We start from the raw sequence: 57,671 nt of genomic DNA on the forward strand, positions 1-57,671 counted from the left end.
CCCTGCTTGGCCGTGCCACCCGGCGCAGGTATTTCCCGGGCGCCTTGGTCGCCGCCAATCAAAACCCAAGCCTAAGATCCCTCGCAGATCCCCTCCGAAAGGCCGGAAAACCCCACAAAGTCATCATCACAGCCGTCGCCAGAAAGCTGGTCACCATCGCGAACGCTTTATGCAAAAGCCGTCAGAAATGGGCGGCATCCACAACCTGACAGATACAGTTGCTACGCAATGTGACGACAATTGCACAAAGGAGTGCGATCATCTTGTGTACTGGCTACGCGATGGATCTGCGTAAATGCGACCTTCAGCAGAGCCTGACCATGTTCCGGTCATGGCATATGGCGTCCCGTCGCGAATGCCCAATCGTTGCGGACCGCTAGTTGGCAATCCGATGCGGCCTCTCAAATAATCGTTCAACGGCTTGTGAATATTGTCATACAGAATACTGCCTGGACGGTAGTCATCTACTTCCACCCCAACGTTCAAAGGGTCCGCGAATTCGTCATCAAGGTATAGGTCCAAGCTCCCCGAAAGCTCGATGATGCCGTTTTGCTCGACGCTTTTCCCAGAAAATGATCCGCTGATTGTGGTGTCGCCGATGCTGAAGACAATTCCTTTCATATCATACGTGTTTTCAAAGCTATAGGAGACAGATCCACCACGAGCACTCCTTGCTGCGCTTGCTATTTGACCTTTCAGCGCCTTGCTGCGTCGATCAATAAAGGCTGATATTATCTTTTGGCTATGCCCGATTTGCGTAAACGTAACGCCACGCCCACCACCGTTAAAGTAGTGATTTACGAAGTCAGTGCTGGACCAATCGGACTTGGTGCCCAATCCATCGATGGAGAGGCGCAAATACTCGGATGTTTCACCGGCCCGGCCGATAGGGGCGATATGGGTATGCGTGCAGATATGCAATGTGTGTCTTCTATGCGCAGCCCGAGTTTGGCCAATTGCCCGGTCGGCAAGTTATCGGGCGCGCAGCACAGGATCACATCAATCGCACTGAGTCGGCAATCCTGCGTCGCACGCCGCGCGTCATGAGCGTATTTCGCCGGAAATCCGGTATCGACAGGAACGCTCTCGTCCTGATCCTTGCGGATCACAATTCAGCAGATACCGACCACGCACCCGGTCCCACAGACCTTGGACAACTTTCAATCCAACTCCCCCAGCGCCACGGGCCGCCCTTTGACATAACCGCCTGTCTGCATGCAGTCGCTCCTCCGCTAAAGGATCGGCGTAGGGCGGGGCTTGTCCCGCCTGTGCCTCACGCGCCCACAAGTCACCCGCAATCGCAAACATGTTAAGCATGGACCAACGCCTCAGCCTCGCCTACCCTGCCCACCAGACAGGCGGGGAGGGCGCATGCTCACCAACACCAATCACGCAGGGTACTTCCTCTATCATTCCATCGGGATGTATCCTGGCAAGGAGCAAGACCTGGCCGATGCCACTGCCCGGTTCGCCGAGGTGTGGGCGGCTCCGAATGACAAACAATGGGGGTATGTCCTGCTCAAACGGCAGGAATTCATCGACTGCTGGCGGCGCATCATCAACGTGCCCAAAGGCTCCACCACCACCTGCGAAAGCGTTACCGACGGCCTGCACAAGCTGATGCGCGCTCTGCCCGAGGGGATGCTGCGCGGCAAACGCGTGCTGATCGCCGCCGATTGTTTTCCCTCCCTGCATTTCCTGCTGGCAGGGCTCGCGGACAAGATGGGTTTTGCCCTCGACACAGTGCCCCTGCGCGCGGGGCATACTTGGGTCGAACAGGACGATTTTCTCGAAGCCTGGGGCTCCGATGTCGGTCTCGCGCTGATCACCTGGGTGACCTCGACCGCCTCGGCGCGTGTCGATCTGGCGCCGCTGGTGGCGCATGGTCGCGCGATGGGCAGCCTGATCGGCGTCGATATCACGCAAGCCGCCGGCCTGATCCCTTTCGATGCAATGAACCCGCAGGTCGATTTCGTCCTGTCGACCAGCCTCAAATGGATGTGCGGCACGCCCGGCGCAGGCATGCTCTATGTCGAGAAATCCCTGGTGCTGGATCTGGAACCCGAAGGGCGGGGCTGGTTTTCCCAGAACAACCCGTTTTCCTGGGATCTCGATACATTCGAGTATGCGCCAGATATCCGGCGGTTCGATAGCGGCACACCGGGGTCGATGGCCGCGCTCGCCTCGCTACCCGCCTTGCGTTGGCATGCGGGCCAGGACCAAGCCGCGCTGGCCGCCTGGAACCGCCGTCTGGTCGACCGCATCGTCGCGCGTGCCGATGCGCTGGACCTGCCGCTGCAATCCCCGCGCGACGCCGACCGGCGCGGCGGCTCGGTCATGCTGCGCTTTCCTGACAAGGCCGAGGCTGCGGCAGTGGTCGGAGCACTGGGAGTTGAAGGCCTCTCGGTCGATTTCCGGGGCCCGCTGGTGCGCCTCTCGCCCGGAAACGTGACCCGCGAAGAGAGGGTCGATGCCGTTTTCGACATCACCGAAGAGACGCTCACCCGCCGCAAGCGTCGCTTTGCCGGGCAGGGTCCGCAAGCCCCGGCGGCTCGGAAAGGAACCGATATGTCCTCTGCCGATCTCTTGGGGTCCTTGGGGGCGATGCTGCTCTCGGGTCAGGTCAGGATCGTCGATTGCACGGCCGTTCTGGGTCCTGATACGCCCATCCTCCGCTTGCCGGAGGATTTTGCCAAGAACACCCCCAAGGTCGAAATTCACCGGATCAGCGAATATGATGCCGATGGTCCGTTCTTTGCCTGGAACTGGCTGAAACTGGGGGAGCATTCGGGCACCCATTTCGACGCGCCCCATCACTGGATCACCGGTAAGGATTTCGAGGATGGCTATACCGACACGTTGGATGTGCAACGCCTGATGGCCCCGGTGAATGTCATCGACTGTTCGAAAGAAGCCGCCGCAGATCCCGATTTCCTGCTGACCGCCGAACACGTCAAGGACTGGGAGCGGGAGCATGGTGAGATCAATCCCGGCGAGTGGGTGGTAATGCGCACCGATTGGGACGCCCGCGCCGCGGATGAAGAGGCGTTTCTGAACGACGATCCCGACCCAAATGAGGATGGGTCGCACAGCCCCGGCCCCACGACCGACTGCATGGATTACCTTCTGTCGAAAGGCATCGTCGGCTGGGGGAGCCAGTGTATCGGCACAGATGCAGGCATGGCGGGCAAGATGAGCCCGCCATATCCTGCCCATAATTATCTGCACCGTGATAACTGCTTTGGGCTGGCCAGCCTGACCAATCTCGATCAGCTGCCCCCCAAGGGCGCGATCCTGATGGCTGCACCGCTCAAGATCGAGAACGGCACAGGCTCGCCCATCCGGGCGCTGGCGCTGGTGCCACAGGGATAAGACGCCACATCACATGGTAAGGGGAGAGACCAGATGATCAGCCAGGAGCTTAACGACCTCATCACCCGGGTGGGCACCGAGGAAGGCGCGGGCAAGGTGCTGCGCCAATACTGGCTGCCTGCCGCCCTCTCGGTCGAGCTGGACGGCAAGCGCCCCGTCGTGCCGGTCAAACTCTTGGGAGAGGAGCTGGTCCTGTTCCGTGACAATTCCGGCGATCTGGGGCTGATCGGGCGGCATTGCCCGCATCGCGGTGCGGATCTGTGTTACGGCAGGCGTGAGGATAACGGGCTGCGCTGTCCGTTCCATGGCTGGCATTTCGACAAGACCGGCCAATGTGTCGAACAACCGGGCGAGCCCGAAGGCGCGCGCATGCACGAGCAGATCCAGACCGCAGCTTACCCGGTGGTCGAGAAGAATGGCATCGTCTGGGCCTATATGGGGCCGGGCGATCCGCCGCCCTTTCCGGGCCTCGATTGCTTTGCCGCGCCAGACAGCCATGTGTTTGCGTTCAAGGGCCTCTGGCGCTGCAACTGGCTTCAGGCGATGGAGGTGGGGATCGACCCCGCGCATGCCTCCTTCCTGCACCGGTTCTTGCAGGACGAAGACCCCGCCGACAGCTATGGCAAGCAGTTCCGCGACACCGCAGCCAATACCGACATTCCGATGACGCAGCTTTTGCGGGAGCACCCGCGCCCCGATATCCTGGTCGAAGAGACCGAATATGGCCTGCGGCTGATCGCGCTCAGGCATCTCGATGACGGGCGCACTCATGTGCGGGTCACCAACCAGATCTTTCCCGCCGCTATCTGCATCCCGATGTCCAACCAGATGACCATCACACAGTGGCACGTGCCCATCGATGACGAGAGCTGCTATTGGTATTCGATGTTCACCAGCTTCGCGGACCCGGTGGACAAGGATCTGATGCGCGCCCAGCGGATGAAGGAGCATCACCTGCCCGATTACGCCCCGCGCCACGGCGCGCATGACAATTACGGCTATGACCCCGATGAGCAGGCCTCCGAGACCTACACGGGCATGGGCCTCGACATCAACGTGCATGACCAATGGGCGGTCGAAAGCATGGGAGCCATTCAGGACCGCACACAGGAGCATCTGGGCAAGACCGATGTGGGCATCATCCAGTATCGCCGCATGCTGCGCGCCGCGATTGCGGCGGTGGAGGCCGGAGGCGACGGCCTCTTGATGCAGAACGGCGCGACCGAAGCGATCCGGGGTCCGGTTTCGGTCGATGCGATCGGTCTCGACAAGGACTGGACGCGGATCTACGAGGCGCGCGACGGCGAACGGCGCGCGGATTGTCCCTGGACCGCGGGATGAGCGATCCCAAAGGCGGCACGCTGGCCCGCCTCGGCCTCATCGATGCCGAGGCGGAGAGGGCAGGGCGCGACCTGATCCAGCGCATCGCGGCGGACGGGGTGGAAACCGTCCGCTTCGTCTTTGTCGACCCGCATGGGCTGCTCCATGGCAAGGCGCTGGTGGCCGACGCGGTGCCGTCCGCACTGGCCAACGGGGTGACGGCGCCCTCGTCACTGATGCTCAAGGACACGTCGGGCCGCACCGTCTTTCCGGTCTGGACCGGGGATGCCGGGTTCGGCGCGGGTGTGATGACAGGCGCGGGCGATCTTTTGATGGTGCCCGACGCGGACAGCTACCGCGTTCTGCCCTGGGCACCGCATGCGGCCTGGGTGCTTTGCGATGTGGTGCAGGCGGATGGGGCGGCGATCCCCTTTGCCCCGCGCACGGTGCTGCGCACCGCACTCGATCGTCTGGCCGTGCAGGATCTGGGTCTGATCGTGGGGTTGGAGGTTGAGTTCCACGTCTTTCGCATGACTGATGATGCGCTCCGCCACGAGGCGGGCGGGATGCCGCCCGCACCGCCCCAGACAGCGCCGCTGAACCACGGCTATCACCTGTTGAGCGAGGCCAGCCATGGGGCCGCCGAGGACCTGCTCGACACCCTGCGCCGCACGGCGCAGGAGATGGGCATGCCCGTCCGCTCGGTCGAGGTGGAGTTCGGCCCCAGCCAGTTCGAGGTCACCTTCGATCCGGCCCCTGCCGCCCAGCATGCCGATACGATGGTGATGTTCCGCACCATGGTGAAACAGGTCTGCGCGCGCCGTGGCCTGCATGCCACGTTCATGTGCCGCCCCGCCGTGCCGCATGGCGCGGCCAGCGGGTGGCATGTGCATCAATCGCTGGTCGACCGGCGTACCGGAGCGAACCGGTTCACGCCCGACGGCCAGGATTTGTCACCCACGGCCAGCGAATGGGTCGCCGGATTGCTTGCCCATTCGGGTGAGAGCTGTCTGCTGACCAACCCGACCGTTAACTCCTACCGCCGGTTTCAGCCGCACCAACTGGCCCCCGACCGTATCCAGTGGGGCCGCAACAATCGCGGCGCAATGCTGCGTGCGCTGACGCGCGAGGGTGATCCGGCCAGCCGTCTCGAGAATCGTGCCCCGGATCCCAGCGCCAATCCCTATTACGTTTTCGCCGCGCAGATCCTCAGTGGGCTCAGCGGCATCGAAGGGGGGCTGACCCCGCCCGCGCCCATCGAGATGCCCTATGCCGCCGATACCGAGGCGCTGCCGACATCCTTGGGCGCGGCGATCATGGCATTTACCGAAGGCAGCCTCTACAGTGGAGCATTGGGCGAAGGGTTCCACCGCTTTATGGTTCAGCTGAAACAGGCAGAGTGGGATAGATACCTTTGCGATCTCTCCACATGGGAACAGCGGGAGTATTTTGGTGTGTTCTGAGCAGGTGTTCGACGAATGCCTCGGCCTCAATGCATGCGTTTTGCCCAGGAAGAGACTGCTGTCGCGGTGGGTTCAGGATCACGGCGGACAGGCGCCTCGGGTCATGCCACATTGAAACAGGAGCTGGGGTCAGGTACGGCCACTGCAGATTCAGCCCGTTTCGGGCATTGAACGGCGGTGCGATCCCGGACATGGCCCTGTCTTGCTCGCCAAACAGGCCGCTCAATCCACATCTGATCTGGTTTTTGGCGGCCATTTCAGCCGTTGGCGCGGCAGAGGCCGAAACCGGCTTGCACTCGCATTGCAACACAGGGCAGGGTCGAGTTGACTGTGCCAGTGTACCGGGTCAGGGGGATCGCGTGTAATGGGCCGCTTGGGTCTGCATTCTTGGGTGCTGTGGTGCGCGCTGTGTCTGTCACTGACGATAGGGCCCGCGCGGGCTGAACCTGTCTCTTCGTTCGTGGTGCCGGGCGCGTCCGATGAACTGGCCGACGAACTGCGCGGGGCATCGCTGACCCTTGCAGCGCTGGAGCAATCGACAACCGATCCCGCCGATTTGGTGTCTGCCGCGCTGGCCGATTACCGGCGGCTGGTCGAGACGCTCTATGCCAGCGGCCATTACAGCGGCTCGGTGCGTATTCGGCTGAACGGACGAGAGGCGGCCGACATCCCATTGTTGTCGCTGCCTGCGCGTATCGACCGGATCGCGATCGAGGTCGCGCCAGGCCCTCTGTTTCGGTTCGGTGCGGTCTCGGTCACGCCAGTGGCGCCTGGAACAGCCTTGGTCGACGGGTTCCGCCCGGGCGAGCCTGCGCGCGCAACGCTGATACGCGCGGCCACGCAGGCGGTGATTTCGGGCTGGCGCGACGCGGGCCATGCCAAGGCCGAGCCGGGCACGCAGCGGATCGTCGCGGATCATCGCGCACAGACGCTCTCGGCTGATATTCGCGTCATACCCGGCCCGCAGGTCCGGTTCGGAGAGCTCAATGTCACCGGCCCCAGTGCCGTCCGAGCGTCCCGTTTGCGCCGCATTTCCGGTCTGCCCGAGGGGGAGATCTTTTCGCCCAGCACCGTGTCGCAGGTGGGCACACGTCTCAGACGTACGGGCACGTTCTCGTCAGTGACTTTGGAGGAAGGCGCGGTCAACCCCGATGGCACCATGGATATCGACCTTACGGTCGTCGACCGCATGCCGCGCCGCTATGGGTTCGGGGCTGAGCTGTCGTCACGCGAAGGGCTGGATCTGTCCGCCTTCTGGATGCATCGCAACCTTTTTGGCGGGGCCGAGCGGCTGCGCATCGAAGGTGAAATCGCCCAGATCGGCGGGCAAGATGGCGATCCCGACTTTCTGCTGGGCGCGCGGCTGGATTTCCCGGCTGCGGTCGGGGCCGACACCAACTTCTTTTTGATGACCGAGTTGGAGCGGCTGGATGAGCGTCGCTTTCGCTCGGACCGGTTCGAGATCGGCGCCGGAGTGACCTGGTATGCCCGTGACGGGTTGGAGGCCGAAGCAGCGGTTACCTATCTGCGCTCTGAGACCGAAGATGCGCTGGGCACCCGGGATTTCTCGCTTCTGACCTTCCCCACATCGGTCTCATGGGATCGCCGCGACGATGCATTGAACCCGACCGTCGGCACGTATCTGAGGGTTGAGGCAACGCCCTATCTGGGGCTTTCGGGATCGGCCACAGGTGCACGGGCCTTTGTCGATGCACGCGGCTATCGAGGGTTAAACAACGGTCGGTTCGTGCTGGCGGGGCGGCTCCAGTTGGGCTCGATCATGGGATCGAGCCTGCGCGAGACCTATCCCGATTTTCTGTTCTTCTCGGGCGGCGGCGGAACCGTGCGCGGACAACCGTTTCAATCGCTCGAGGTCGATCTGGGCGGGGGGCAGGCAACCGGTGGGCGCAGCTTTATGGGCGCAATGGTGGAACTGCGCGCGGGCCTGACCGACACGCTGGGCGCGGTGCTTTTTACCGATGCGGGATATGTCGGGCCGGAAAGCTTTGTGAACGGGGCCGGAGAGTGGCATGCCGGGGCGGGCATCGGCCTGCGGTACGATACCGGCATCGGGCCGATCCGCGTGGATGTGGCCGCGCCTGTGCACGGCGATACCGGCGACGGGGTGCAGGTGTATATCGGGATTGGACAGGCGTTTTGATGATGATGCGATCTCTGGCATTGTGCTTGGTCTTGGCACCCGCAGCCGCCACCGCGCAGGAGGATGATCGCGGCTATCTTCAGGGTTTGATCGAGGATGCGCTCTCAGAGACCGGGCGCGAGGTGCGCATTACCGGGTTCACAGGCGCGCTCAGCGCATCGGCACGACTGGAAGAGTTGACGATTGCCGATGCGGATGGCGTTTGGCTGACACTGACGGATGCCGAGCTGGACTGGCAACGTGCCGCTCTGTTGCGCGGGCGTTTGGAGATTGACACGCTAAGCGCCCAATCCCTCACGCTTTCCCGTTTGCCCACGACCGAGGCACCAGAGAGTGACGCGGGCTTTACCTTGCCCGAACTGCCCGCACCCGAGGCATCGCGCTTTGCCCTGCCAGACCTGCCTGTCGCCATCCGGATCGGTGAGGTGAGCATCGCGGACGTGTCCATCGGGGAGCCTGTTTTTGGCGCCGAGGCGCAGGTCAGCCTGGAAGGCTCCGCGACGCTGGAAGGTGGCGAGGGCGAGGTGGCCCTTTCGGTTGACAGGACAGACGGGCGCCAGGGGGTTTTCGAGATCGCAGGCAGCTATGCCAACAGCAGCGAGATCCTGTCGCTGTCGCTTGTTCTGTCCGAGGCGCCAGACGGCATCGTGGTGAACCTGGTCGATCTGCCGGATCGTCCGTCCCTGGACCTTGAGGTTCAGGGCGAGGGGCCGATCAGCGATTTCTCGGCCGAGATCGGCCTGCGTACTGCCGGTGTTGACCGGCTTGGTGGCGGCGTGACGGTCGCGACGACTCAAACCGATACAAGCGGGGTCGAGCAAACCTTTGCGGCCCGGCTGAATGGCGATCTCAGCCCGCTCCTCCTGCCGGAATATCGGACGTTCTTCGGCACCGATCTGGAATTGGAGGTGCTGGGAGCGCGTTCGGATCTGGGCGGTCTGGATATCGAGACGCTGGCGCTGCGTTCCTCTGCTCTGAACATCGAAGGGCAGATCGCGCTTGGCCCGGACAGCTGGCCTCTCAAGGTCGATCTGACCGGGCGCATCGACCCACCGGATGGCGGCACCGTTCTGTTGTCGATTCCAGGGGCGGAAACCCGCCTGGACGGCGCGACCTTTGGTTTCAGCTATGACGTGGCGCGGGGGGAGGTGTGGGATCTGGCGCTTGCCGCCGAGACTGTCACGCGCGACGGCTTTGCGCTGGGCGCCCTAAGGGTGACGGGGCAGGGGCGGTTGACCCCGGGCGATGGTGCGCCAGTCGGGCGCGCCGATGGTCGGATAACGCTCGACCTGAGCGGGCTCGATCTGGGTGACCCGGCCCTGACACAGGCGGTTGGCGCCGAACTGCGTGGCGGCTTTGCCTTCGTTTTGGAGGAAGAGGCGCCGTTCCAGCTGAGCGATATTGCGCTGCGTGGCGCGGATTACAGCCTGACCGGAGCGGTTCAGATCGACCTGCCCGAGGGTCGTGACAGCCCGGTTCTGACCGGGGACCTTGCGGTGGACACCGCCGACCTCTCGCGGTTTTCGCAGGTTGCGGGACAAACCCTCGGTGGGGCAGCACGGCTGAACGTGACGGGTGATGTGACCCCGCTCGACGGCGCATTCGATGTCGCGATTGACGGCACCTCCCGGGATCTCTCGATCGGGATTACTCAGGTGGATGCCCTGATCGGGGGTGCCGCAACGCTGAGCCTTCGCGCCGCGCGGGATGGTACGGGCACCCGGATCGACGGTCTGTCGGTCAGGACACAGCAGGCGCGGATCACCGGACAGGCCATTGTGCGCTCTGACGCGAGTGAAGGGCGGTTTGCCGCGCAGCTTCTCGATGCGTCGGTCCTGCATCCGGATATGTCGGGCGATGCGCGGCTTGATCTGACGTTTGATCAGGCAGGGCAGGTGTGGACTGCCGATGTCACAGCATCCGGCCCCGGCGGGGCCCGGGCCGAGATTGCGATCCGCACCCCAGAGGGCGCGCGCACCACCACCGCCACGGCCCGGATCGAGGCCGAGGATCTTTCTTCCTATGGTTGGCTGGCCGCGCGCGACTTGGCGGGCGCTCTGAGCATGAATGCCAGCGGTCAGTTCGATCCTGAAACGGGTGCCGGATCGATCGCGGTCGACGGAAGCAGCCGCGATCTGAGCCTTGCGATTGCCGAGCTCGACCAGTTGCTGCGTGGCACGGCCGATGTCACCCTGGCGCTGCGCCGAGAGGCAGACGGGGCGCTGGTTGTTGACGCGTTGACGCTGACGGCGCCGCGGTTGATCACCGATCTCAGCGGGTCTATCACGGCGGAGCGAACGCGGTTTCGCTACAATGTCGATCTGCCGAACATGGCCGTTCTGGTACCTGACCTCTCTGGCCCGGTGGCGGCCGAAGGGGTCGTGATGACCACCGGTGGCGACTGGCAGACAGACACACGTCTGACCGGACCGGGCGGCATGCGTGCAGAGGTGTCGGGAACGCTCAATGCCGACGCGACCCGCGCGGATCTTTCGGTCGGCGGTGTCGCGCCCCTGGCGCTGGCGAACCAGCGGCTGTCGCCCAATATCGTGTCGGGGCCTTTGTCATTCGATCTGGCGCTGCGTGGGCCGCTCACGGTCTCGTCGCTCTCGGGCACGATGCGCACACCGGGCGCGCGCCTGTCGCTCCCGGCCCAGAAGATCGCCTTCGACCAGATTGCCAGCACCATCCGGATCGGCGCGGGGCGCGCGCAGATCGAGGCCAGCCTTGCGCCCTCGACCGGTGGGACACTCCGCATCAGCGGGCCTGTCGCGCTCGAGGCGCCGTTCAACGGCGATCTGACGATTGCGCTCGAGGCCCTCGGCCTGTCGGAACCGGGCTTGCTGGAATCCTCCGCCGACGGACAGCTGCGGATCGCGGGGCCGCTGACCGGCGGCGCGGCCATCGCAGGGACGATCACTTTGGGTGAGGTGGTGGTGCAGGTGCCCAGCACATCGGGCAGTACCAGCGCCGCCCTTCCCGGGCTGGTGCACCAGTTCGAACCGGGCGCTGTCCGCGCAACCCGCTTGCGCGCTGGTTTGGTCGAGACCGCATCGGGCGCGGCAGGGGATGCCGACGCGCCGCCCTATCGCTTGGACATTACGCTTTCCGCGCCATCGCGCATCTTTGTCCGGGGGCGCGGTCTGGATGCGGAAATGGGCGGTAGCCTGCGTGTGCGCGGCACCACCCGCGCCATCGCTCCGTCCGGTCGGTTCGACCTGATCCGTGGGCGGCTGAGCATTCTGGGACAACGGCTCGACCTGACAGAAGGGTACATCCAGCCCCAGGGGGATTTCGATCCGTTCATGCGTATCGTCGCCGAGACGACCACAGGCACCGCGGATGTGCGCTTTGTGATCGAAGGGCCGGTGTCCGCCCCGGAACTGACCATGTCGTCATCGCCCGAGTTGCCCGAAGATGAGATCCTGTCACGGTTTCTCTTTGGTCGAGATCTGACCCAGATCTCTGCCCTGCAAGCGCTCCAGATCGCCAGCGCCCTGGCCACCCTGTCCGGCCGTGGCGGGGGTGGCGCCATCGACCGGCTGCGTGAGGGGTTTGGCCTGGACGATCTTGACGTGTCCACTTCTGAGACGGGTCAGACGACGGTGCGGGCGGGCAAGTACATCTCGGAAAACGTCTATTCCGATGTGGCGCAGACAGCCGGAGGAGAGACCGAAATCAATCTCAACCTCACCCTGACACCGTCGCTGACCGCGCGTGGCACTGCCCGGTCCGACAGCAGCACCGGCGTTGGGATCTACTTCGAACGGGATTACTGAGTGTCGGCCGCATCCGAAGCGGTCGGTTCGCTCACCTCGGCCAGCAGGCTGGCATTTCCGCCCGCCGCGGTCGTGTCGACGCAGACGTGCCGCTCGATCCGGCATCTTGCGGCCAGATCCGCCTCGGCCAGCACCGGGATCAGTTTGCCGGATCGGTTGGCCAGCGCGACGCGCAAGGCTCGCAAATTCGCATTGCTCGCCATGCAAGCCACCGCATCGACACCCCGGAGGTATGTGAGCGCGTCAACGTCCAATTGCCCGTCAACGCAGTCCCGACCCGTCAGCCCGGGTGCCACGCCGATGGCGGCACAGCCATTGGCTTGCGCGATCCGCATCTGTGCCCGCGCCTGTTCGGCATCGGGCCCCAGGCAGAGGATCGTCCCGCGTCCAAATGTGCTCAGACGGTTCGATTCTCCGGTCGGGCCGGGAAGGGTGACGGTTTCAAGTGGCCCCTGCGGCGGCTCGGCAGTGTCCAGCAGCTCCTGTACCCTTGCCGGATCGACCGGCGCCCCCTCGACCCCGGTGGCGATGCGCCGATCCGGGCGGGTGAAGCGGGGCACATAGGCCGGGCCGCCCGCCTTTGGCCCGGTGCCCGACAGCCCTTCGCCGCCGAATGGTTGCGAGCCGACGATGGCGCCAATCTGGTTTCGGTTGATATACATGTTCCCCACGCGCAGTCGCTGGGTGACCTGATCCACCCGGTCGTCGATGCGCGAATGCATCCCAAAGGTCAGCCCGAACCCGGTCGCGTTGATCTCATCCACCACGTGGTCCAGATCGCGGGCCGCATAGGTCGCCACATGTAGAACAGGGCCAAACACCTCTCGGGTCAGATCCGCGATCCCGGCTACGCGGATCACCGTGGGTGCGATAAATGTGCCGATTTCGGGTACGGTGCCCTGTTTCAGGACGCGCCCTTCCGCCTCGGCCGCGATGATATGTCCGGCGATGTCGGCGCGGGCGGCCTCATCAATCACCGGCCCAATGTCGGTGCACAGCATCCAAGGATCGCCCATGCGCAACTCGTCCATCGCACCATAGAGCATGCGCAGAAACGGTTCGGCGACATCCTCCTGAAGGTACAGCATCCTGAGCGCCGAGCACCGCTGTCCCGCCGATTGAAAGGCTGACATGACGATGTCGCGCACCGCCTGTTCGGGCAGGGCGCTGCTGTCGACGATCATCGCGTTCAGCCCGCCGGTTTCCGCGATCAGCGGCGCAACGGGGTCCAGCGATCCGGCCATCGCGCGGTTGATGCGTTGCGCTGTCGCGGTGGAGCCTGTGAAACACACGCCCGAGACGCGCGGGTCGCTGGTGATCCGCGCGCCCAGGACCGATCCCGGACCGGGCAAGAGTTGCATTGCGTGAGCAGGCACGCCCGCTTCATGCAGGATGCCGACGCCCCAAGCCGCTGTCAGCACCGTGGGCTCTGCCGGTTTGGCGAGCACCCCGTTGCCCGCTGCCAGTGCCGCCGCGATCTGACCGGTGAAAATGGCCAGCGGAAAGTTCCAGGGCGAGATACAGGCGAAAACCCCGCGCGCGGGCCGGTCCAGTTCTGCCCCACGGGCTGCGTAGTAGCGCAGGAAATCCACCGCCTCGCGCAACTCGGCAATCGCATCCTTGGGAGTCTTACCTGCCTCACGGGTCAGCAGCGCGAAAATCTCGCCAGACCGGGCCTCATAAAGATCTGCCGCATGGGTCAGGATTGACGCGCGCTCTGACGGGGTTACGTTCCATGGGGCGGCGTTGGCCAGGGCTACTTCGACATCGTCGGGGCTGGCGAGGGTGACTGTGCCGACCTCGTCCGCCGGGTTGGCAGGGTTGGTGACGGCCATGACCTGTGCTCCCTCTATATCGGCAGCGAGCATCGGTGCGGCGGTCCAGCGATGGTTCTGCCAGGGCGTGCGCGCCGCTTCGATCTGCGCGAGATCGACCGGATCATGCAGATCCCAGCCCTGAGAATTGATCCGTTCGGGCGCGTAGAGATCGGCGGGCGCCGCAACAGGGCTTTGACCTGGCATCCAGGTCTCGAGCGGATCCGAGGCCACGACTTCGGGCGGGACCGTCTCATCCACGATCTGGTTTACAAAAGAACTGTTGGCGCCGTTTTCCAGCAACCGGCGCACCAGATAGGCCAACAGATCGCGATGCGCGCCCACTGGCGCATAGATGCGGCAGCGCGTGGCGTTTGCCGCCAACACCCGGTCATGCAGCGCCTCGCCCATGCCGTGCAGGCGCTGAAATTCAAAGGCGCTCGGGTCGTCGGCCATCTCGATGATGCTGGCCACGGAATGCGCGTTGTGAGTGGCAAATTGGGGATAGATGCGCTCGGTCATGCCCAGAAGCTTGTGCGCGCAGGCAAGATACGAGATATCCGTCGCCGCCTTTTGCGCAAAGACCGGAAATCCTCGCAAACCCTCGACCTGGGCGCGCTTGATCTCGGTATCCCAATAGGCACCCTTGACCAGCCGCACCATGATCCGGCGATCCAGATCTGTTGACAGCGCAAATAGCCAGTCAAGCACCGGACCGGCCCGTTTTCCGTAGGCCTGCACCACCACGCCGAACCCGTCCCACCCGGCCAGCGAGGGATCGCGCAGCACCGCCTCGATCACATCGAGCGAGAGATCGAGCCGGTCGGCCTCCTCTGCATCGATGTTCAACCCCATGCCCGCGGTCTTGGCCGCACGCGCCAGCGTGAGTGTTCGATCAGCCAGTTCGCGCATCACCCGCGCGCGCTGTGCCATCTCATAGCGGGGATGCAGCGCGGAAAGCTTGATCGAGATACCCGGATTGTTGCGGATATCGGTGTCGCGACATTCCGTGGCCAGCCGGTTGATCGCGTCGAGATAGGCGTCAAAGAACGCTTGCGCATCATGCGCGGTCAATGCCGCCTCCCCCAGCATGTCGTAGGAAAAGGTGTAACCCTGCGCTTCTTTCGTTTTGCCGCGTTTGACGGCTTGGGCAATGGTCTCCCCCAAAACGAACTGCGCTCCCAACTCCTTCATCGCGCGGGCCACGGCGGCGCGGATCACCGGCTCTCCCAGTCGTTTGACTGCCCCCTTCAGGATGGCGGCCATGCCTTGCCCGTCCTGCAACACCTTGCCCGTGAGCAGCAACGCCCAGGTTGAGGCATTGACCAGCGACGAGCTGGACTTGCCCAGATGCGCCCCCCAGGCCGACGGGGCGATCTTGTCCTCGATCAAGGCGTCGATCGTGTCGGTATCGGGTACGCGTAACAGCGCTTCGGCCAGACACATCAGGGCAACACCTTCATCGGTGGAGAGGCCGTATTCCGCCAGGAACACCTCCATCAAGCCCGGATCGTCGCCAACGCGGATCGCCCGCACCAGATCGGTCGCGCGCGCTTTCGCTTGCGCGCGGATCGCGTCCGTCATCGGATGGGCCGCGGTTAGATCGGCGATCACATCCGCGTCTGGGCGCTGAGTATTGGCACGGATCGTTGAGCGGATGTTGTCGAGCGGTGTCATGCGGGCCTCGCAGTATCGGATGTAAACCTGAACTGCGTCAAAGAATAGCAAAATCGTCTTGGTCTATGGGCCTGATTTTTGTATTCTGGCGGGTAGAAAATCTGAAATTTTTGGGATATTAAGACGATATGACCCTGAGATCTGAAATAGGCAGTCAACTTGACCGGTACGATATCGCGATACTGGAGGCGTTGGCTCTGAACGGGCGGCTGGCGGTCACCGATCTCGCGCGGCGGATTGGCCTGTCGAAAACGCCCACTCAAGCCCGGCTCAAACGGTTACAGGCCGACGCGTATATCACGGGGTTCCGCGCGGTGTTAAACCCCGCCAAGCTGGGCCGGGATCACGTGGCCTTTGTCGAGGTCAAGCTGACCGACACCACCGAACGGGCGTTGACGGCGTTCAACCACGCGGTCCGAAATCTGCCCGAGGTCGAGCAATGCCACATGATCGCGGGCGCGTTCGATTATCTGCTGAAAGTGCGCACGACGGATATCAAGGCTTATCGGCAGGTGCTGGGTGAAAAGATTTCTGCCCTCCCGTTCGTTGGCAGCAGTTCGACCCACGTGTCGATGGAGGCAGTCAAGGATGACGCGTTCTGAGCGCGGGGCGGGACAAGTCCCGCCCTACGAAGTTGCGCCGTTGTCGTATCAGATATCGAAGAACACCGTCTCGTCCTGACCCTGCAAGCGGATGTCGAAGCGATAGACGGGTACGCCGTCACGGTCGCTGCGTGCCGCGATGAGCGTAGCGCGGCGGCGTTCCCATTCGATGAGGGTGAGAACCGGATCGGCTGCGTTTGCGGCCTCTTCATCGGCAAAGTAGATCCGAGTGTTGAGCCCCAGATTGATCCCACGCGCAACGACCCACAGGTTGATATGCGGCGCCATCATCTGGCCATCACGGCCCATCACCGGGCCCGGTTTAATCGTATCGAACGCCCATTCACCGGTCTCGAAATCGGTGATCACCCGGCCCCAGCCGCGAAAGCCATCCTCGACCTCTCCGGCGGTTTCGGGGTGGGGGTAGACCCCGTCGGCATTGGCCTGCCATGCCTCCAGCAGGACATCCTTGACCGGAGAGCCGGTGCCGTCGATCACGATTCCCTCGACGCGGATGCGCTCACCCTTGGCGTTTGGTCCTGCGATGTCCCAACCCAGTTCGCGGGCGTAGATGTCAAAGCCCGCCGCGCCCGGTGCCAGCCCGATATGGACGTAAGGCCCTGCCGTCTGCGAGGGCGTCTCTTTCAGGTAATCCAGCTTTTGCGGCATCAGTTCCCCTCCAGCCGGTTTTCAAAGAGCGTGGAGCGACGTCCACGCAGCACGATGTCGAACTTGTAGGCGATGCTGTCGAGTGGGATCGTCGCGTTCCGGTCGAGCGGTGCGACAAGCTGTTCGATGGCGGTCGGGTCCGGGATCGTGTTCACGATGGGGCAGGTGGCGATCAGCGGATCGCCCTCGAAATACATCTGCGTGATCAGCCGTTGTGCAAACGCGCTGCCAAAGACCGAGACATGGATATGTGCGGGCCGCCAGTCATTCACCCAGTTGCGCCAGGGATAGGCGCCGGGTTTCACGGTGCGGAAAAAGTAGTATCCATCCGCATCGGTCAGCGTCCGACCGCACCCCCCGAAATTGGGATCGAGGGAGCCGAGATAGGTGTCTTTCTTGTGTCGGTAGCGACCGGAGGCATTGGCCTGCCAGATCTCGACCAGGGTGTCCGGCACGGGCCGCGCATTTTCGTCCAGAACCCGGCCATGCACGATGATACGCTCGCCAATCGGGCTGTGCCCCTCACCGGCGAAATTGCGCAACAGATCGTGGTCGAGCGGGTCGATATCATTGTGGCCAAAGGTCGGGCCGGTGATCTCGCTGGCGGTATTTTCCAGTGAAATCAACGCATATTGCGGAGAGCGCGTGACAGATGTCTTGTAGTCCTGCGCCAGCGCGGGGGGATGCCAGCGACGGTCGCGCTGATAGAACTCACCCGGTTTTGACATCTTGCAATCCCTCCCTCTCCATCTCGGCATAGGTGTCCTTGGCCAATTTCAGCGCCTGGTTCGCGCGCGGCACCCCGGCATAGATTGCCACATGCTGAAACGCCTCCAGCACGTCCGTCTTACTGGCCCCGGTGCGGGCGGTGGCGCGGATATGCATCGGGATTTCCTCGAAATTCCCCAGCGCGGCCAGCAGCGCCAGCGTGATCATCGACCGTTCGCGCGGGCTGATCGCGTCACCGGCCCAGAGCGTACCCCACGCGGCCTCGGTGATCAGGTTCTGAAAGGGGGCGTCCAGGTCGGATTTACTGGCCTCGGCGCGGTCCACATGTGCGTCGCCCAAAACACGCCGTCGCACCTCCATCCCTTTTTGATAGCGATCCGTCATTCTAGGGCCCCTTTCAATACGGCAAGCCGACATAGTTCTGTGCCATGACCGCCTGAGCGTCGCGGTTGTCGCGCAGAAAGGCAATCTCGGCCTGTTGCATTTTCAGATCGAACTCGGACTGATCTGGGTAGCGGTGCATCAGATTGGTAAACCACCAGCTGAACCGCTCGGCCTTCCAGATCCGCGCGAGCGCGCGTTCGGAGTACCGTTCCAGCCCGTCGTCATCGCCATCGGCATAGCGATGCAGCAGCCCGTGATAAAGGTAATGCACATCCGAGGCGGCGGTATTGAGACCCTTGGCGCCCGTCGGCGGCACGATATGGGCCGCATCGCCACATAGAAACAGCCGCCCCCAGCGCATCGGCTCGGTCACGAAACTGCGCAGCGGCGCGATGGATTTCTCGATGGAAGGCCCGGTGATCAGCGCCTCGGCTTCGGATGCGGGGATACGGCGACGCAGCTCGTCCCAAAAAGCGGCATCGGTCCAGTCGTCAGGGCTGTCGGACAGCGAACACTGAATGTAGTACCGGCTGAGATTGGCGTTGCGCATCGAACAGAGCGCAAATCCCCGGTCGGAACTGGCATAGATCAGCTCATCATTCACGGGCGGCGTTTCGCTCAGAATGCCCAGCCAGCCAAAGGGGTAAACCTTCTCGTATTCGCGCCGCACGCTCAGCGGGATCGTCTGGCGGCTGACCCCATGAAAGCCGTCGCAGCCCGCGATGAAATCGCAATCGATGCGGTGGTCCTGCCCCGCGACCCGGTAGGTGACATGGGGCGCGTCCCCATCGGCGTCGTGGATCGCCACATCCTCGGTGTTGTAGAGGATCGGCGCGCCGGAGGCTTCGCGCGCGTCGTAAAGATCGCGGGTCACTTCGGTCTGGCCGTAAACCACGACCGACGTGTCGGTGTGATCCTTGAAATTGATGCCGAAAAGGTCGTCGCCATAGGAGATCAGCGTGCCGTCATGGACAAAGCATTCGCGGTCCATCCGGTCGCCGACACCGGCCTCGCGCATCAGGTCAACCATGCCGACCTCCAGAATGCCAGCGCGGATCCGCCCCAGAACATAGTCCTTGGTCTTCCGCTCCAGCACGACGGTGTCGATGCCCTTGCGGTGCAGTAGCTGACCCAGCAACAGCCCCGACGGCCCCCCGCCTATAATGGCGACCTGTGTGCGCATCTCACCCTCCCATGAACGTCTCACGCTTTACTATTGCTGAATGAAAAGAGTATGGAAATTGAAATATCATCGATTTTAGATATCGCAAAATGCAAGTAAAGAGGTCAGCATGGATCGCCGTATCAAACTTCGACACCTCGAAGCATTCGTGGAGATCAGCCGCCAGCGCAGTCTGAAACGGGCCGCCGAGGTGTTGAACCTGACCCAGCCTGCGATCTCCAAAACGCTCAAGGAACTGGAGGAGGTGTTGCAAACGCCACTGATGCATCGCAACCGTGGCGGTGTGCGTATGACGCCCGGAGGGGAGGTCTTCCTGCAATCGGCAATCAGCAGCCTGAGTGCGCTGGAGCAAGGCTTGACCGGATTAAGGCGTATGCGTGACGGCGGTCCGGCGCGGATTGCGGTCGGTGCGTTACCCTCTGTCGCCGCGCGGGTTCTGCCGTTGGCCAGCCAGCGCTTCGGTGCCCTTCTGCCCGAGGCGACGCTCTATTTCGAGGATGGGCCGCATGGATACCTGATGGATCGGCTGCGCCAGGCCGCGCTGGATCTGGTGGTTGGGCGGATGGGGCCGCCTGCGTCGATGAAGGGGGTGTCCTTTGTTCAGCTCTATTCCGAAACTGTCGCTATGGTTGTGCGGCCGGGTCACCCTTTGGGCGCTGGCATGCGGCTGGCAGACCTTCAGGATTGGCCGGTGATTTTTCCCGCCAAAGGCTCGGCCATTCGTCCTTTGGTTGATCGGCTGCTGATGGCGGAAGGTATCGCCGGTCTGCCCAACCGGGTCGAGACGGTCTCGGGGGCCTATGGCCGCGAATTGGCCCGGTCCACCGACGCGATCTGGATCATCTCCGAAGGGGTCGTGGCCGCCGATATCGCCGCTGGGATCTTGCGCAAACTGCCTGTTGACGCGGGTCTGACCGCAGGGCCGGTGGGGATCATGACCCGGGCCGATGAAGAGCCCAAGATACTGGTGCGCCATTTCCGGCAGGCGGTGCGCGATGCGGTGGCCGCGCTCGAACTCTGAGTGCCCCGGCACGCTCTTGCCGAAGCAGTGGCGTATTGCCGAGACAGGGGCATTCTTGTCAAAATAGCGGCAGAATTATCGGCCTGTTTCACCGCTCGGACATGGTTCGCCCCCAATTTTGCCAGAATTTGATTCAATATGGTCAAATGGAGCAGGTACGCAAATGGGTGTGGGAAAAAATGGCCAAAAATGTGCACAAGAAGACGAGGGTCCTTGCCGTCGATGACGAGCCGAGCATCCTGGACCTTCTTCAGACTGCGCTGAATGCGCTGGGCACGTATGATGTGACAACCGCAACGTCGGTCGATCAGGCCATTCGCACGATGGAAGCACAGGACAAGCCATTCGATTGCCTGCTTCTTGATATTCAGATGCCAGAGGTAAACGGGATCACCTTTTGCCGTGAGGTGCGCAACCTGAGCGATTATCGCAAGACGCCGATCATCATGCTGACGGCCATGGCGGATCGCGATTACATCGACCGCGCCTTTGCCGCCGGGGCCACGGATTATCTGACCAAGCCCTTTGACTTTCTCGAGTTGCGGTCACGCCTAGGCACCGCCGCGATGCTGATCGAGGAACAGAGCCGCGCGCGATCGTCCATCGAGGTCGCCAAAAAGCTGAAGGATGAGCTGGAGACCAACCTGCAGTTCAGCCTCGAAGACCCCATCGCCATTGAAGGGGTCGACAATGTGCTGGGCTATTCCGAGTTCGAGAATTATGTGATCCAGCTGTCTCAGGGCAAGCTCTTTAACTCCTTTGCCACAGCGGTCAAAATAAGCAATGTCGGCGCTCTTTACGCGCAACTTCACTCAACCGGGTTTCGCCAGATCCTTCAGGACACTGCGGCTGGCCTGTCGCGCTTGACCCGCAAGGAAGGAAACATGATCTGCTATCGCGGCAACGGTGTGTTCCTGACGATCAGCCATCGCCGCAACAGTGCGCTGCATGCCGGGGTCGAGCTCTATCTGAACCAGATCGTGGCAACCATTCTGTCGCGCCATACCGAACTGCCCGATGTGCATCTGGTCGTGGGAGAATCCGCTCCGATGCGCTCGATCACGAAATATGGTGCGCTCTATGCGCTGAATAAAGCCGTGGAGCAGGTGGAGAGCCGCGTGGTGCAGGAGCATGACCGCATCAGCCTGCCCGCACATGCGATCGCCAATCGCCCACGCAGTTCCGCTCAGGCCCATCTTGAGCGTCGCGCTTACGAGACGATCCTCGATGATCTGCTGCGCGATGAGCCGATGCTGCGGTCAAACCAGTAGCGACCCGTTTCACTGCGAATACAGGAAAAGGCGGCCCTTGCCAGCGGCCTCTTTCCGCTCTGCGCCGGAACCGTCAGGGTCTAGTGTGCAAAGATATCCTGCAAAACCGGCAGCAGCATGTCTATCCGATGCGCATCGACCAGCGCCAGAAAGCGCGCCCTGTCACAGGACGCATGGATCAGATAACTGCCCGTCGTCGCATCTATGCCCAGGATCAGACAGCCGGGCGTGTCGCGTGTTGCCATGGATCGCGCCATTGCAGACTGGATGTCGCGCAGATGCGCCTGCGACAGCGCCTCGAGCCGCGCCGCGCCGCCTGGCTCTCCCAACCGTTCGGTGATACGGCCATCCGCGTCCAAAACCAACGCCGCATTCGCATGGCGGCGCAGGCTTCGCATGGCCTTGTCCGTCAGATCTTCGCCCGCCGGGGCATCCAGATCCAGACCCAGGGCCGCCGCGAGCGCGGTGGCTGAACTGCCAACATCTGAACGATCCTGGCTGCTGTCCATACGGTGGCTTTGCAAGGTCACCTCTGTTGCGCGCAGCAAGGCGCGCTCCAAGTTGCGGGCAAGGCCACGCGCCGCCTCGACCGGGTCGCCAGGGTCGCCGACCGATCCGCCGCTGCCTGCGATCACCAGCCGCAAAAGCCGCCGCCCGGCGATATCCAGCGCAAACCGCTGTCCGGTATTGGCAACGACCCGCACATAGCGGGGCAGGATCGTTTCGTCGATATCGCGCAAAAGGGCTGCGGTCAGATCACGCTGATCGGGCGCCGAAAGGCGCCGATGCCCCAATCCATTAAGCCGCACACGCGCGCCCAAACGCACCAGCCGCGCCGCGACGCGGGGGCAGATTGATGCGGTATCACCCAGGGCATATGTGGCGTTGTTCCGGATCATGGCTGTTCAGAGATCCGGTGCAGGGTCCTGCGTCCTGCATCGAGCATGTCGCGGATATCGGTCTGATCGGTAAAGGTGCAAAAAAGCGCATCCGCGCTATCAAGATGCGAGCGGAGAAAGAGCCGGATTTCCCCGCTGCCCAGGGTCACGGCCTGGGTCAATCTGGACCCGCCCAGAAAGGCCGCGACCGACCCCGCAAACCCGCCATCGAGCGCTCCGCTGGCCGAGAGGCACAGCGCGTCAAGATCCTCCTGCGGGGGTTTTTGCGCGGCACTGGCGCAAAGGACGATCCGTGCATTCAGATCGCCAAATGCCACCAGAGTACAGCCCGGCACCGTGGCGCGCAGCATGTCGAGCTCGTCGGCGATGCTCATGGGATCTGACCCTGTCCGCTAGACATGTCCCGGAACGCTCTGTGTTTCGTCCTCGGTTGGGCGGGCTCGGCGGAGACCGCCCGTGGGAGGAGCCACCCGCGCAGGCCGCACAAAGGGTGTGTCTCCGGCCTCGGCGGCGGCCAGCATCGGTTGGGCCGTTGCGTCGTCATCCGCGTCGACCCTGAGTGTGGCCAGCATGTCGATCAGCGCCTTGATAAAGGGTTCCGCGCCGCTTGCGTCCCATTTCGCCCGATCTTCGCCCGCCGCCAGCGCATCCAGCAGGGCCACGGGGAAGATTTCCCGGAACAGGCCTTTGGTTTCGGCACGTAAACGCGCCAAAACCCGGGCCCGGTCGCGATCCGAGCGCAGTTTGTCAAACCGGGTGACCAAGAGAATGGCGTTGGCCTTGAGCGTTTTGGGCAGACTGTCAAAGGCCGCAGCCTCTGATTGCCGCCAAGCCTGGGTCGCGTGGGTACACCAAATCACCAGATCGGCCTCTTCGATCAGTTCGTGCCAGATCTGCCCATCCATATTCGGGTCTGAAATGCCCGGCATGTCCACCAGATCGCAAAGGCTGAGGATGTCTGATTGCATCCGCATGCGAATGAGACGAGTGTCGTCGAGCGCCACATCCTCAAGCCCGGCCGCGCCCATCGGGTGCAGACCACCGTCCGGATCCTCTCTCAATGGATCGCCATGCCCATGTGCGATCCACACCGGAGGCATGCGCGTCGCGGTGGTTTTGACGGGCAGCGGATCTGCCCCCAGCAACAGGTTGGTCAGCGTGCTTTTGCCTGCGCTGAATTCCCCCATCAGCGCCACACGCGGGCGGCGGGGGCCGGTAGGTGTCTGGGCTGCAGTATGCGTGTCAGTCATGTCGGTTTCCTTGGCATCCGGGGCACCATGCGATCAGGCGGCGCAATGCGACAGGGTGCGCATCGTGTCTTCCAATGCCCGTTTGCGGTGCGCCTGTTCGTCAATCGACAGCGCCGCATCGACCGCATCAGTGCCATCGGTGGCCTTGTTTGCAAGGTCAGTCAGAAGCGCTCGCTGCTCTTGCAGAAATCCATCGAGAGTTTTGAGCGCCGACACCTGCAACCGATCGGCATGATCGTATTTGAGTTCGGCCAGAATACAGTCGGTCTCGGCCTTGATCATCGCGCGAAAGCTTTCGGCAAAGGCCTTGTAACCCCGGGTCCGCCGCCACCAACTGGCCCACCAGCCGTCCTTGAAGTCGAGAGCAATGGTTTGACCCAGGACCACGGGCGCGGCCAGATCCGGGGGCGCGGGCGCCTCGATGCCCAGGCCGTTGACGACGCCGCCAAAGGATGCGGCATAAAGGGCTGCAATCTCGGTTGCGGCAGCGTCATAACGACGTTGAGCGGCATTGCGCGACTGGGTGCCAAAAACCGTATAGGCCGATCTCAGCAACATCCGCAGGCCGGTGGGGTCGTAGGACCAGATCGGCGCTTCGCCATGGGTTTCAAGATGCTTGATCAACGAATAAGTAGCCCGATCCAGGAAATTGCCATGCGCGCGGTCCGAGCGTGCATGATAAGATGCGACAATCCCGGACAGGTCCTTCTTAAGGGCTGTGAGATGACGGTCCGCAATGGCGTCCAGTGCGGTGCGGATTGCGTGAGGGTCGATGCCGTCCGGTAATCCGCCCTGCGCTGAAACCGTAATCGCCTCGGACACTGTCAGGCTGTTGGCCAGGTTCATGGCATTGCGCGCCGTCTTGGTCAGCACCTCGCGGCCGGCGCCACTGGCGATGCGGGTTCCGATGGCCCGGAACAGAGCCGGGAGCCCCGACAGATCCCAGACCATCTGGGCCGGGGACTGATCCTCTCCGCCCGGCGGGATTGCCTTGGCAGCCCAGTTCAAAAGCGCCTCGGCGCTGTCTTCGGTCATGGTCTCGATATCGTTGGCCAGCACCTTGGCACCCCAATAGGCACTGCCAAAGAGGATCTCGGCCTCATCGGGGCCGTTCTGGGCCCTAAGCGTTTCGCGGATGCTCTGGCGGATCTCGTCAATCTGCGCGGCCGGGTCCGAGAGCTCGTCAATGCGATTGACAAAGATGATCACATCGCGCGCATCCAGGTTCGAGATCAGTCGGATCACCGCCATATCGACAGAGCTGAGCGCCTGATGCGCCGACAGAACCATGACGCAAAGCCGACTGTTGCGGATCGCCTGGATCGTGACCTGTTCGCGCATCATGAAGGTGTCGTTCACCCCCGGTGTGTCGCGCAGACATAACGGCACCGGAAATTCCGGAGCGCGCAGATAGAGGTCGGCGGATTTCGTAATATCGGCGAACCGGCCTTGATCTGTGCTCTGGGCCTCTTCGTCAAAGAGATCGCCGAGACAGATGTATCGCTCGATCAGGTTCTTGTCGAAATAACCATAATCATGGCTTTGCCCCAGCAGCAGCTCGAACTTCTTGCCCAGACGCGCGCGGGATTTCTCGCGCATCGCTTCGATCTGTTCGCGGATCTTTTGCACTTCGCCTGCCGCACCCACACGGTCTGCCATCTCACCAAGTCGGCCGCCTTTCTGCATCAGGCGATCCCATTCATCGGCGCCGAAGAATCGGAAGGCGGCCCGGTGGGTTTGCTCATGCGCGTGCGGCGTAAGGTGCAGCGATGTGACGACCGAGGTCCAGGGGTTCACATCCGATGGCAGCAGGTCTGTCCAACCGGCCATTGCATTGACAAGCGCGGTCTTGCCTGCCTTGACTTGGCCCAGCAGCGTCACACTGGGTTCGAAGGCCATCAGATCTTGGCGCATACGGGCGACCGACCGCCCAATCGCCTCGTCTCCCTGCGCGGCGAGATCTGTCAGCGCAGTGTCGAGCTTGGCCAGATCGGCGGCAAGTGCATCCAGCGCGTCAAACCCCGCACGCGGCAGGTTCGGGCGCCGTTCCACGCGCAGGTCTGTTGCGCCGGTTTTCGCCCGATCCGTGTCGCGATTGCTTGCGCCAGTTATGCCCGTTTGATGGTGACCCATTTGGTTCTGCCTTGGCCATTGTCTGCTAGGGGTCGGATCGCAGCCGCGTCGCCTCACACGCCCCCAGCCTTCTGGTTTTGGGGATCCCCTCTCATTCTGTTTGGCGTCTGAATGTGGTGGTTTTGGGGCTATCGTTCGGCGTTACTGGATCGTTTTCGGCGTGATCACCCGGCGGTTTTTTCCGCCATTTCCTTTTTCAACTGCAACAGCAGCGTGACCGCATCGGTGGCGGCATCCTCGGTCTGTTCCAGCTGCAGCAAAAGCATCATGTCGGCGCTTTCCAGAACATCCTCTTGCAAGTCGCCAAGTGCGGCATCGGTCGCGTCAAAGTCCTGCAACAACGCGCTGAGTTGATTGGCGGTATCCAGGCAATGCTCAAGCACAACTGCGTTGCTGTTGGTTTGCGGTGCTTCGATCGCGCTGAGGAGCTTGTCCGCCCGGTCCTGAAGATAGTCAAGCGCCTCGACAAATATCTCGCGGTTGCGCTGGGAGGTGCCCAGCATCTCTGGCGTGTCAGGTGGGATGGCCGGATCGGGATCGGGTGCCACGCGGTCGCGCGGGTCGAGCTGCGCCATCGCCGCAGAATAGCGGCTGAGAAACAGCAGAGCATTGTCCGTGTCGGCCCGCCGCCCCGTGTCCACCAGCCGCAGCACTGCAATGTAAAGGGCATGCCCGCCGCTGGCGGTCCACAACTCCGGCTCGGGCGGGTCGCTGTCGGTTCGGGCGGCAATCGCCTGAATGGTGGCCAGGGAATAGAGGCTGTGAAACTCTTCGGCGACGACCTCTTCCAACGCTGCAATACGATCCCGCAAAAGACCCTTCATCAAAAGCTGATCGGCCTTGGTGATCACCAGAAAGCTGTGATCTTTCAGCGCGTCGGGTGCCGGAGACCACAGCGCCTGTTCGACAGCGTCAAAGCCTTGGGTGCACCACAGCACGATATCGGCGCGCTCCATCCCCCAGTTGGCTGTATCGCGCTGACGTAGCGACGGGCCCGTCAGCGTGATTTCTGTGAGGTTGAACCGATTGAGAATCGGCAGCGGCAGTTCCAGCCGCACCATAAGCGTATCATCGGGAAGCGGAACATCTGGCCCCCCGTGCCATTCATGGACCGTCTGATCCTGTTGGATCAGAAAGACGCGCCGCACTTCGCCATAGACGATTTCGCAGGCAGGCAGATCCGCGATCTGCGGATAGACCGAATGACCCAACAGCATGTTGATCAGCCGGGATTTGCCGCTTTGCGGTTTGCCCAGAACCACGATCTGCACCGGGGTGCGCAACCGTTCCAAAAGGCGCAAACCCAAGAGTTTGGCCTCGCTCGGGAACCGATCCGAGGCCAGAACCCGTGTCAGCTGTTCCAGCACGGCGGCGCTGGTGCCGGTCTGGCTCATGCCGATTTCTCCTCGGCCCGCTTGACGTGACAGAGCATCGACAGACCGTCGATTGTCTTGCGCGCAACCACTGTGATCCGGCTGCCGCGCTGCACATCCGTTTGGGCGGCGATCTGTGGCGGCGGGGCGGTGCCCTCCGTTTCAGCGTGCTCCGACGGCAGAATCGCGCGAATGGCCTCTTCTGTGGTGGCCAGGTCCGGAGCGGGATGGGTGGCCACGGTATGCGCCTGGGCCACCTTGATCACGCAGATCGACACGTTGTCCTGGTGGGGATCGTCCAGCGCGTCCAACGCGCGTATGAGCGATCGGGTAATCTGAGCGCTGCTCAGATGCGCGGTTTCCTGGATCAGCCCCGCGATTTCGCAATCGTCCAGAAACTGTAACCCGTCGCTTGCGACCAGCACCACATCCCCCGGGCACAAGGCAACCGGTGTCGAGGGGCAATCCACGCGCGGTATCCGGCTGCCGCTCAGCACCGAGGTCAGGCAATGCCGGTCTGGGTGGTTCTCGGCCATGTCCGAGGCCATCAACCCCTTTTCGACCAAGGCGTCGATCTGCCCAGCAAGGGAATGGTCTTCGTTCAATTGAGACAGGGTGCGGTCCCGATAAAGAAAGAGCGGCGAATCCCCGATGGAAACCCAATAAAGTTTGTCCCGTATCAGAACCGGAGCAACCAGCGTTGTACCCATTCCCTGGGCATTGGGGTGGTGGTCTGTGTGATGGCGCAGGCAGGCATTTGCGGTAGCGGCCGCATCCCTGAGAATGTCGGGGATATTGCCTTCGAAGGTGGTGGGATCGCCGCTTTGAAACTTCAATTCGCTGAACATCTCTGTCACCACGATCTTGCTGGCGATATCGCCCGCCGCATGCCCACCCATCCCGTCAGCGAGCACGGCGAACCCCATTTCGCCGCCCAGTGGGAAGTCTGCAATGATTGCATCTTCCTGCTGGTCGCGCTGGCCCACAATCAGGGCCGAAGCTACATCATAGGAGAGCTTAGTAGGGGGGTGCATGAGGGTCCGCGCCATCCTCGCTCCAGCTAAAACCCGCGTCGCAAAACGCCACAAAGCGCAAACTCGTCTCACCGATCCTGATGACGGCGCCCGAGGGCAGCTCTTCGGTGCTGAGCACCGGGCGGTCGTTCAGGCGGACCATGTTGGCCTTGCCGCCGTGGCCCAGATAGAACCCGCCCCGTTCCGCGTCATGGGCGATTGCGGCATGGTTGGATCGTGAGATCGCCGTGTCGCCGAAATCGAGCCGGATCGCCTGATCTTCCCCCCGCCCAAGCTGGGAGACACCGGTTTGCAGGGTAAAGGCAGTTCCGCGCCCGGGCCCAGCAATGACCACGAGCCAGCCGACAGGAAAGGTCAAATCGGCGCGGCCCCGTACCGGTGTCGCATCGCGGAACGGATCGCGGATCGGGTCTTCGGCGGGCGCAAAGCCCAACAGGCGGGTCTTGACGCGGCTGGCCGCGCGGCCGGACCGGCCGGTCGCGGGGGCAGGTACCGCGACAAACTCCGTATGCCGCACCTCGGTTTCCGGCGCCACGGACCGAACCGGCAGGTCGGCCAGCGGCGGCGTATCAACCGGTGGCATGTCTGACTGACGGTCTAAGGGTGCGCTGACCGGTCCGCGCACGGCATCCTTGTTCAAGGGCGGGATCAGAGCGGCAACGGTCTCCTTCAGATCGGCAGGATCTGCGATATCGGGTGCGACCCGCTCCTCCGCACGCAAGGTCAAAGGGGCCGTGGCCAGGTCATCCCTGCTGTTGCCCTTGCCGGTGTCGTTTTCGGGCAAGTCAGAGAGACGGGTCTCGTCCGCGACTATGGGCTCAACCTCTGTCTCGTCGCGCAACAAACGGTCGAAGATGTCATCGTCGACGACGGGCACGTCCTGCGAAAGCCGTGTCATGGTGCGGTCGGTCGGGTCCGTTGCGGCCGGTTGTCCCGATACGTCTGGTCGAGGCGGGACCGGAAAGGCGTCAACGGGCTCGGCCGCGTCAACGGTGGCTCGTTCGGAAATGATATCGCGAATGAACTTCATCGGTCGTCTCCTGGATCAATTGGTGCAGGATCGGTTGGTGCCTGTCGGGCTCGGCATCAGTCGGCCAAGCAAGGACTTGAGTGAGCGTGGCCGCTCTGTCGGATCCGGGGTGGCTGTCTGCTCGGGCGGGGGCGTTGCCTCGCTGCCTGTCTCGCGCGCGATCTGACGGTCTTGCTCGCGCAACCACTGCGCCACATCCTCGATCGGATTGCCGAAGATATCGACGGGCTGACGGTCAGGGGTTTCCGTCTGCGGTGCGACCCGATTGGTGTCGAGCGGATTGCAGACCTTTTTCATGTTGCGGGCGATACGTTTCAAGTCACCCGGCTTGCCCTGTTCGAGATCGCGATTGGTGTCTTGGACCAGGCGTGAGATTTCACCGGCAATGGTCAGGTCGACCTCATCGGTCGGGCCTTCGGTCTGCGCCGTTACAGAATGCGTTGGGGTGTCGTGACTTTCGATCGCAACCAGCCATTCAGTGGCGGATTGAGGACGGGTTTCGGGAAAGACACCCAGCGCGCGGTCGATCAATCCAAGAAACGCGGTATCAAACCCCTCGATCCGCCCTGCAAGAGGGCGATAGGGATCGCCGCTTTCCGTTGCCACAGCGGCGAGACGCTCCTGACTGTGCGGCGGTGCCTCACCGGTGATGATGTGATAGAACGTCGCCCCAAGAGAGTAGAGATCAGAGGCTTCGGTCTGGCTGACCCCGGACAGGTAGAACTCCTGAGGGGAATACCCGTCCTTGACCGCCAGCAGCGCCGACAGCGCGCGATGCGCCTTGGTCGCATGTTCGCGCGCCGCTCCGAAATCAATCAGCGTCAGCGTGTCGTCCCAGCCAAGCAGGAAATTGTCGGGAGAGATGTCGCGGTGCAGGATGCCCTGTCCATGGATATAGCCGATCGCGCGCAGCGCCTGATGCATCAGCTCGCGGATCAGATCGGGCCTCAGGCGCTCGGGCTTTTCTTCGATCACCATCAAAAGGTCGACCCCATCAAGATAATCAAGCGCCATATAGGCTGTTCCGTTCTCCTCAAAGACCTGGTGGACGCCCACGATATTGGGATGCTTGAGACGGGACATGCGCCGGGCTTCGCGCAGGAAATGACGGGTGATTGAGGCGAATTGTTGCGTCTGGTCGGGCAGCCGCGCCACGACATCGCGATCTTTGCGGATACAGATCGCGTTGGGAAAGCATTCCTTGATGACAACCCGGCGTTCCAGGCTGTCGCGCGCCAGATAGGTGAGGCCGAACCCGCCCCGGACCAGATTGCGTTCGATAATGTACTGCCCATGCAATAGAGCTGTACCGGGCGGCAATTCCTCCACCATATCGTCGCCGGAATGCACGAGGCCCTGTTGCATGCGTGTCTGTCGCCCTCTCTCCTCCGGGCGGCCCGCATGACGGAACGCACCTATCCAGAGATAAGCATCACCAGAAATGTGATGATATCGTGGTCCTGGTCGGACAAACTATGGGCATTATACAAGGGTCGGCGCGACAGCGCGCCGCGCGACGGGATCGCGCGACGGGCGTTTTCAGCTTTCAGGCCGGGGTTTGCAGGTAATCGCTATCCGTTACATGCTCCATCCAGACGGCGGCGACGCCGTTTTCGGCCTCCTGAATGGCGATGTGGGACATCATGGTGTCAGGGCTGGCGCCGTGCCAATGCTCCTCTCCGGGCGGGATCCAAACGGTATCGCCTTCGCGGATCACTTGGACCTCACCCGAGCGGAGGCCGATGCGGCCCACGCCCGACACGACATATAATGTCTGACCCAAAGGATGGGTGTGCCATGCCGTGCGCGCGCCGGGGGCGAAGGTTACCTTCAATGCCCGCATCCGCGCTGGATCGGGTGCGTCCCAGATTGGGTCTTGCCAGACGGTTCCGGTAAACCATTCGGCGGGCACAGGCTTGGTGTCGCGTCCTGCGGGAAAGATCTCCATCGGGGCCTCCGGGCTGCGGTGTGTTCGACCGCATCAGAGGCCAATTCACAAGTGGGGGCAAGCCCGCAAGCGCCAAAAAAAATGCCAAACACGAGACACGTGCCTGCCCCTTTGTCGGCTCATTTTTTCGTTAATCCTTATCTATCGCAGCAAGAGCGATGCCAGCCTTCAGGAGTTGCGCGACGGATGGCTGAACGGCCAAGGAGATGGGGACAAAATGAAAATTCTGGCGGTTGATGACGATCCCAGTGTCCTTGAGATGCTGGTTGCGGCGTTAGGCACGCTGGATACCTACGAGGTGGTCACCGCGGCCTCTGCGGCAGACGGGCTTGAGATCTTGATGGATGATCCGGATGTCTATCACGCCATCCTGATCGATATGCAAATGCCGGACATGAACGGCATTGAAATGTGCGCCGAGGTGCGCAAGCTGCCCGACTATGCCGAAACCCCGTTGATCATTGTCACCGCGATGTCCCAGCGCACCTTTATCTCGGATGCGTTCCGGGCCGGGGCAACCGATTATGTCACCAAACCGTTCGACCTGATCGACTTGCGTGGGCGCGTGACCTCGGCCGTTCGCCAGTCTGCGCGCAGCATGTCAGCCAGGATGGACAATGTGCATGAGCTTTCGGATGCGATCCGATTGCGCAATATCACACGGTTTCTCGGGCATGACGAATACGAGAACTATGTCATGCAGATTTCACAGAGTCTGGCGTCGAAATCCTCTGTCGTCGCCATCAAGATCGTGGATGTGGCCAAGCTTTATCAGACCCTGACGCCCGGCCAATTCCAAATGGCTGTGGAAACGGTCGGATTGGCGATCTCGAGCCTGACGCGGCAGGAGGGGCACGTCATCTCGTATCGTGGCAACGGTGTGTTCTTGTGCATTCACATTGGCCGATACGAGGTGTTTCCCGACACGTTCGAAGGCCTCTTGAACAAACAGATCTTTGTCAGCAAACCCGACGCGCTGGGCAAGCATGATTTGCGCGCCTGCGTTGGTGAGACCAGGGTCCTGCAAAGCGCCTCGAAAGCCGCGGCACTCGATACGCTGAAGTCCGCAGTGCAGAGTGCGGATGCAAAATCCGACAGTTACGCAGCCCAGCCGGTAATCTCGAAACGTGTTCTCAAGAACATGGCGCGCAGTCCCGAGGAGGAGCGCGTGGAGCGTCGCGTCTATTCCATGCTGTTGAAGGACGTGATGCGCGATGAGTTCGATCATGTTGCGCCCGGTCGACAATCCCGGTGAAAACCGCCGCATTAAGACCAAATTGCGGACAATTTATCAGCAAACCCGGTTGGTAGGGTACATCAGAGCAGGAATGATAGCGGAGGCAGCCCGCCATGGGCGTTGCAGATACACTGACGGACCAACATAGTGCCTGGTTCAAGGTTGAGCGCATCGAGCGCCAACTCAAGGACTATGTCGGGATCACCAAAAAGCTGATCTGGCAGCGTCAGGCGATCTTCCTGGCGGCCACGATACTCTCGGTCTTCTATTTCGATCCACTCGCGCCCATTGTCTGTTACAGTTTGGTGCTTTTGACCGAGGTTTTCGATTTGTCTTTGGCCCGCCGGATCGAGGCATGGAAGGATCACGATCCGCGCCGTGCGAGCGGTTTTCTGGGCTGGATCATGGTGAACACCGCGCTGAGCGCGCTTGCGATCTGTGCTTTCGTGTTTCAGATCGCCCTGCAACAGGATTCAGGCGGGCATTTTACCCCGCTGTTTTTCCTCTTTGCGGCGGCGGTCTTTGCGGCGATGAACAATCACCAGCTTATCCCGGCCTTGGCTTTGCGTTTGGGCATCTACTTCGTCACCTTCTTTATGATCGTGCTGATCGACATCTGGCGCTTCAACCCGCCGTTGGAATCCAATGCCTGGCTGCATTTCTTTACCGTCCTCTTTGTCATCTACTTTATCGTGGACTGTTCCTTTGCGTTTTTGCGCATGTACCGCCAGGGTCTGCGCCAGCTTGAAGAGCTGCAGGAAGAACACGAGCGGACCAAAGCAGCCTATGAGGTGAAGTCCAAGTTCATCTCGACCGTCAGCCACGAGCTGCGGACGCCTCTGACCTCGATCAAAGGGTCGCTTGATCTGCTGAATGCCGGCGCGTTGGGTGAGGTGCCCGAGGCGATGCGACCGATGCTGGAAATCGCAGGCAAGAACAGTAAGCGCCTGGCCGACCTGATCAACGATCTTCTGGATCTTCAAAAGATCGAAGCCGGCGAAATGGTGTATCGTTTCGAGCCGCTCAGCGTGAGACACCTGATTTCCGAAGCGGTGGACGCCAACCAGGGATATGCCGACAGTCTGGGCGTCGGTCTGGTCACAAATCTGCCCAGTCCCGATGTCTTTATCGAGGGCGACGAGTCGCGGTTGATGCAAGTGATGGCGAATGTGATCTCCAATGCGCTCAAGTTCTCAAACGAGGACAGCGCGGTGCGTGTCTTTGGAGAAATCATCGGTCAGAAGGTCCGCATTTGCGTAAAAGATACCGGAATTGGCATTCCAGATGATGCCAAGGATAAAGTATTCGGAAAATTTACACAGGTTGACAGTTCCGACCAGCGCCGGACCGGCGGTACGGGTCTGGGCATGAACATCACCAAACAGATCGTTGAACGCCATAAAGGCGAAATCGACTATGTGAGCCGCTTGGGGCATGGAACGACCTTTTTCATCGAGTTCGATATCTGTGACATGGCAAATGACGGGTTGGAGGCGGCGGAGTAGACGCCAGCCCGATTCATTCGCCCCGCATCGGCGGAAATCCGCAAACAATTGCATATTCACCATTTTTTGAACGAAAACTGACGTTGTTGCGCATCTGCTTAGCTCAGCCTACGGCCATTTGGTGCGGATTGGCATCAGCTGATCGCGCTGAGTGTGCCTGACGTGCAACATGTTAAAATTTCGTTAAGAATGTGACATCTTTACGGCGGGACGTTGCGCTCTGAACCTGATCTAGTCGGCCTAGGGTTGTATGGATCAAGGGCTGGGGCGTCAGAATGCAGATTTCACGGGTGGCCAAGATGGCGGAACCCTCTTCCTCCGTATTTCCGGAACTGGCGCCGGTTGAGGAGGTAAAGCGGTCTGCGTCGGATCGGCTCAAACTGCCGCCGAAACTGCGCGTTGTTCCCGACCCTCCCGGTCAGAGCGGGACGGCGCATCTGCGCGCCAACGTTTTGTCGTTTTCCAACATCCATCGGTTTGGCGATCTCTGGGCTACGTTCATGCGCGCCCGCAAGGCGGTGTTTATCGACCGGCTGAAATGGAGCTTGCCGGAGCATGATGGGATGGAGTTTGATCAATACGATACGCCCTATGCCCGTTGGATCGTCGTGCATGCCTATGGGGAGATCATGGCAGGTGTCCGATTGACGCCGACAACGGCTCAGGTCGGTATGCATAGCTATATGCTGCGCGACGCGCAGCTCGGCATGTTGCCAAGCATTCCCAGCGATGTCCTTTTCTTTGAGGCACCGGTAGAGGATCGGATTTGGGAGGCTTCGCGCCTTTTCATCACCGATGCGGTACCCAGTGATCGTCGCACCCAGGTGCAGGCGGCCTTGATGAACAATTTCGCGCGTGCGGCCCGTGCGGAAGGCGCAACACATGTGATTGGTATCGTGCCTGCGGTTTGGTCGAGATGGCTGCGCCGCCTGGAAATGGGCGCAGTACCTGTCGGGCCACGGTTCTCAATCGACGGGACACGCAGTCAGGCCGCGCTTTTCAACGTTCTCAAACAGGGCGTTTAGCGGCAGTAAACCGGTTCAACCAAATATCTTCGACGGAGGCATGTGGTCCCGGGTCGGTTGGTCAACTTCTGCGCATTTGCTGGTCTTGAAAGAGACAATACGGCATTTTGCGGATATCCCGATTGCGAAATCTTGCTCTCCACGGCTTTCTTGCGGAAGGCGGACGCATTATGGTGCGCCGCATACACAATCAAAAACGGGGAGATTATACCAATGTTCAAGACATTGTTTTGTGCCGCGACAGCGATTGCGCTGGTGGCACCGGCAGTCAACGCCGAGACGCTGAAATGGGCGCGGGCCGGGGACGCGCTGACACTGGATCCACACGCCCAGAACGAAGGGCCGACATCGGCCCTGGCGCACCAGATCATGGAGCCGCTGGTCATGCGCGACATGACCGGGGCGATTGTACCGGCGCTGGCCACAGAGTGGGGTCCATCCGAGACCGACCCCACCGTCTGGACCTTTAACCTGCGCGAAGGGGTCACTTTCCATGACGGCGCTGAATTCGATAGCGAAGACGTCGTCTTTTCACTCAACCGCGCAATGACGCCGGATAGCGACTTTAAAGAGCTCTTGGCATCCGTTGCCGAAGTACGTGCGCCGGACAAGTATACGGTCGAGATTGTCACCGAAGGGCCAAATCCGATCATGCCCAACAACCTCACCAACCTGTTCATGATGGACAAGGGGTGGGCAGAGGCCAACAATGCCGTCAAGGTTCAGGATTACGAAGGCGGCGAGGATACCTTTGCGGCCAAGAACGCCAACGGCACGGGCGCCTACAAGCTGGTCAGCCGCGAGCCTGACGTGCGCACCGTGCTGGAGATCAACGAGAATTACTGGGGCAAGGACGAATTCCCCATGGATGTGACGCGCATCGAATACACGCCCATCCAGAACGCCGCGACCCGAGTGGCGGCGCTTTTGTCGGGCGAGGTGGATTTCATCCAGGACGTGCCGGTGCAGGATCTGCAGCGTGTGTCGGCAGCCGATGGTCTGGATGTGCGCACCGCCCCGCAGAACCGGGTGATCTTCTTCGGCATGAACTCAGGCGATGCCGATATCGGCAATGACAATGTCGAGGGTGCCAACCCGCTGTCGGATGTTCGGGTGCGCAAGGCGATGTCGATGGCGATCAATCGTGATGCCATCCAGCAGGTCGTGATGCGCGGCCAGTCCGCCCCTGCGGGCATGATCGCGCCGCCCTTTGTCAACGGCTGGAACGAGGCAATGGACAGCTCTTCGATGACAGATGTTGAAAAGGCCCGCACCCTCATGGAAGAGGCCGGATATGGCGACGGGTTCGCGATCCAGCTCGATTGCCCCAATGATCGCTACATCAACGATGAGGCGATTTGTCAGGCCGCTGTCGGGATGTTGGCGCAGATCGGTGTGACCGTGAACCTCGATGCCAAACCCAAGGCGCAGCACTTCCCGCTGATCAACACGTTAGAGACCGATTTCTATATGCTGGGCTGGGGCGTGCCGACCTACGATTCTGAGTATGTGTTCAACTTCCTCGTCCATACAAAGGGTGAGAAATACGGCTCATGGAACGCGACCCGCTATTCCAACCCCGAACTGGATGCACAGATTGTCGCGCTGGCCTCGGAAACCGATCTGCCCAAGCGGGACCAGATGATCAACGATATCTGGAAGGTTGTGCAGGACGATCAGCTCTACATTCCGATTCACCACCAAGTGCTGAACTGGGGGATGAAGTCCAACGTAGGCACCATCGTGGCTCCGGACGACACAGCGAAGTTCAAATACTTCACCATGAACTGATCCTGTACCCATGTTCAAAAAGGGGCGTCGCAGTCGCGGCGCCCTTCCTTTTTGCGGATCAGTTTATCCGCGGCATCATCACCGGCTCAGGCCTGCGTTTGACACACACACCGGCCGACACCGTTTGGATCGGAAAATCACGCAGCTGGATCGTGTGCCGCCGATTTGCGCCCATACCGGCGCGAGAGCGATGATGTCTCCGTGATGCGCAACCGTGAAATTGCCGGACGGTGCAGCCGTGCCCGCGCCAACACGGACGCCCAGCGCCTGGATCCGGTCAACGCAATAACGGGCTCTGTCTGGCGTTTCGCACCCGGCAACCAGGCTGGTGGCAAATGGAATGCCGCAAATCCGGCTCAAATCCCTCTCTCTTTCTTCAATCAGAGATGCAGACTTCATCCAGATCCGGCAGCGATGTTCTTGTGATTTCCATGGCGCCGTCAAAACCCAGGCCCCCTTGGGCAAGTCCGCGCCACCAGGCTTGCCGCGCGGCTTGTCCCGGACTAGCCTTTCACGGATGATCCGTTTTCTTGCTGTTGTCTTCACGCTGGTTCTTGCCAGCACCGCCCAGGCCCAGTCGAAGGCCGAAATCGACCTGGCCAAACAGACCTTGCGCGCGCTTCAGGAGCGGTCGGTTCAGGGCAACCGCGAGTATTGCGGGTTGATCGGGCGGGATGCAGCCGGTCGCCTGGTCGTTGTCCCCGCCAGACGCGGGACCCGCGCCAGGTGCCGCTATCCAGACGCGCCACAGAGCCTCAGGATTGTGGCGACTTACCATACACATGGGGCATTCCTGCGCAGTTATGACAATGAGGTGCCCTCGGTCCTTGACGTATTGGCCGAAGTCGCGACAGGCACGAACGGGTATGTCTCTACCCCCGGGGGCCGGTTTTGGTACATCAATGGTAAGACGGGCGAAGTGCGCCTGATCTGCGGGCCGAAATGTCTGCCCTGGGATCCACGCTTTGTGGCCGGGCTGGCCGGTCCGATTGCCGGGAAATATACGCTCAATCAGCTCAGAGAGCGGCAACTCGGGTGGTGATCACGCGCAATTGATGTGACCCCATCGGTCACGATCCGCACCCTGTACGCAAAACACATTCCTGGGGGATATCCTATGTTTCGTATCGCATCTGCTGTGGCTTTGACCGCATTGGTCAGCACCGCGCAGGCTGAAGAGTTTCGCTGGGCCTCGACCACCGATCCCCAAACAATGGACCCGCATGCGGTGAATTCAGCGCCGGTGCTGGGCTTTCTCAACAACGTTTATGAAGGGTTGGTGCGGCGCGGCAAGAACATGCGCATCGAACCGGCGCTTGCCGCCGCGTGGGAGCCGATCGAGGGCGGGCTGGGCTGGCGCTTCACCCTGCGCGAGGGCGTGACGTTTCACGATGGCAGCGCTTTTGACGCGGCGGATGTTCTGTTCTCCTATCAGCGCGCATCCGATGAGGTGTCCGATACCCGGAGCTGGTTCGCCCCCGTCAGCGAGGTGCGGATTGTGGATGACTACACCGTCGATATCCTGACAACCGCGCCCAATCCGATCTTTCCCGACAGTATCGCCAACTGGATGATGATGGACAGCGATTGGGCCCGGGCGAATGGCTCCACCCTGCCGGACAAGGATAAGGGCAGTTATGCCACGCTGAATGCCAACGGCACCGGCGCCTTTCGTGTGACCGCGCGTGAGCCGGGCCTGCGCACAGTGTTGGAACCCTATGACGGTTGGTGGGGCGAGGCCGAGCACAACATCACCCGCGCCGAGTTCACGCCGATCCAGAACCCTGCAACGGCCGTTGCGGCGCTTTTGTCAGGCGATGTCGACATGATCAACCCTGTGCCCATTCAGGACACCGCGCGTCTGGCGGGCCGCGACGATGTCGCCGTCATTCAGGGGATCGAGGCGCGGGTCATCATGCTGGGTTTTGCCCATGATCATGAGGTGCTGAAATACGGCTCAGACGCGGGCGACCCCAATCCGTTCCGTGATGCGCGTGTGCGCACCGCCGTGGCCAAGGCCGTGAACGTGCCTGCAATCCTGCAAACGATCATGCGCGGCAATGCCGAACCCGCAGCACAGCTGGTCAGCCCCGCGATGCGCGGTTTTTCGCTGGCCCATGCCGCGCGTCCGGCGTTTGACGCTCAGGGCGCGCGCGCTCTGCTGGCCGAAGCAGGCTATGGCGACGGGTTTTCCTTTGGTCTGAAATGCCCCAACAACCGCTATCTCAATGACGAGGCCGTGTGCCAGGCGATCGTGTCGATGCTGGCGCAGATCGGGCTGAGCGCGCAGCTCGACGCGATGCCGGTGCAGAATTACTGGCCCGAGCTGCGGGCGGACAATTTCGACATGTACCTTCTGGGCTGGTCGCCGGGCACCTTCGATGCCGAGCATCCAATCCGTTTTCTCGCCGCGACCCCGAATGAGGAAAAGCGTTTGGGAAGCTGGAATTTCGGCGGTTACTCGAATGCGCGGATCGACTCGCTTTTGCCGATGATCCAATCCGAGATTGACGATAGCGCCCGTCAGGCGATGCTGGATGAGGCGGCGCAGATCCTTCAGGCCGAGGCAGCGTATGTGCCGATGTATGTCCAACCGCTGATCTGGGGCGCACGCGCCAATATCGCGCTGACCCAGCGCCCCGACAATTTCTTCATCCTGCGTTGGGTGACGGTGGACTAGGGGCATCCACAGGCGTATCGGCGGGATGCAACCCAACGCTTTCAGACGCGCCCAGGCTGTTGAATGGCTCCGATATCGCCCATCCGCCGGGGAAATGTATGGCATCCGTGGTGGCGGGATAGACGGGCATTCCGGGCCCTACACTGTCTTCCGACCGCGTTCATCTAGGCGGTGCGCCGGTCGCCTTGGCAGGTACGGCCTTTGCAATTAAGGGTTTGTTCGAGAAGGAAAGTCCCGGTGGCAGGCCCGATGTCATCAAGCACTTGGGCGGCGGGTTTGGCGCGCTGCACAGCGTGCGGGCAGACCGGTTCCGCGCCGCAAGGGATTTTGGCAAGGCCGCTGCATTCGCTTGACCGACGCGTGCGACTAGGACAAAACGCACTATGCTCGCATACATCATTCGCCGTGTATTTCAGTCTTTGCTTGTCCTGCTGATTGTGGGTCTCGTGGCGTTTTCGATGTTCCGCTTTGTCGGCGATCCGGTCGACAACATGCTTGGCCAGGAAAGAACGCAGGCCGATATTGATCGGTTGCGCGGTGATCTGGGCTTGGATCAGCCGTTCCCGGTGCAGTACTGGAAATTCCTGGGTGGTGCTATTCAGGGCAATTTTGGCGTTTCCTATAGGCAGGGGCGTCCAGTTGCAGACATCATTGTCGAACGCGCACCCGCCACGCTGGAACTGGCCGCTGTCTCGGGTCTTTTTGCGATCCTCGGCGGGATAGGGCTGGGTGTGTTTACCGCGATCCGACGAAACGGGCTTGCCGCAAACGCGATTATGACCCTCAGCCTGATCGGGGTGTCGCTGCCCACGTTCCTCATAGGCATTCTTCTTATATACGTCTTTTCGGTGGAGCTGGATCTGTTACCCAGTTTCGGACGCGGGGAGGTCGTCAATCTGGGCTGGTGGTCGACAGGGTTCCTGACCCAAAGCGGGCTTCTGGCGCTGATCCTGCCGTCGATCACGCTGGGGCTCTATCAGATGACGCTGATCATGCGCCTTGTTCGGTCCGAGATGCTGGAGGTCCTGCGGCAGGATTACATCCGCTTTGCCCGCGCCCGGGGCTTGCGCGAACGGGCGGTGAATTTCCGTCATGCGATCAAGAATACGCTGGTGCCGGTGATCACGGTGACGGGACTGCAACTGGGCTCGATCATCGCCTTTGCGATCATCACCGAGACGGTGTTTCAATGGCCGGGCGTGGGGCTGCTGTTTATCAACGCGGTGCAGTTCGTGGATATCCCAGTGATGGCCGCTTACCTGATGCTGATCTCGGTGATGTTCGTGGCGATCAACCTGATCGTCGACCTGCTCTACTTCGCGATTGACCCGCGCCTGCGCGTGGATGGGAGGGCGACATGACCGATGTAACCGACCGGACACCTGCAGCGCCAAAGCCGCGCCGCAGCCGTATACAGGAATTTTTGTCGTCGGATTTCTTCTATGCCTTTCGTCGGTCGCCCGTGGCCATTGCGTCCTTTACCGTGGTGTCCCTTCTGGTCCTGAGCGCGGTCTTTGCCCCGCTGATCGCGCCGCATGATCCGTTCAACCCCGCCTCGCTGAACCTGATGAACGGGTTTACCGCACCCGGCACCCCGAATGCGTTTACCGGCGATCAGTTCTTTCTGGGCACCGACGATCAGGGGCGCGATGTGTTTTCCACCATCCTTTACGGTATGCGTATCTCGCTGTTTGTGGGCTTTGCTGCGGTGCTCTTTGCGATGGTTTTGGGCGTGCTGCTGGGCCTTTTGGCGGGCTATGTGGGCGGCTGGGTCGAGACGCTGATCATGCGTGTGGCCGATATCCAGCTGACCTTTCCGTCGATCCTGGTGGCAATGCTGATTTTTGGAATCGCCAAGGGGTTCACCCCGGTGGAATATCGCGACCAGATGGCGATCTGGGTGCTGATCATCGCCATTGGCCTGAGCGACTGGGTGCAGTTCGCGCGCGTCGTGCGCGGCGCCACATTGGTGGAAAAGAACAAGGAATACGTGCAGGCCGCGCGTTTGATCGGGCGCACGGGACCTGCAATCATGCTGCGCCACATTCTGCCCAATGTCCTGTCACCGGTGCTGGTGATCGCCACCATCTCTCTCGCGCTGGCGATCATCGCCGAGGCGACGCTGTCGTTTCTCGGCGTGGGCGCGCCGCCGACCCAGCCGTCTCTGGGCACGTTGATCCGCATTGGGCAGGGGTTCCTTTTCTCGGGGGAATGGTGGATTCTGCTTTTCCCCGCGGCGACGCTGCTTGCGCTGGCCTTGTCGGTGAACCTGTTGGGTGATTGGCTGCGCGATGCGCTGAACCCGAGGCTGCGATAAGTGGCGCGCCTGCCTGCATCCCGATCCGCTCGCTTCCGCCCAATGGGGTTGGAGGATCTGCGGCGCGCCCTGGACTGGGCCGCGACCGAAGGCTGGAATCCCGGCCTGGGCGATGCGGAGGCTTTCTTGGCAGCCGACCCCGAGGGATTCTTTGTCGCCGATATCGACGAGCAGACCGTTGCGGCGATATCGGTTGTCAACCATGGGCCGGAATTCGCGTTCCTGGGCCTCTATCTTTGCCTGCCCCAGTATCGTGGGCAGAGCATCGGATATGGCCTTTGGCAGCACGCACTGACCCACGCGGGCGATCGCGTCGTAGGTCTCGATGGCGTGCCGGATCAGCAGCCAAACTACCGCAAGTCCGGATTTGACCTGACGGGTCAGACCTACAGGTTCAGCGGATCCTTGGCGGGGCGCCAGGCAAAGGGGCTGCGGCCCGTCTCATCTGCCGATATCCCTGATCTGATCGCGCTTGAGGCTCATGCAAACGGCTATGCCAAGCCCGGCTTCATGTCAGCCTGGCTGACCGATATGCCAGCGCGGCGCAGTCTCGTGCTGGGGGATGTGCCGCGCGGTTTCGTGACGATCCGCACCTGCCGCGACGGGTACAAGATCGGCCCGCTTGTCGCCGAGAGCATTGCCGATGCGGAAACCCTGATCCGCGGCGCCGTCGATCTGATGAGGCCCGGTGAGGTCATGATCGATGTGCCAGACGATTGCGTGCCGCTGATGCGGTTTTGCGAAGACGAAGGTTTGACCGTTTCGTTCAACACCGCGCGCATGTATCGCGGATCCCCGCCGCGCGTCGGCGCCCTCCTGCGCGCCATCGCCACGATGGAGCTTGGGTGATGAGCGACCCCAGCCTGACCCCGATCCATTCAGAAACACCGGAACGTCCTTTGAGCGAACCTGTTCTATCCGTCCGCGATCTGATCGTGGAAATTCCTACGCGGTACGCGGTGCTGCGGCCTGTCGATCAGGTGTCCTATGACATCGCACCTGGCGAAATCCTGGGCGTTGTGGGCGAATCCGGCGCGGGAAAGTCGATGACCGGCAATGCGGTGATCGGCCTGTTGGATCGACCCGCCCATATCGCCGACGGAGAGATCTGGCTGAAAGGTCGGCGGATCGACAATCTGCGGCGCGACCAGATGCGCGCCATCCGGGGCAAAGAGATCGGGATGATCTTCCAGGATCCGCTGACATCGCTCAACCCGCTGCTCAGGATCGGCGATCAGCTGTCCGAAACGATCCTCGAACATCTGCCCGTAAGCCGGGCCGAGGCGCGCGTACGGGCGCTCCAGGCCCTGGACGAGGTGGGCATCCCTGCCGCGGCGGAGCGGCTGAATTCCTACCCGCATGAGTTTTCCGGCGGGATGCGGCAACGGGTGGTAATCGCGCTGGCGCTCTGCGCCGAGCCGTCGCTGGTGATCGCGGATGAGCCGACAACCGCGCTCGATGTCTCGGTGCAGGCGCAGATCATCGCGCTGTTGAAGCGGCTCTGCCGCGAAAAGGGGACATCGGTGATCCTGGTGACCCACGACATGGGCGTGATCGCCGAGGCCGCCGACCGGGTCGCTGTCATGTATGCGGGCCGTTTGGCCGAACTGGGGCCGGTCGCACAGGTCCTCAAGACGCCGCGTCACCCCTATACAGACGGGCTGGTGGGTTCGATGCCGATGGCCTCGGCGGGCAAGGAACGGCTGCGCCAGATCCCGGGCTCTATGCCGCGTCTGGGCAGCCTGCCCGATGGCTGCGCGTTTCATCCGCGCTGTCCAAGGGCCGAGACCCGGTGCCGTCAGAACCCCGGCCCGACGCTGGGCGCCGATCACGGGCGCGCGGCCTGCTGGTTCCCGGTGGGAGAGGTCTCATGAGTCTTGTGAGCGTGCGCAACCTGACGCGGGTCTTCGATGTGTCGAAACCCTGGCTCAACCGGGTGCTGGAACGGTTGCCCAAACGGTATCTGACGGCGGTCTCAGATGTCTCCTTCCAGATCGAGGAGAACAAGGTCTATGCGCTGGTGGGCGAAAGCGGTTCGGGCAAATCGACCATCGGCAAGATGCTGGTAGGCCTCTTGCCGCCCTCCGAAGGCGGTGTTGAGATCCGGGGTGTGAACCTCGCCTCTGAACAGGATGCCAAGACCATCGACGACATCCGGTCGGATATTCAGATGATCTTTCAGGATCCCTATGCCTCGCTCAACCCGCGCTGGCGCGTAGGCGATATCATCGTGGAACCGGTGGCCGCCCGCGGCGGCGACACCACGGGGCTGGCGTCCAAATTGCTGGAACAGGTGGGGCTGGCGGCCGAGGACGCGCAGAAATTCCCGCATGAGTTTTCAGGCGGACAGCGTCAGCGGATCGCTGTGGCCCGCGCGCTGGCCTCCAACCCCAAGCTGATCGTCTGTGACGAGCCGACCTCGGCCCTGGATGTGTCGGTGCAGGCACAGGTGCTGAACCTGATGTCGGATCTCAAGGACGATCTGGGTCTGACCTATCTCTTTATCAGCCACGATCTGACGGTGGTGCGGCATATGGCCGACACTATTGGAGTGCTTTATCTTGGCCGCCTGGTCGAGGAGGCCGCGCCGGAGGATCTGTTCACCACTCCACGGCACCCCTATACCCAGATGCTCTTGGACGCGGCCCCGCGCATGGATGAGATCGGCCGCGAGGTGGAGCCGCCCACGGGCGAGATCCCCGATCCCATCAACCCGCCCAGCGGATGTGCGTTTCATCCACGCTGCCCACTGGCAACGGATATCTGCAGAGAGAGGCGGCCCGAGCTGCGCTATGTCGGTATCACGCGGGTTGCCTGCCATCATACGGATGCGGCGTAGGGCGGGACTTGTCCCGCCCCCCCTGGCCGGCGGGACAAGTCCCGCCCTACGGCGTCAGTTCTCATCCTCCACCCGCACCGGATTGCCATGCCGGTCGCGCCAGTGCGGGGCCTTGCGGCTGCGGTACTTGGTGGTCAGCTCCAGCGGCGTGTCATTCTCGTCATAGATCCCGATCACCACGCCGCGTCGCCCCGCGTCGCCGCGCATCTCCAAGAGCTGCGCCTCGGACCGGGTCGTGCGCTGGGACGGGCGCCGCGCCCATTCGAAAAGCTTGTCATACATCTGGGCCAGCACCTCGGCGTGATCCGGGCTGTCGCCCAGATCGGTCAGTTCATCGGGGTCGTTTTGCAGATCGAACAGGATCGGGCGGTATCCCCCTTCGCAATGGATCAGCTTCCAGCGCTTATTGGCGATCATGAACATCACGGCATCCCGTACATTGAGGTTCAGCCGTGCCGCGAGCGGAGACCCGGAGTAGTCATATTCGCAGATCACATACTCCCTCAACGTCTCGGCCCGCGCGCCATGCAGGATCGGCAGCAGCGATTCCCCTTCCAGGATATGCCCGGCCGTTGCGCCGCCTGCCACCTCCACAAAGGTTGGTGCCAGATCAATTGACTCCACCAGCGCATCGCAGACCGTGCCCCTGGTCGCGTCTGCCTCGGGTGAGGGATCGTAGACGATCAGCGGCACCCTGGTCGAGGTGTCGTGAAAGAACGTCTTTTCCCCCATCCAGTGATCGCCCAGGAAATCCCCGTGATCCGAGGTCAGCACGATCATCGTCTCGTCCATCCGACTGGTGTCCTCCAGCCAGTCAAACAGAACACCCATCTGGTCGTCGCATTGCTTGATCAGTCCCATATAGGCGGGGATCACTGCTTCGCGCACATGCTGCTGGCTGAAGGTTTCGCCGATCTTGGTGGTCATGAACGCCTTGAGCACCGGATGCGCGGTGTCGAACTCTGCCTGCGAGCGGACCGGCGGCAAAACCTGATTGGGGCCATACATGTCGCAATAGGGTTCGGGCACGATGTAAGGCCAATGCGGCTTGATGTAGCTCAGGTGACAGCACCAGGGACCATCGGCCTGTTCGATGAACGCCATGCCCCGACGGGTGAGATAGGGGGTTTCGCTGTCCGCCTCTTCGACATTCGCGGCCCTGGGCGCGTTTCTCAGGAACCAGCCCGAAAGCACATTGCCCTCGTCATCGAGGCCTGAATTGGCAAAGTCGTGCCACGGGTTGTCACTGTCATAGCCCTTGTCTTGCAGATAGGCATTATAGGCCTTGGCGCCGTCCGGATCATAAGGACCGTCCGGACCTTCGGGCAGCATGCCGTCGTCGCGCTCGTAGACGTCAAAGCCGCATTCCGCAACGCGGGCACCGATCAGGCTGTCGGGCTCCAGCCCCAGCCGCGCCATGCCTTCGGCATCCGCGCGCATATGGGTCTTACCCACGAGCCATGCGCCCATGCCTGCGCTGCGCAGATGATCGCCCATCGTCATCTCGCCCACTTTCAGCGGAATGCCGTTCCAGGAGGCGCCATGCGAATGCACATAGCGCCCGGTATAGGTCGACATGCGCGAGGACCCGCAGATCGGCGACTGGATATAGGCCCGGTCAAACCGCACGCCCAAGGAGGCCAAACAGTCGATATTCGGCGTGTCCAGATACGGATGCCCATAACAGCTCAGATAATCCCACCGCAGTTGGTCGAACATGATGAACAGGATGTTTTTCGCCTTGGCCATGCCGGTTCTCCCCATGCTGTCGATTGGGCCGGGAAACCGACCGGTTTGCAAGCCTTAATATGTTAACGATCTGCGCCGATCGCGCGCGACAGCTCGGTCGCGGCGCGCGCCACCTCGCCGCCGAGCCGCGCGATCTGATCATCTGGTATGCGCGAGGCCGGGCCCGAGACAGACAGGCCGGCAACCGCTTCTCCATGGATGTCGAAGACCGGAGAGGCCACGCATTTCATGCCTTCGTTGCGCTCTTCGGCGTCGATGGAATAGCCCCGGGTGCGGGTCGCTGCCAGATCGCGTTCAAGGCTGGGCAGATCGGTCAACGTGTGGGCTGTGAACCGGTCCAGCCCGTGGTCCCGCACGATATCGCGCACGCGCTCCGCACCAACCTGTGCCAACAGCGCTTTGCCGATGCCCGATGAATGCATGGGCGACAGCGTTCCGGGCGGAAAAAAAGCGCGGATCGAGGCATGGGTCTCGACCTGGCTGAGAAACAGAACCTGCCCGCCGCGTTCCATGCCCAGATTGGCGGTCTCACCGGTCGCTTCCATCAGCTGTCGCAAGATGGGGCGTGCACGTTCCACCAGATTGGTTCGGCGCAAAAACCACGAGCCGATCAGGAAGGCGCGTGCGCCTACGTTCCAGACCTGGGTGGCGGGGTTGAACTCGACCATGCCGCGCCCCTCCATCGTGATCAACACGCGGTAGACCGTGGCGGGGGACTGTTCAGTGGCCTCGGCCAGTTCCGACAGGGTGGCGCCACCGATTTCCGACAACCGGTCGAGCATTTCCAGCGCCCGGTCCAGAGATTTGATCGTGTTCTGCCCGGTCTTGTCATGCCAGTCGCGCGGGCGGCCACGGGCGCGGCGCGATTCTGTGGATTTCTGTGGAGAATCGACCATCTGGACTCCTTTCATGAAAAACGCTTTCAACGTATGAAAAATATAACGCTCTGTAAATACGTGCTTTTTCTGCGCAATCCTCTTATGAAAAACTTTTTCAAAAAAATTGAGCGCGCTGGCGAACCCGTCCATAAAAAGGGCCAACCCAACGCGAGGGAGGACACGCTATGAGCTTTCAGAATCCGGTTTTCATCCCCGGCCCGACGAATATCCCCGAGGCGATCCGCAAAGCCTGCGATATGCCGACGATCGACCACCGCTCGCCGCTGTTCGCGTCGATCCTGCATCCCGCGCTGGATGGGGTACGCGCCGTGATGAAACAGACCGCAGGCGAGACATTTATCTTCCCCGCCTCGGGCACGGGCGGCTGGGAGACGGCGCTGACCAACACGCTGAATCCCGGCGATGGTGTGCTGGCCGCCCGCAACGGCATGTTCAGCCACAAGTGGATCGATATGTGTCAGCGGTTCGGCCTCGACGTGACGGTGGTCGATGTGGCGTGGGGCGATGGCCTGCCAGCCGCGCGGTTTGAAGAGATCCTGCGCGCGGATACCCAGGGCAAGATCAAGGCTGTTCTGGCGACGCACAATGAAACCGCCACGGGCGTGGTGTCCGATATCGCCGCCTTGCGCCGCGCGATGGATGCGGCAGGTCATGATGCGCTTCTGTTCGTCGATGGGGTCAGCTCTATCGGGTCGATGGATTTCCGCTTTGACGACTGGGGCGTGGATGTGGCTGTGACCGGGTCGCAGAAAGGGTTCATGCTGCCTGCGGGTCTGGCCATAGTCGGATTTTCGGACAAGGCGGTTACCGCATCCAAGTCCAACACGCTGCCGCGCACCTTCTGGTCGATTGACGACATGCGCAAGGGGTATGAGGCCAACGCCTATCCCTATACCCCGGCAGTGGGTCTGATGAACGGGCTGAAACTGGCCACCGAGATGTTGCTTGCAGAAGGGCTGGACGCGGTCTTTGCCCGCCATGCCCGTATTGCCGCTGGTGTCCGTGCCGCGAGTTTTGCTTGGGAGATGCGGCCCTGTGCAACGTCACCCGATCTATACTCCAACACCGTAACAGCGATCCGCACGCCCAAAGGGTTCAATGCCAGCGATATCGTGTCCCACGCGGCCGAAAGCTATGGCATGGCGTTCGGCACCGGGTTGGGTGACGTTGCGGGCCAGGTGTTCCGGATCGGGCATCTGGGCTCGATGACCGACGCCATGGCGCTGTCGGGCATTGCCACGGCCGAGATGGTCATGGCCGATCTGGGTCTGCCGATCCAGTTGGGCGCTGGCGTGGCCGCGGCCCAGAACGTCTATCGCTATGGTTCCACCGCAGACAAAATGGCAGCACAATGAAAGACATGACCCTCACCATTCCCACCTTTCAGGATATGCTGGATGCGCATGCGCGGATCGAGCCCTATATCCATCGCACGCCGGTGCTGACCTCGTCCTATTTCAACGAACTGACGGGGGCCGATCTGTTCTTTAAGTGCGAGAACTTTCAAAAGGCCGGTGCCTTCAAGGTGCGCGGCGCGTCGAACGCCGTATTTGGCCTGTCGGACGATATCGCCGCCAAGGGTGTGGCCACCCATTCGTCGGGCAATCATGCGTTGTCGCTCAGCTATGCGGCAGGGCGCCGGGGTATCCCGTGTCACGTGGTCATGCCGCGTACCGCACCCGAGGCCAAGAAAGCCGCCGTGCGCGGTTACGGCGGGATCATCACCGAATGCGAGCCCTCCACCACTTCGCGCGAGGCCGTCTTTGCCGAAGTTCAGGAGAAGACCGGGGCCGAGTTTGTGCACCCTTACAACGACCCGCGAGTGATCGCGGGGCAGGGCACCTGTTCGCGGGAATTCATGGAGCAGACCGGCGGGGTGGACATGATGGTGGCGCCTATCGGCGGCGGTGGCATGATTTCCGGCACATGTCTGACCCTGTCGACCCTGGCACCCGAGGTGGAGATCATCGCATCCGAACCCGAACAGGCCGACGATGCCTATCGCAGCTTCAAGGCGGGACGTATCATCGCCGACGATGCGCCGCAGACTATCGCGGACGGGCTCAAGGTTCCGCTCAAGGAGCTGACCTGGCATTTCGTGTCCAACCACGTCACCGACATCCTGACCGCTTCGGAGCAGGAGATCATCGACGCGATGAAACTGACCTGGCAGCGCATGAAAATCGTGATGGAACCCAGCTGCGCCGTGCCGTTGGCGACGATCCTCAAGAACAAGGAACGGTTCCAAGGCAAGCGCGTCGGCGTGATCATCACCGGTGGCAATGTCGATCTGGCAAAGCTGCCATGGATGGCGGAATGAATCCCGCCCTAGCGCAACATTCGTAGGGCGGGACTTGTCCCGCCACCCCCCGAAAAACATGGGAGAGAGAGAAGATGAAAGACATAACCAACCTTGACGCATATGAAGTGGGCTATGACATCCCGGCACTGCCCGGCATGGACGAGGCCGACATCCAGACGCCCGCGCTGGTGCTCGATCTGGACGCGCTTGAGCGCAATATCAAGAAGATGGGCGACTATGCCAAGGCCCACGGCATGCGCCACCGCGTGCATGGCAAGATGCACAAATCCGTCGACGTGGCGCAGCTCCAGATCGAACTGGGCGGCGCCTGTGGCGTCTGCTGCCAGAAGGTTTCCGAAGCCGAGGTGTTCGCCCGCGGCGGTATCAAGGACGTTCTGGTCTCCAACCAGGTCCGCGACCCGGCCAAAATCGACCGTCTGGCCCGCATGCCCAAGCTCGGCGCGCGGACGATCTGTTGCGTTGACGATCTGGCCAATGTGGCCGACCTGTCGGCGGCGGCGCAAAAGCACGGCACCGAAATCGAATGCCTTGTGGAAATCGACTGTGGCGCGGGCCGCTGCGGTGTGACCACGACACCCCAAGTGGTCGAGATCGCCAAGGCCATCGACACCGCGGAGGGCCTGAAATTCGCGGGCATCCAAGCGTATCAGGGCGCGATGCAGCACATGGACAGCTATGACGACCGCAAGGCCAAGATCGACATCGCGGTGGCGATGGTAAAGGACGCGGTGGACACCTTGAAGGCAAACGGCATCGAATGCGACATCGTTGGCGGGGGCGGCACGGGTTCGTATTACTTTGAATCGACCTCGGGCGTGTATAACGAGCTTCAATGTGGCTCTTATGCGTTCATGGATGCTGACTATGGTCGTATCCTCGACAAGGATGGCAACCGCATCGACCAGGGCGAATGGGAGAATGCGCTGTTCCTGCTGGCCAGCGTCATGAGCCATGCCAAGGCCGACAAGGCCATCGTGGATGCCGGGCTGAAAGCCCAGTCCGTCGATAGCGGCTTGCCCGTGGTGTTTGGCCGGACGGATGTGGAATACGTCAAATGCTCGGATGAGCATGGCGTGGTCGCCGATCCGGATGGCGTGCTCAACGTGAACGACAAGCTGAAACTGGTGCCGGGTCACTGCGATCCGACCTGCAACGTGCATGATTGGTATGTCGGTGTGCGCGACGGCAAGGTGGAAACGGTCTGGCCCGTCTCCGCACGCGGGCGAGCTTACTGATATGGGACTGGATACGCCAAAGGCAGACACCGCCGTCACCATCGTGCCCGAAGCCGAGATCGCAGGGCTTATCACCCCGCAGATCGCCTTTGACGCTGTCGAGGCCACCTTTGCCGCGATGGCGCGCAAATCGGCTTATAACTTCCCGGTCATACGCGAATCCATCGGTCATGCGGATGCGCTCTACGGCTTCAAGTCCGGTTTTGACCGCGACAGCCTGGCGCTGGGCCTGAAGTCCGGTGGCTATTGGCCCGGCAACGAGGCCAAAGGCCTGACCAATCACCAGTCGACCGTCATTCTGTTCGACGCTGATACAGGCCGGGTCAAGGCGCTTGTGGGCGGCAACCTCCTGACGGCGTTGCGGACGGCAGCGGCCTCGGCCGTGTCAATCAAACACCTCGCGCGCAAGCAGGCTCGCGTTTTGGGCATGATCGGGGCGGGTCACCAATCGGCGTTTCAGATGCGCGCCGCCGTGGCGCAGCGCGATTTCGACAAGGTCTTAGGATGGAACTATCACCCTGAGATGCTGTCGCGTCTTGAGCAGACAGCGACCGAACTTGGCCTGCCATTCGAGGCTGTCTCGCTTGACGATTTGGGCGCGCAAGCCGATGTCATAATCTCGATCACCTCGTCCTTTGACCCGATCCTGATGGACGCTCAGGTCCGCCCCGGTACGCATGTCGCCTGCATGGGCACCGACACCAAGGGCAAGCAGGAGGTCGAAGCCGCCCTGCTGACCCGCGCCACTGTCTTCACCGATGAGATCGCGCAGTCTGTGTCCATCGGCGAGGCGCAGCACGCCATCGCCAACGGAACGCTCAGCGCCGACCAGATTGTCGAGATCGGCGCGGTCATCAATGGCGACCACGCGGGACGCACAAGCGAAGAGGACATCACGCTATTCGACGGAACCGGTGTCGGGCTTCAGGATCTGGCGGTCGCACGTGTTGCGGTCGATCTGGCACAGGACAGTGGTGTGGCACTGAAGGTGGACTTCTAAGCGACACAAGACTGGCTCTGGCACTTGGCGCGCCCATTGCCTAAGCCTTGCCGGGCGGGGATTTCTCCCACCCCGCCCGGTCTATCGAAAGGCGCGCCATGTCCCAGAACATCACTCTTGCGATCAACGGTCTTGGCCGGATTGGACGCACTATTCTGCGCCAGATCGCCTTGCAAGGGCCGCAGAGTCAGCTCTGTGTCACGCATCTTAACGATCTCGCGCCGCTGGAGACCATTGCGTATCTCCTGCGTTTTGACAGCGTCTTTGGACCATTTCCGGGCGATATCTCGACGGCCGATGACACGCTGATCGTGAACGGAACGGAAATCGCCTATAGTCGTTCTCCGGCTCTGGAGGTGGATCTGTCGGGGGTGGATCTGCTGTTGGAATGCACAGGCAAAGCCACGACCCGCGACTGGGTCGAGCGTGGCGTGGCCCGGGGCGCACGGCAGGTGTTGATATCTGGCCCGTCGCCCGCAGCCGATGTGACGGTGGTGATGGGGGCCAATGATGACGCGCTGGGCGATGCGCGCATCGTCTCCAACGCCTCCTGTACGACAAACGCGCTTGCACCTCTGATCAAGGCTCTGGACACGGCCTGGGGGGTGGAGACGGCGCATATGACCACCATTCACTGCTATACCGGCAGCCAGCCGATGATCGACGCCCCGCGCGACGACCTGGCCCGGAGCCGCGCGGGCGCGTTGTCGATGGTGCCCACGACGACCAGTGCGACCAAGCTGATCGACACGGTCCTGCCGCATCTGGCCGGGCGCATCAGTGGCGCCGCGGTGCGGGTGCCGGTGGCCAGCGTGTCTGCTGTGGATGTTGTTGTGCAGGCGCGCGATTTGCCGACGGGCGATCTGGCCGAACCGCTTAAGGCGTTGGCCGAGGCATCGCCGGTGTTGGGCTGGACCGGCTGGCCCAACGTGTCGTCCGATCTGCGCGCCCGGTCCGAGTCAGTGATCCTCGCGCTGCCGGAAACCCAACGGATCGGGAACGGCCAGCTGCGTATCTTTGGCTGGTACGACAATGAATGGGGGTTTTCGGCGCGGATGCTGGACATGGCTCGCCGGATGACCGCGCGGGTGCTTTGATGCACATGGCGCGCCTGTGGACGAAAGAGAGACCCGGAAGGTCAGCGCCTGTGCCAATCGCCAAAAAGCTCCGAAAGACGCGTGGTCTGGCAGAGTCGGCGGATCCGCCTGATCCCCCTGCTGCTGCGGAGCGATGTGATGGAGGGCGCTGCACGATGATCCCTGAAACCATTCGCGCGGTTGTCGTTATAGGCCATTGCGATCTTGACACATTGGAACTCTAGGCCGATTGGCCCGTTCCCAAACCGGCGCCCGGCGACGTGCCGATCAGGGTCTCGGCCTGCGGCATCAACCACACGGATGCCAACCCCAGAAGCGGCTGGTACTCAAAGGCGGTCACCGGTGCTTCGGGCCGGGTTGGGTCGGCGCCGATCCAGATTGCCAATCGGCAGGCGGCGCGGCTCGTCGCACCGGTGGGGCAAGCCCGCTGAGAGGAGCGCTTTAGTCTGTAGGGACCCAATTCGGCATGGCATGGATCATCTTGTCGAGAAGGCGCAAGAACTCCGCCTGCTCTGCCTCACTGAGGGCCGCATGCATCGTCGCCTGCCGGTCGAGCAAGATCGGTAACGCGCGGGCAAGAAGATCTGACCCCGCATCTGTCAGAGACAGGCGTTTGATCCGTTTGTCGCGTGGATCGGTGTCGCGGGTGATCACCCCTTTGCGCACCAGATCCGAAATGGCCCGGCTGATGGAGTTCTTTGGCTGTCCCGTCACCTGCGCGACATCCCGTGCCAGCAAACCCGGCTGTTGGCGTAAACAATACAGGATCACGAATTCGGGCCGGGACAGGTCAAACCGCTCTGACAGTTCCCGATAAACTGTCGCGGTAAAGAAGTTGGCCAGGAAGTTCAGGCGCCAGACAGGCGAAAGCCCCGTGTCGTTGAGCATGGTCAGCGACAGCGGCCCGAACCGATCCACCATGGCCTGTGTCCGTGCGATTTTGGGGTGTTGGTCTTGGGTCATAACCCTTCCTACAGCAGCTTGGTTCCATATGGAACTTTACAAACTGTTCCATATGGAACTATATGAGGTGAGAGATTCCATCGCTCGTCTAGGGAGGAGAGCACATGACCAAGGTAATCGGCGCGCTCAGCGGCGTGGTTCTGGCGCTGAGCGCCACATGGGCGCAGGCGCAGGAGATGCGTATGTTGGGCGGCTTTCCAGAAGGGTTCATCTTTACCCGCGAAATGGCAAAACCGTTCATGGATCTGGTCCGAGAGGAGACAGGCGGCGCCGTCACCGTCGAATTTACCGGCCCGGATGCGGTGCCGCCGCTGGAACAGTTCGAGCCGGTGCAGGCGGGGGTCTTTGATCTGCTCTTTACTCACCCGGCCTATCATGCTGGCACCACGCCCGTGGGGCTGGCGATAGACGCCATCGGCTCTGACCCGACCAAGCGGCGTGAAGGCGGCATCATCGACTTTATCGACCAGTTCTATCAGGACAATCACGGCATGAAGCTGATCGCGGCTCCGGCCACGGGCACCAAGGGGTTTCGCTATTTCCTGAAAGAGCCGATCGCCGGGGAACCGGGTCTGGACGGGCTCAAGATCCGCGGGACCGTCTCATATCATCCGATGATCGAGGCGTTGGGCGGCAGCGGTGTCGTTCTGGGTGGTGGGGATGTCTATTCCGCTCTGCAAACAGGTGTTGTGGACGGGGCCGCCTGGGGTCTGACAGGGGCGCGGGATTTCAAATGGTATGAGGTCGCGGGCTATATGGCCGATCCGGTTTTCGGGCAGGTCGGGGTTATGATCTTTGCCAATCTCGACAGTTGGAACGGTCTGGATGCCGATACCCAGGCGGCCATTGAGCGGGCCGCGGTTCGGCTGGAAATGGGGGCAATTGAACGGTTCGACGCGCTCGCCGTCACCGAAAAGCAGGAACTGCTCGATCTTGGGATGAAGATGACCAGCTTTTCCGAGGCCGAAGGCGCACAGTTCGAGAGCCTCTGGTCGAATGGTGTCTGGTCCATCGCGGAGAAGAACGCACCCGAATCCGCCGCAGTACTGCGCGATCTTGCGCGCAAGGCCGGGCTCAGCGACTAGGTGCCTATGACACTTTCCGGATTGCATGATGCAAGCTCCCGCTGGCTCTTTGGGTTGGCGGGGGTCGCATTGGCTTTGGCGGTCGCACTTTACGTGATGGAGGTCGTGCTGCGTTATGCATTCAGCGCGCCGACCACATGGTCCGGAGAGGTCGTGCAATACATGCTGGCGATTACCATCTTTTGCGGCCTGCCCGAGATCACCCGCCGCACCGCCCATGTCGCGATCGACATCCTGCCGGATGCGTTGCCCAAACCCGCGGCGGTCTGGCTCGGCCGGATGAACATGGGCCTTGCGACCCTGACCTGCGGAGCGGCAAGCTGCATCGTCGCGCGGGAGGCTTTCAAGCAGTTCGAGCGGGGCTTGATGACCAATGCCGCCCATCCCATTCCGCGTTGGTGGCTGACGGCGTTGATCGCGTTGGGGCTGGTCAGTGCCGCGCTGCATTTTGCGCGCTGGATTCGGGAGGGCCGGGGATGAGCTGGGCGGTATTCCTGATCATCGCGATCGGCCTGTTGCTGACGCTGCTCTTTTCGGGCACCAAGATTTTTGTCGGCTTCCTCGCGCTCAACCTGGTGGGTGTGATGCTGCTGATCGGGCCGCGCGGCTTTGGTCTTTTTACCAATTCGATGTTCGAGACGGCGACCTCGCCCACGTTGATGACTGTGGCGCTGTTTGTGCTGATGGGCGAGATCCTCTTTCGGTCGGGCACGGTCGAGGTGCTCTTTAACTCGGTCGACCGGTTGGTGGGCGGGCTGCGCGGGCGCCTCTATGTGGTGACCATCGCGCTTTCCACGGTGTTTGGTGCGCTGTCGGGATCGGCAGTGGCGGTGGCGGCGATGCTGGGCCGGTCGGTACTACCCCAGATGCAGGATCGCGGCTATGACCCACGCCTGTCGGCGGGCACGATCCTGGCGGGCGCATCGCTTGCCCCGATTATCCCGCCCAGCCTTTTGGCGATCATCGTGGGCTCGCTCGCCGATGTGTCGATTGCGGGGCTGTTGGTGGCGGGTATCCTGCCGGGGCTCCTCTTTGCCGCGCTGACCCTGGGCTATGTGTTTTTGCGCGATGTACCGCCGCCCGCGCCACCGCAAGCCGAGACAGGGTCGGCCCTGCGCGCGGTGCTGAAGATGACGCCGTTTCTGTTGGTGATCTTTGCGGTGATGGGCCTGATCCTGTTGGGGATTGCGACCCCTTCGGAAAGCGCCGCCACGGGTGTCGTCGGCGCATTGATCGTCGCCGCGATCAGCGGGCGGCTCAGCTTGGCCCTCCTGCGCGAGGCAATTGGTTCGGCCGTTATCACCGCAGGTGTGATCCTGATCATCATCTGCTCGGCCAAGCTGTTTTCGCAACTGCTGTCCTTTGCCGGGGCCACGCGCGGATTGGTCAGTATGATGTCTGACCTGGGTCTGGGGCCGGATATGACGTTCTTGCTGATGATGCTGATCCCGTTTGTGCTGTGTATGTTCATCGACCAGATCGCATTCATGCTGCTGGCAATCCCGATCTATCAGCCGATTGTCGCCGCCATGGGCTTTGATCCGATCTGGTTCTGGACCCTGTTCATGATCAACCTGACGGTAGGGTCGCTGACGCCACCTTTCGGCTACACGCTCTTTGCGCTCAAAGGGGCATCCGACAGGCTCAGCACGGGCCAGGTATTTGGCGCCGCCTGGCCCGTGGTGGCGATCTTTGTGACTGGCATGGTTGTACTGTGGGCGGTACCAGGCTTGGTCACGACCATCCCAGGACTGATCCGATGACCTGGAGGGACCATGATACAGCATCCTCTCATTGGATCGCGTCCAGCGATGTGAGGGGTCTCAAGCTGCACCTGCGCGCGCGCGGGGATGGCGATCGGCCGGTGCTTTTTGTGCATGGTGCCACCTATGCCAGCCGCCTCTACGATATCCCTCATCCAGGGGCGAGCTGGCTGGCGGATGTGGCCCGGCACGGGTTTGCCGGATACGCGCTGGATATCCGCGGCTATGGCCTGTCCCATGCCGAGGATATGGAGCGGTCCGGCGCGCCCTATGCGGCTGCCGCAGACGCGGTGAAGGATATCGCGGACGCGGTGGACTGGATCTCCGCCCGGCACGGGGTTGATCGGTTGCGGCTGATCGGCGGGTCCTGGGGGTCGATCACTACGGCGCTTTACACTGCGGGGCCTGGTGCCGCGCAGGTCGAGCGGCTGGTGCTATATGCCCCGATCTTTGCCGAGGCCAATGCCGGATGGCGCGCCCTTTTGGCCGACCCAGATCACCCGGATCGTTTCAACCCGGCCCTGGGACCCGCGCGTCTGGTCAGTGAAGAGGCCACGCGCGCCCGCTGGAACGCAGAGATCCCCGATGGTGCGGCATGGCGCGATGAGGCCGTCTTTCAGGCGCTGGTTCAATCCAGCCTTGCGGATGATCCGCAGTCATACCGCCATGACACGCCTGCCTTCCGTGCGCCCAATGGGACGCTGACAGATCTGTGGCAGGCATTTCGCGGCGTCGCGCTTTATGATCCGACCCGAATCAAGTGTCCGACGCTGTTGATCCGGGGGGCCGCCGACCCGACATCGACCCGCAGCGATGCGCTGAGGCTTTTTGATCGCTTGGGCGGGGAACATCGGCAGTATGTGGAGATCGCGAACGGCGCCCATTTCGTGAGTGCAGAGCGCAAATCGGCACAGGTCTTTGACCATGCGGCCACATTTCTGAACGCAGTGTTCTGATGCCGCGCCCATTTTTTGGGCAGCGGTGACCGTATCGCTGCACAAAGCCTGCCAATTTCACGGTCGATCTGTTCAGTTTCTGTGCGAATTCCGCC

47 protein-coding genes and 1 pseudogene are annotated in these 57,671 nt (G+C 61.9%); 29 read left to right on the forward strand and 19 right to left on the reverse strand.

The features are described from left to right. Positions 1-101: 101 nt before the first annotated feature. A pseudogene (locus HEP69_RS14120) lies at positions 102-209 on the forward strand (IS110 family transposase); the annotation flags it as partial. Positions 210-258: 49 nt separating this feature from the next. Here HEP69_RS14120 and HEP69_RS14125 read toward each other — a convergent pair. Further along, positions 259-921 (reverse strand): hypothetical protein, encoded by a 663-nt coding sequence (locus HEP69_RS14125; RefSeq protein ID WP_290559191.1) that lies wholly within the window; start codon positions 919-921, stop codon positions 259-261. 450 nt (positions 922-1,371) lie between these two features. Here HEP69_RS14125 and HEP69_RS23760 point away from each other — a divergent pair, with 450 nt between their 5' ends. From HEP69_RS23760 to HEP69_RS14155, 5 genes are all read left to right on the forward strand, one after another. Continuing rightward, a complete protein-coding gene (locus HEP69_RS23760) occupies positions 1,372-3,372 on the forward strand; it encodes an aminotransferase class V-fold PLP-dependent enzyme (protein ID WP_366111456.1) in 2,001 nt (666 codons plus the stop codon). 33 nt (positions 3,373-3,405) lie between these two features. Next, positions 3,406-4,713 (forward strand): aromatic ring-hydroxylating dioxygenase subunit alpha, encoded by a 1,308-nt coding sequence (locus HEP69_RS14140; RefSeq protein ID WP_290559192.1) that lies wholly within the window; start codon positions 3,406-3,408, stop codon positions 4,711-4,713. After that, the gene (locus HEP69_RS14145; RefSeq protein ID WP_290559193.1) at positions 4,710-6,155 is read left to right on the forward strand and encodes a glutamine synthetase family protein; all 1,446 of its coding nucleotides are present in this window, start codon (positions 4,710-4,712) and stop codon (positions 6,153-6,155) included. The genes HEP69_RS14140 and HEP69_RS14145 overlap by 4 nt, the downstream gene beginning before the upstream one ends. 364 nt (positions 6,156-6,519) lie before the next feature. Further along, entirely contained in the window at positions 6,520-8,316 is a 1,797-nt protein-coding gene (locus HEP69_RS14150; RefSeq protein ID WP_290559194.1) for a BamA/TamA family outer membrane protein, read from the forward strand. A 32-nt stretch (positions 8,317-8,348) separates the two neighbouring features. Then, positions 8,349-12,095, forward strand: a complete 3,747-nt coding sequence (locus HEP69_RS14155) for a translocation/assembly module TamB domain-containing protein (RefSeq protein ID WP_290559195.1) — start codon at positions 8,349-8,351, stop codon at positions 12,093-12,095. Here HEP69_RS14155 and putA read toward each other — a convergent pair. After that, positions 12,089-15,586 (reverse strand): bifunctional proline dehydrogenase/L-glutamate gamma-semialdehyde dehydrogenase PutA, encoded by a 3,498-nt coding sequence (gene putA / locus HEP69_RS14160; protein ID WP_290559196.1) that lies wholly within the window; start codon positions 15,584-15,586, stop codon positions 12,089-12,091. The genes HEP69_RS14155 and putA overlap by 7 nt on opposite strands. A gap of 128 nt (positions 15,587-15,714) precedes the next feature. Here putA and HEP69_RS14165 point away from each other — a divergent pair, with 128 nt between their 5' ends. After that, complete coding sequence (locus tag HEP69_RS14165) at positions 15,715-16,188, forward strand: Lrp/AsnC ligand binding domain-containing protein (RefSeq protein ID WP_290559197.1); 474 nt, start codon at positions 15,715-15,717, stop codon at positions 16,186-16,188. 48 nt (positions 16,189-16,236) lie between these two features. Here the strand turns inward: HEP69_RS14165 and pcaG are convergent, their stop codons facing one another. The 4 genes from pcaG to pobA are packed head-to-tail and all read right to left on the reverse strand — an operon-like array spanning position 16,237 to position 19,153. Then, complete coding sequence (gene pcaG, locus HEP69_RS14170) at positions 16,237-16,857, reverse strand: protocatechuate 3,4-dioxygenase subunit alpha (protein WP_290559198.1); 621 nt, start codon at positions 16,855-16,857, stop codon at positions 16,237-16,239. Then, complete coding sequence (gene pcaH / locus HEP69_RS14175) at positions 16,857-17,585, reverse strand: protocatechuate 3,4-dioxygenase subunit beta (protein ID WP_290559199.1); 729 nt, start codon at positions 17,583-17,585, stop codon at positions 16,857-16,859. The genes pcaG and pcaH overlap by 1 nt, the downstream gene beginning before the upstream one ends. Beyond that, positions 17,569-17,970 carry a 4-carboxymuconolactone decarboxylase gene (pcaC, locus tag HEP69_RS14180; RefSeq protein WP_290559200.1) on the reverse strand — a complete coding sequence of 134 codons (402 nt, stop codon included), beginning with the start codon at positions 17,968-17,970 and terminating at the stop codon, positions 17,569-17,571. Before pcaC ends, pcaH begins: the two co-directional genes overlap by 17 nt. Before the next feature lie 13 nt (positions 17,971-17,983). Further along, positions 17,984-19,153 carry a 4-hydroxybenzoate 3-monooxygenase gene (gene pobA / locus HEP69_RS14185; protein ID WP_290559201.1) on the reverse strand — a complete coding sequence of 390 codons (1,170 nt, stop codon included), beginning with the start codon at positions 19,151-19,153 and terminating at the stop codon, positions 17,984-17,986. Positions 19,154-19,262: 109 nt separating this feature from the next. Between pobA and pcaQ the strand changes: the two genes are divergently transcribed. Both pcaQ and HEP69_RS14195 read left to right on the forward strand, forming a co-directional pair. After that, complete coding sequence (pcaQ, locus tag HEP69_RS14190) at positions 19,263-20,174, forward strand: pca operon transcription factor PcaQ (RefSeq protein ID WP_290559202.1); 912 nt, start codon at positions 19,263-19,265, stop codon at positions 20,172-20,174. Positions 20,175-20,353: 179 nt separating this feature from the next. Then, entirely contained in the window at positions 20,354-21,445 is a 1,092-nt protein-coding gene (locus tag HEP69_RS14195) for a response regulator (RefSeq protein ID WP_290559203.1), read from the forward strand. An 80-nt stretch (positions 21,446-21,525) separates the two neighbouring features. On the opposite strand, the gene HEP69_RS14200 is transcribed toward HEP69_RS14195, so the two are convergent. From HEP69_RS14200 to HEP69_RS14240, 9 genes are all read right to left on the reverse strand, one after another. Beyond that, complete coding sequence (locus HEP69_RS14200) at positions 21,526-22,344, reverse strand: hypothetical protein (RefSeq protein WP_290559204.1); 819 nt, start codon at positions 22,342-22,344, stop codon at positions 21,526-21,528. Then, positions 22,341-22,718: a hypothetical protein gene (locus tag HEP69_RS14205; RefSeq protein ID WP_290559205.1), complete on the reverse strand. Its 378-nt coding sequence runs from the start codon at positions 22,716-22,718 to the stop codon at positions 22,341-22,343. Before HEP69_RS14205 ends, HEP69_RS14200 begins: the two co-directional genes overlap by 4 nt. Positions 22,719-22,736: 18 nt before the next feature. Next, positions 22,737-23,594, reverse strand: coding sequence for a GTPase (locus HEP69_RS14210; RefSeq protein WP_290559206.1), 858 nt, complete (start codon positions 23,592-23,594; stop codon positions 22,737-22,739). Between the two features lie 33 nt (positions 23,595-23,627). After that, on the reverse strand, positions 23,628-25,646 hold the full coding sequence (locus tag HEP69_RS14215) for a dynamin family protein (protein WP_290559207.1): 2,019 nt from the start codon (positions 25,644-25,646) through the stop codon (positions 23,628-23,630). Positions 25,647-25,891: 245 nt separating this feature from the next. After that, positions 25,892-27,121, reverse strand: coding sequence for a hypothetical protein (locus tag HEP69_RS14220; protein ID WP_290559208.1), 1,230 nt, complete (start codon positions 27,119-27,121; stop codon positions 25,892-25,894). Then, on the reverse strand, positions 27,118-28,149 hold the full coding sequence (locus tag HEP69_RS14225) for a protein phosphatase 2C domain-containing protein (RefSeq protein WP_290559209.1): 1,032 nt from the start codon (positions 28,147-28,149) through the stop codon (positions 27,118-27,120). The genes HEP69_RS14220 and HEP69_RS14225 overlap by 4 nt, the downstream gene beginning before the upstream one ends. Further along, positions 28,118-29,164, reverse strand: a complete 1,047-nt coding sequence (locus HEP69_RS14230) for an FHA domain-containing protein (RefSeq protein ID WP_290559210.1) — start codon at positions 29,162-29,164, stop codon at positions 28,118-28,120. Before HEP69_RS14230 ends, HEP69_RS14225 begins: the two co-directional genes overlap by 32 nt. A 15-nt stretch (positions 29,165-29,179) precedes the next feature. Beyond that, positions 29,180-30,529: a serine/threonine-protein kinase gene (locus tag HEP69_RS14235; RefSeq protein WP_290559211.1), complete on the reverse strand. Its 1,350-nt coding sequence runs from the start codon at positions 30,527-30,529 to the stop codon at positions 29,180-29,182. 181 nt (positions 30,530-30,710) lie between these two features. Beyond that, positions 30,711-31,112 (reverse strand): cupin domain-containing protein, encoded by a 402-nt coding sequence (locus tag HEP69_RS14240; protein WP_290559212.1) that lies wholly within the window; start codon positions 31,110-31,112, stop codon positions 30,711-30,713. 217 nt (positions 31,113-31,329) lie between these two features. Here HEP69_RS14240 and HEP69_RS14245 point away from each other — a divergent pair, with 217 nt between their 5' ends. From HEP69_RS14245 to HEP69_RS14295, 11 genes are all read left to right on the forward strand, one after another. Further along, positions 31,330-32,367: a response regulator transcription factor gene (locus HEP69_RS14245; protein ID WP_290559213.1), complete on the forward strand. Its 1,038-nt coding sequence runs from the start codon at positions 31,330-31,332 to the stop codon at positions 32,365-32,367. 95 nt (positions 32,368-32,462) lie between these two features. Beyond that, the gene (locus HEP69_RS14250) at positions 32,463-33,854 is read left to right on the forward strand and encodes a HAMP domain-containing sensor histidine kinase (RefSeq protein WP_290559214.1); all 1,392 of its coding nucleotides are present in this window, start codon (positions 32,463-32,465) and stop codon (positions 33,852-33,854) included. Between the two features lie 275 nt (positions 33,855-34,129). Continuing rightward, complete coding sequence (locus tag HEP69_RS14255; RefSeq protein WP_290559215.1) at positions 34,130-34,879, forward strand: acyl-homoserine-lactone synthase; 750 nt, start codon at positions 34,130-34,132, stop codon at positions 34,877-34,879. A 213-nt stretch (positions 34,880-35,092) separates the two neighbouring features. Further along, the gene (locus HEP69_RS14260) at positions 35,093-36,670 is read left to right on the forward strand and encodes an ABC transporter substrate-binding protein (protein WP_290559216.1); all 1,578 of its coding nucleotides are present in this window, start codon (positions 35,093-35,095) and stop codon (positions 36,668-36,670) included. 517 nt (positions 36,671-37,187) lie between these two features. Next, on the forward strand, positions 37,188-37,712 hold the full coding sequence (locus tag HEP69_RS14265) for a DUF4329 domain-containing protein (RefSeq protein WP_290559217.1): 525 nt from the start codon (positions 37,188-37,190) through the stop codon (positions 37,710-37,712). A 75-nt stretch (positions 37,713-37,787) separates the two neighbouring features. Continuing rightward, the gene (locus HEP69_RS14270; RefSeq protein WP_290559218.1) at positions 37,788-39,350 is read left to right on the forward strand and encodes an ABC transporter substrate-binding protein; all 1,563 of its coding nucleotides are present in this window, start codon (positions 37,788-37,790) and stop codon (positions 39,348-39,350) included. Positions 39,351-39,733: 383 nt separating this feature from the next. Beyond that, positions 39,734-40,711 carry an ABC transporter permease gene (locus tag HEP69_RS14275; RefSeq protein WP_290559219.1) on the forward strand — a complete coding sequence of 326 codons (978 nt, stop codon included), beginning with the start codon at positions 39,734-39,736 and terminating at the stop codon, positions 40,709-40,711. Then, positions 40,708-41,667: an ABC transporter permease gene (locus HEP69_RS14280; protein WP_290559220.1), complete on the forward strand. Its 960-nt coding sequence runs from the start codon at positions 40,708-40,710 to the stop codon at positions 41,665-41,667. Before HEP69_RS14275 ends, HEP69_RS14280 begins: the two co-directional genes overlap by 4 nt. 42 nt (positions 41,668-41,709) lie before the next feature. Continuing rightward, positions 41,710-42,516: a GNAT family N-acetyltransferase gene (locus HEP69_RS14285; RefSeq protein WP_290559221.1), complete on the forward strand. Its 807-nt coding sequence runs from the start codon at positions 41,710-41,712 to the stop codon at positions 42,514-42,516. Between the two features lie 50 nt (positions 42,517-42,566). Beyond that, complete coding sequence (locus tag HEP69_RS14290) at positions 42,567-43,541, forward strand: ABC transporter ATP-binding protein (RefSeq protein WP_290559265.1); 975 nt, start codon at positions 42,567-42,569, stop codon at positions 43,539-43,541. Then, positions 43,538-44,506, forward strand: coding sequence for an oligopeptide/dipeptide ABC transporter ATP-binding protein (locus HEP69_RS14295; protein WP_290559222.1), 969 nt, complete (start codon positions 43,538-43,540; stop codon positions 44,504-44,506). The genes HEP69_RS14290 and HEP69_RS14295 overlap by 4 nt, the downstream gene beginning before the upstream one ends. 54 nt (positions 44,507-44,560) lie before the next feature. On the opposite strand, the gene HEP69_RS14300 is transcribed toward HEP69_RS14295, so the two are convergent. Next, on the reverse strand, positions 44,561-46,255 hold the full coding sequence (locus tag HEP69_RS14300) for a sulfatase-like hydrolase/transferase (protein ID WP_290559223.1): 1,695 nt from the start codon (positions 46,253-46,255) through the stop codon (positions 44,561-44,563). 62 nt (positions 46,256-46,317) lie between these two features. Further along, positions 46,318-47,151 (reverse strand): HTH-type transcriptional regulator BhcR, encoded by an 834-nt coding sequence (gene bhcR / locus HEP69_RS14305; protein ID WP_290559224.1) that lies wholly within the window; start codon positions 47,149-47,151, stop codon positions 46,318-46,320. Between the two features lie 167 nt (positions 47,152-47,318). Here bhcR and bhcA point away from each other — a divergent pair, with 167 nt between their 5' ends. The 5 genes from bhcA to HEP69_RS14330 all read left to right on the forward strand — a co-directional run bounded on the left by bhcA (position 47,319) and on the right by HEP69_RS14330 (position 52,809). Continuing rightward, positions 47,319-48,509 (forward strand): L-aspartate--glyoxylate aminotransferase BhcA, encoded by a 1,191-nt coding sequence (bhcA, locus tag HEP69_RS14310; protein WP_290559225.1) that lies wholly within the window; start codon positions 47,319-47,321, stop codon positions 48,507-48,509. Next, positions 48,506-49,474 carry a beta-hydroxyaspartate dehydratase BhcB gene (gene bhcB, locus HEP69_RS14315; RefSeq protein WP_290559226.1) on the forward strand — a complete coding sequence of 323 codons (969 nt, stop codon included), beginning with the start codon at positions 48,506-48,508 and terminating at the stop codon, positions 49,472-49,474. Before bhcA ends, bhcB begins: the two co-directional genes overlap by 4 nt. Before the next feature lie 74 nt (positions 49,475-49,548). Next, positions 49,549-50,712, forward strand: a complete 1,164-nt coding sequence (gene bhcC, locus HEP69_RS14320) for a 3-hydroxy-D-aspartate aldolase BhcC (protein WP_290559227.1) — start codon at positions 49,549-49,551, stop codon at positions 50,710-50,712. A 1-nt stretch (position 50,713) separates the two neighbouring features. After that, positions 50,714-51,712: an iminosuccinate reductase BhcD gene (gene bhcD, locus HEP69_RS14325; RefSeq protein ID WP_290559228.1), complete on the forward strand. Its 999-nt coding sequence runs from the start codon at positions 50,714-50,716 to the stop codon at positions 51,710-51,712. Between the two features lie 98 nt (positions 51,713-51,810). Further along, positions 51,811-52,809: a glyceraldehyde 3-phosphate dehydrogenase NAD-binding domain-containing protein gene (locus tag HEP69_RS14330; RefSeq protein WP_290559229.1), complete on the forward strand. Its 999-nt coding sequence runs from the start codon at positions 51,811-51,813 to the stop codon at positions 52,807-52,809. Between the two features lie 220 nt (positions 52,810-53,029). On the opposite strand, the gene HEP69_RS14335 is transcribed toward HEP69_RS14330, so the two are convergent. Next, positions 53,030-53,194: a hypothetical protein gene (locus HEP69_RS14335; protein WP_290559230.1), complete on the reverse strand. Its 165-nt coding sequence runs from the start codon at positions 53,192-53,194 to the stop codon at positions 53,030-53,032. Positions 53,195-53,250: 56 nt separating this feature from the next. Beyond that, positions 53,251-53,772: a MarR family winged helix-turn-helix transcriptional regulator gene (locus HEP69_RS14340; protein WP_290559231.1), complete on the reverse strand. Its 522-nt coding sequence runs from the start codon at positions 53,770-53,772 to the stop codon at positions 53,251-53,253. Positions 53,773-53,876: 104 nt separating this feature from the next. Between HEP69_RS14340 and dctP the strand changes: the two genes are divergently transcribed. The 4 genes from dctP to HEP69_RS14360 are packed head-to-tail and all read left to right on the forward strand — an operon-like array spanning position 53,877 to position 57,576. After that, complete coding sequence (gene dctP / locus HEP69_RS14345; RefSeq protein WP_290559232.1) at positions 53,877-54,857, forward strand: TRAP transporter substrate-binding protein DctP; 981 nt, start codon at positions 53,877-53,879, stop codon at positions 54,855-54,857. A 6-nt stretch (positions 54,858-54,863) separates the two neighbouring features. Beyond that, positions 54,864-55,337 (forward strand): TRAP transporter small permease, encoded by a 474-nt coding sequence (locus HEP69_RS14350; RefSeq protein ID WP_290559233.1) that lies wholly within the window; start codon positions 54,864-54,866, stop codon positions 55,335-55,337. Beyond that, positions 55,334-56,620, forward strand: a complete 1,287-nt coding sequence (locus HEP69_RS14355; protein WP_290559234.1) for a TRAP transporter large permease — start codon at positions 55,334-55,336, stop codon at positions 56,618-56,620. The genes HEP69_RS14350 and HEP69_RS14355 overlap by 4 nt, the downstream gene beginning before the upstream one ends. Then, positions 56,617-57,576: an alpha/beta fold hydrolase gene (locus HEP69_RS14360; RefSeq protein ID WP_290559235.1), complete on the forward strand. Its 960-nt coding sequence runs from the start codon at positions 56,617-56,619 to the stop codon at positions 57,574-57,576. Before HEP69_RS14355 ends, HEP69_RS14360 begins: the two co-directional genes overlap by 4 nt. Positions 57,577-57,671 lie beyond the last annotated feature (95 nt).

This window comes from Aestuariivita sp. (assembly GCF_021404545.1).
Lineage (GTDB): Bacteria > Pseudomonadota > Alphaproteobacteria > Rhodobacterales > Rhodobacteraceae > Aestuariivita.

Excerpts from the sequence above, each read along its gene's own strand:
- HEP69_RS14245 (WP_290559213.1), top strand. The coding sequence starts at position 31,330 with ATGAAAATTCTGGCGGTTGATGACGATCCCAGTGTCCTTGAGATGCTG.
- HEP69_RS23760 (WP_366111456.1), top strand. The coding sequence starts at position 1,372 with ATGCTCACCAACACCAATCACGCAGGGTACTTCCTCTATCATTCCATC.
- bhcB (WP_290559226.1), top strand. The coding sequence starts at position 48,506 with ATGAAAGACATGACCCTCACCATTCCCACCTTTCAGGATATGCTGGAT.
- HEP69_RS14330 (WP_290559229.1), top strand. The coding sequence starts at position 51,811 with ATGTCCCAGAACATCACTCTTGCGATCAACGGTCTTGGCCGGATTGGA.
- HEP69_RS14295 (WP_290559222.1), top strand. The coding sequence starts at position 43,538 with ATGAGTCTTGTGAGCGTGCGCAACCTGACGCGGGTCTTCGATGTGTCG.
- HEP69_RS14265 (WP_290559217.1), top strand. The coding sequence starts at position 37,188 with ATGATCCGTTTTCTTGCTGTTGTCTTCACGCTGGTTCTTGCCAGCACC.
- HEP69_RS14240 (WP_290559212.1), bottom strand. The coding sequence starts at position 31,112 with ATGGAGATCTTTCCCGCAGGACGCGACACCAAGCCTGTGCCCGCCGAA.
- pcaC (WP_290559200.1), bottom strand. The coding sequence starts at position 17,970 with ATGACGGATCGCTATCAAAAAGGGATGGAGGTGCGACGGCGTGTTTTG.
- bhcR (WP_290559224.1), bottom strand. The coding sequence starts at position 47,151 with ATGGTCGATTCTCCACAGAAATCCACAGAATCGCGCCGCGCCCGTGGC.
- pcaG (WP_290559198.1), bottom strand. The coding sequence starts at position 16,857 with ATGCCGCAAAAGCTGGATTACCTGAAAGAGACGCCCTCGCAGACGGCA.
- HEP69_RS14200 (WP_290559204.1), bottom strand. The coding sequence starts at position 22,344 with ATGATCCGGAACAACGCCACATATGCCCTGGGTGATACCGCATCAATC.
- HEP69_RS14275 (WP_290559219.1), top strand. The coding sequence starts at position 39,734 with ATGCTCGCATACATCATTCGCCGTGTATTTCAGTCTTTGCTTGTCCTG.
- HEP69_RS14195 (WP_290559203.1), top strand. The coding sequence starts at position 20,354 with ATGGCCAAAAATGTGCACAAGAAGACGAGGGTCCTTGCCGTCGATGAC.
- putA (WP_290559196.1), bottom strand. The coding sequence starts at position 15,586 with ATGACACCGCTCGACAACATCCGCTCAACGATCCGTGCCAATACTCAG.
- HEP69_RS14230 (WP_290559210.1), bottom strand. The coding sequence starts at position 29,164 with ATGAAGTTCATTCGCGATATCATTTCCGAACGAGCCACCGTTGACGCG.
- HEP69_RS14260 (WP_290559216.1), top strand. The coding sequence starts at position 35,093 with ATGTTCAAGACATTGTTTTGTGCCGCGACAGCGATTGCGCTGGTGGCA.
- HEP69_RS14350 (WP_290559233.1), top strand. The coding sequence starts at position 54,864 with ATGACACTTTCCGGATTGCATGATGCAAGCTCCCGCTGGCTCTTTGGG.
- HEP69_RS14220 (WP_290559208.1), bottom strand. The coding sequence starts at position 27,121 with ATGAGCCAGACCGGCACCAGCGCCGCCGTGCTGGAACAGCTGACACGG.
- bhcD (WP_290559228.1), top strand. The coding sequence starts at position 50,714 with ATGGGACTGGATACGCCAAAGGCAGACACCGCCGTCACCATCGTGCCC.
- pcaQ (WP_290559202.1), top strand. The coding sequence starts at position 19,263 with ATGGATCGCCGTATCAAACTTCGACACCTCGAAGCATTCGTGGAGATC.
- HEP69_RS14360 (WP_290559235.1), top strand. The coding sequence starts at position 56,617 with ATGACCTGGAGGGACCATGATACAGCATCCTCTCATTGGATCGCGTCC.
- HEP69_RS14355 (WP_290559234.1), top strand. The coding sequence starts at position 55,334 with ATGAGCTGGGCGGTATTCCTGATCATCGCGATCGGCCTGTTGCTGACG.
- HEP69_RS14140 (WP_290559192.1), top strand. The coding sequence starts at position 3,406 with ATGATCAGCCAGGAGCTTAACGACCTCATCACCCGGGTGGGCACCGAG.
- HEP69_RS14210 (WP_290559206.1), bottom strand. The coding sequence starts at position 23,594 with ATGACTGACACGCATACTGCAGCCCAGACACCTACCGGCCCCCGCCGC.
- HEP69_RS14300 (WP_290559223.1), bottom strand. The coding sequence starts at position 46,255 with ATGGCCAAGGCGAAAAACATCCTGTTCATCATGTTCGACCAACTGCGG.
- HEP69_RS14225 (WP_290559209.1), bottom strand. The coding sequence starts at position 28,149 with ATGGCGCGGACCCTCATGCACCCCCCTACTAAGCTCTCCTATGATGTA.
- bhcC (WP_290559227.1), top strand. The coding sequence starts at position 49,549 with ATGAAAGACATAACCAACCTTGACGCATATGAAGTGGGCTATGACATC.
- dctP (WP_290559232.1), top strand. The coding sequence starts at position 53,877 with ATGACCAAGGTAATCGGCGCGCTCAGCGGCGTGGTTCTGGCGCTGAGC.
- HEP69_RS14165 (WP_290559197.1), top strand. The coding sequence starts at position 15,715 with ATGACCCTGAGATCTGAAATAGGCAGTCAACTTGACCGGTACGATATC.
- HEP69_RS14255 (WP_290559215.1), top strand. The coding sequence starts at position 34,130 with ATGCAGATTTCACGGGTGGCCAAGATGGCGGAACCCTCTTCCTCCGTA.
- bhcA (WP_290559225.1), top strand. The coding sequence starts at position 47,319 with ATGAGCTTTCAGAATCCGGTTTTCATCCCCGGCCCGACGAATATCCCC.
- pcaH (WP_290559199.1), bottom strand. The coding sequence starts at position 17,585 with ATGTCAAAACCGGGTGAGTTCTATCAGCGCGACCGTCGCTGGCATCCC.
- pobA (WP_290559201.1), bottom strand. The coding sequence starts at position 19,153 with ATGCGCACACAGGTCGCCATTATAGGCGGGGGGCCGTCGGGGCTGTTG.
- HEP69_RS14280 (WP_290559220.1), top strand. The coding sequence starts at position 40,708 with ATGACCGATGTAACCGACCGGACACCTGCAGCGCCAAAGCCGCGCCGC.
- HEP69_RS14340 (WP_290559231.1), bottom strand. The coding sequence starts at position 53,772 with ATGACCCAAGACCAACACCCCAAAATCGCACGGACACAGGCCATGGTG.
- HEP69_RS14235 (WP_290559211.1), bottom strand. The coding sequence starts at position 30,529 with ATGCAACAGGGCCTCGTGCATTCCGGCGACGATATGGTGGAGGAATTG.
- HEP69_RS14150 (WP_290559194.1), top strand. The coding sequence starts at position 6,520 with ATGGGCCGCTTGGGTCTGCATTCTTGGGTGCTGTGGTGCGCGCTGTGT.
- HEP69_RS14145 (WP_290559193.1), top strand. The coding sequence starts at position 4,710 with ATGAGCGATCCCAAAGGCGGCACGCTGGCCCGCCTCGGCCTCATCGAT.
- HEP69_RS14270 (WP_290559218.1), top strand. The coding sequence starts at position 37,788 with ATGTTTCGTATCGCATCTGCTGTGGCTTTGACCGCATTGGTCAGCACC.
- HEP69_RS14205 (WP_290559205.1), bottom strand. The coding sequence starts at position 22,718 with ATGAGCATCGCCGACGAGCTCGACATGCTGCGCGCCACGGTGCCGGGC.
- HEP69_RS14250 (WP_290559214.1), top strand. The coding sequence starts at position 32,463 with ATGGGCGTTGCAGATACACTGACGGACCAACATAGTGCCTGGTTCAAG.
- HEP69_RS14285 (WP_290559221.1), top strand. The coding sequence starts at position 41,710 with ATGGGGTTGGAGGATCTGCGGCGCGCCCTGGACTGGGCCGCGACCGAA.